Source organism: Kitasatospora sp. NPDC057595, assembly GCF_042800875.1.
Lineage (GTDB): Bacteria > Actinomycetota > Actinomycetes > Streptomycetales > Streptomycetaceae > Kitasatospora.
Genome location: NZ_JBHVGL010000025.1, coordinates 1 through 56,907 on the forward strand (window position 1 = coordinate 1; position 56,907 = coordinate 56,907).

Here is a 56,907-nt window from a genome sequence, read left to right on the forward strand (position 1 = left end):
GGCCCGGTCCGGCCGTCGGGCTCGTCTCCGCCGAGGTGCAGCCGTCCGCGCCGGCGACCGGCCCCGCCGCGCCGCCGCGGCCGACCGGCCCGACGACCCCGGCCGCCCCACCCCCGCCGCCCGCGGCGGGCCAGGGCCCGGGCGGATCGGCGGGCACGACGGGCACCACGGGCACGACGGGTACCGCGCCGACGGCCACCGGGACCGCGGCCGACCCGGCGCCCCGGCCCACCACGACCACCCCCAGCCCGCCGCCCGGCGGCGGCAACCACTTCGGCCCCACCCAGGTGCTCCCCTCCCCCAGCCCCTCGGCGTCCCTCTCCGAGGAGGAGTACTGGCAGCGGGCCGAGCAGTGCTGGGCCGCCGCCGAGACCGACCCCACCCTGGACTGCCCCACCTCCTGACGCCGGAAGGCCCGCCGGCCCCGGACCGTGCGGACGGTCCGGGCCGGCGGGCCGACGGGCGGGGGCGCGGGTGCGTCAGATGTGGACCGCAGGGCCGGCGTCGGTGGTGCCGCGGCGGGTCAGCAGGCCGAGCACGGCGGCGGCGAAGGCGACCACCGAGGCGACCGCGAAGGCCAGCGACATGCCGCTGACGAAGGAGTCGTGGACGGCCCCGGCCATCGCGTCGACCACCTGCTGCGGGGTGCCGGCCGGCGCCGGCGGGGCGAGGCCGAGCTGGGCGGCCTGGTTGAGGCCCTCGGACTGCGCCGGGTCCACCGGCGGCAGGCCCGCGTCGGCCCACTTGCCGGGCAGCGTGTCCTTGACCCGGGCGGCCATCAGCGCGCCCAGCACGGCGGTGCCGAGGCTGCCGCCGACCTGCATCGCGGACTGCTGGAGTCCGCCGGCGACACCGGAGAGCTCCAGCGGCGCGTTGCCGACGATGACCTCGGTGGCGCCGACCATGACCGGGCTGATGCCCAGGCCCATCAGCACGAACCAGAGCGCCATCGCGCCGTTGCCGGAGCCGGCGTCCAGGGTGGACATGCCGAACATCGCGGTGGTGGTGATCAGCATGCCGGCCACGATCGGGATCCGCGGGCCCAGCTTGCCGATCGCGATCCCCGCCACCGGCGAGCCGATGATCATCATGCCGGTCATCGGCAGCAGGTGGACGCCCGCCTCGACCGGCGTCATGCCGTGCACGTTCTGCAGGTAGAAGGTGACGAAGAAGATCGCGCCGAAGAACGCGAAGGCCATCAGCACCATCAGCAGGGTGCCGGCCGACAGCGGCACCGAGCGGAACAGGCTGAGCGGGATCAGCGGCTCCTTGGCGACCCGCTGCCAGAACGCGAAGGCGGTCATCAGCAGCACCGCGCCGCCGAGGAAGACCACCGTGGAGACGTCGCCCCAGCCCCACTCGGGGGCCTTGATGATGCCGAAGACCAGCGCGAACATCGCTGCCGAGAGCAGCACGATGCCGGGGACGTCGAAGGACTTGGCGGCGTTCTCGGAGCGCACGTCCCGCAGGATCCACAGGCCGAGGGCCAGCGCGATCAGGCCGACCGGGATGTTGATGTAGAACACCGACTCCCAGTTGACGTGCTCGACCAGCAGGCCGCCGACGATCGGGCCGGCCGCGGTGGAGGCGCCGATCACGCCGCCCCAGATGCCGATCGCCATGTTGAGCTTCTCGGCCGGGAAGGCCCCGCGCAGCAGGCCGAGCGCGGCCGGCTGGAGCAGCGCGCCGAACAGGCCCTGCAGGACGCGGAAGAAGATCACCGTCTGGATGTTCCCGGCGAAGCCGATCGCCGCCGAGGTCGCGGCGAAGCCGACCGCGCCGACCAGGAAGGTGGTCTTGTGGCCGAACCGGTCGCCGATCTTTCCGGCGGTGATCAGGAAGACCGCCAGGGCCAGCAGGTAGCCGCTGGTCACCCACTGGATCTCGGAGGGCGCGGCCTTGAGGTCGGCCTGGATGACCGGGTTGGCGATCGCGACGATCGTGCCGTCCAGGGCGACCATCATCACACCGACGGCGACGGTGAGCAGGGTCAGCCAGGGGTGTCCCTGGAGGCTCCTCCCGCCCGGTGGCGTGCCCGGCGGCGATGCGTCCGCCGTGGCGCTCTTGGTCAGGGACTGGCTCATCTGGGCCCTCCGGGGGGCTGGCTGCGAGCGGACGTGGAAGTGGCGCCCCGGCCCACCCGTCCCCACGAGTTGCCCGGCCTGAGGGCGCCACCCAGGGACATTATGTCAGTCACTGTCATTCGGCAAACGCTGACTTCTGCATGCTTCTGCCATTTGTCAGATCGCTACAGTAGCCTCCACAGCACCCACCCGATCACCGTCCGGAAGGCCCCGCCATGGCCGCTCAGCCCGCTCCCCCCGCCCCCGTCCAGGAGCCCGGTCTGCGCGCCCGGAAGAAGCAGCGCACCCGCGACGCCCTCATCGAGGCGGCCCACCGGCTCTTCCTCGGCCAGGGCTTCGCCCGCACCACCGTCGACGAGATCGCCGCCGCCGTCGACGTCTCGCAGCGCACCTTCTTCCGCTACTTCGCCAACAAGGACGAGGTCGCCCTCGCCGTCCTCGCCGAGGCCGAGGACCACTTCATCGAACAGCTGCGGGCCCGCCCCGCCGAGGAGACCCCGCTGCAGGCGCTGCGCGCCGCGATCGTCGGCTCCTGGCGCGAGCTCGGCGCCGACCGGGACACCGGGCCCTCCTCGGTGACGGCCGCGCTGGAGCTGATCCGGATGATCGAGAACACCCCCACCCTGTTCGCCGCCCATCTGCGCCGGTCCGCCGAGCAGGAGCGGCTGGTGGTCGGGATCATCGCCGAGCGCGAGGGCCTCGACCCGGCCGAGGACCTGCGCCCCGCCGTGCTCGCGGCGGCCTTCGGCGGCGTGCTGCGCGCCGCGCACCTGTCCTGGAGCGCCGACCAGGACGACACCGGGCCGGAGGGCATGATCACGCTGATCAACCGCCATCTGGACCTGCTCGCCCCGGCCCTCGCCGGCGGCTGGAGAGCCTGACCTCATACCCGGGTACTACACCGGGACCGGGACCCGAGGGGGACGCCGGCCGCACCGCACCTCCCTAGGCTGGCCGGATGCCCAAGCCACCCCCCGGGCCGGCCCCGGACGGTCCGGTGCGCGCGCTGCTCGCCCCGCTCACCCGCCCGTCCGCCGACCACACCCCGCTGCTCGCCCAGGCCACCCGCCGCTGGGTCCGCCTGCTGCCGTACGTCCTCGCCGCGGTCGCGGCCGTCGCGCTGCTGCCGACCGGCATCAACGTGCTGGTCAACGACTACGGGGTCGACGCGGGCCTGGCCGCCGCCCTCGCGATCACCCAGACCGCGCCGCTGCTGCTCGCCGTCACCCGGCCGCTGCCCGCCTGGTGGATGGCCGCCGGCGGCGCCCTGCTGACCTCGCTGCTGATCCTCGCCACCGGCCGCGGCGCCACCGCCTCCGGGGTCGACGGCCCCTGGCCGTGGCCGCCGCCCGGCATCGTCGGCCACCTCCTGCTGATGCTGCCGCTCGCCCTGCGCGAGGCCCGGCGCACCCTGGTCGCGGTCTGGCTGGTCACCGCCGCGGCGAGCCTGGCGCTGTCCGTCGTCGGCCTGGCCGGCGACTTCGGCGGCGACAACAGCCTGCTCGCCACCGCCCTCGCGGGCGTCGTCCTGGTGCTCGGCGGGGCGCTGCGCGAACGCGCCGAGGCCCGCCGGCTGCTCGCCGAACAGGAGCACATCAGCGAGGCCGAACGCGAGCGGCGCACCCTGCTGGAGGAACGCGCCCGGATCGCCCGCGAACTGCACGACGTGGTCGCCCACCACATGTCGGTGATCGCCGTGCAGGCGGCCAGCGCGCCCTACCGGATCACCGGCGTCCCGGCCGAGGCGGCCGAGGAGTTCACCGCGATCGCCGGCACCGCGCGCGAGTCACTGGCCGAGATGCGGCGGCTGCTCGGGGTGCTGCGCAGCGAGGAGTCGGGCGCCGAGAAGGCGCCGCAGCCGGGTGTCGGCCGGCTCGCCCAGCTGGTCGACACGGTCCGCCGGGCGGGTGTGTCCGCCGAGCTGACGCTCGCCCCGGAGCTGGCCGACGACCCGCTGCCGCCGGCCGTCGGCCTCTCCGTCTACCGGATCGTCCAGGAGGCGCTGGCCAACGTGGTCCGGCACGCCCCCGGCGCACCGACCTGGGTGTCGCTGGCCGTCGCCGACGGATCCCTGCTGGTCACCGTGGTCAACGCGGCCCCGCCGGTGCGCGGCGAGTCGCTGGAGGCGTCGGTCGAGGGCACCGGCCATGGGCTGGTCGGCATGCGCGAGCGGATCCGGCTGCTGAACGGCCGGCTGGACACCGGGCCGCTGCCGGACGGCGGCTTCAAGGTGGCCGCCGTCCTGCCGCTGGCCGGTCTGACGGATACTCGGTCGGACGACAGCCGGCCGGGCGGCCCCGCGTCCGAGGGAGCCGGACGGGCCGCCGGCCGCACCGCAGACGCCCCCGGGGAGAGCACCGTATGACCATCCGCGTGATCATCGTCGACGACCAGGCGATGGTGCGGGCCGGATTCGCCGCCCTGCTGAACGCGCAGAGCGACATCGACGTGGTGGGGGACGCCGCGGACGGCGCGCAGGGCCTGGAGGTGAGCGGCCGCACCCACCCGGACGTCGTGCTGATGGACGTCCGGATGCCCGTCATGGACGGCCTGGAGGCGGCCCGCCGGCTGCTGGACCCGGCCGTGCCCGGCGCGCACCGCCCCAAGGTGCTGATGCTCACCACCTTCGACGTGGACGACTACGTCTACGACGCGCTGCGGGCCGGCGCCAGCGGCTTCCTGCTCAAGGACGCGCCGCCGGACGACCTGATCGCCGCCGTCCGGGTGGTCGCGGCCGGCGAGGCGCTGCTCGCCCCCTCGGTGACCCGGCGGCTGATCGAGGACTTCGCCCGGACCAGGCCGGCCAAGCGGCGCGACCCCAAACTGCGGCTCAACGGGCTGACCCCGCGCGAGACCGAGGTCCTGGAGCTGATCGCCCGCGGCCTGTCCAACCAGGAGATCGCCGCCCGGCTGGTCCTCGCCGAGCAGACCGTGAAGACCCACATCGGCCGGATCCTGGCCAAGCTCGACCTGCGCGACCGCGCCCAGGCGGTGGTGCTCGCCTACGAGTCCGGCCTGGTGACCCCGGGCCAATGAGGCGCTCCCCCGGGCCCCGGTGGGGCCCTCCCCCGGGGGCAGGCCCCCTGATACCCGGGTAGCACCCGGCAGTTGGCCCCGCGGAGTGATGTCCGCGGGGCCGTCCCGTTCCTACCGTCCTTCCCGTCGAGCCGAACCGGCCATGAAGGGAACGGACATGACGAGGAACCGGATCAGCCGCGCGGCGGCCGCCGCCGCGCTGGCCCTGGCCGCGGTGCTGGGGGCGGGCGGCTGGGCCGCCGGCGGCGAGCGCGCGGTGACCGGGCCACCGCCCGGGGCCGCCGGCTGGGTCGCCGACACCGCCCTCGGCCTGCCGCTGCCGGACCCCGCCACCGCCTCCCCCGCCGCGGTGGCCGCCTTCTTCGCCGGACTGGCTCCCGCCGCCCGGGAGGACCTGGCCGTCCGCCACCCGCTGGTGGTCGGCAACCTGGACGGCGCGCCCGTCGAGCTGCGCTACCGGGCCAACGCCCGGGCCGTCGCCGAGGAGCGCGAGCGCGCCCTCGCCCGGGCCGTCGACCCGGCGCTCACCGCGCAGGACCACGCCGCCGCCCGGGAACGCGCCGAGCGCTACCGCACCCTGCTCGACCCGGCCGCGCCCGGCGGACCCCGCCGCCTCCTCGCCTTCGACCCGCGCGGCCGCGGCCAGGTCGCCGAGGTGTTCGGCGACCTCGCCGGCGCGCGGCGCACCGCCGTCGTCGTCCCCGGCTCCGACATCGACCTGCGCACCTTCGACCGCGCCGGCGACCCGTACGGCACCCCCGTCGGCATGGCCCGGGCGCTGTCCGACGCGACCGGCGGGCGCACCGCGGTGATCGCCTGGGCCGGCTACACCACCCCGCTCGGCCTCGGCCCGGACGCCGCCACCGAGACGCTGGCCGCGGCCGGCGCCGAGCGGCTGACCCGGCTGCTGGACGGACTCGCCGTCAGCACCCGGCCCGACGCCCCGGCCACGGTCTTCTGCCACAGCTACGGCTCGGTGGTCTGCGGGCTGGCCCGGCCCGGCCCGCGGCAGGCCTCCGGTGTGGTGGTGCTCGGCTCGCCGGGCCTGGGCGTCGAGTCGGCCGCCGACCTCGACCCGCGCGTCCCGCTCTGGGCCACCGCCCGCAACGGCTCCGACTGGATCGGCAACGTGCCGCACGTGCGCCTGTTCGGCCTCGGCCACGGCGCCGACCCGACCGACCCGGCCTTCGGCGCCCGCCCGCTGCCGTCCACCGGCTCGCACGGCCACACCGGCTACTTCGCCCCGGGCACCGCCTCGCTGGCCGCCTACGCCGGCATCGCCCTCGGCCGCTGACCCGGCCTCCCCCGCCGAGACCCCTCGCCCCCGTACCGCGCGAACGGAGACCCCGTCATGACCGGCACCCTGCTCACCCCGCTGCACCGGGCCGCCCGCCAGGTGGATGCCCGCACCCCCGAGAGCCGTGACCGCGCCCTGGACGGCCTGCGCGCCCTCGCCCTGCTCGCCGTCCCGGTCGGCCACTGGCTGCTCGGCGGCTTCACCCGCTCCGCCGACGGCGCCCTGCACAACGCCAGTCCGCTCTCCTCGCCCGACCTCGGCTTCTTCGCCCCGCTCAGCTGGGGGCTGCAGCTGCTGGGCGTGTTCTTCCTGGTCGGCGGCCACTCGGCGGTCCGCTCGCTGGAACGCGCCCGGGCCCGGGGCGTCGGCCACGCCGGCTGGCTGCGCGGCCGGGTGGTGCGGCTGCTGCGCCCGGTGCTCGGGGTGGCCGCCGTCTGGGCGCTGCTGATCCCGCTGCTGCCGCGCCTCGGCGTCCCCGCCGACACCGTGCGCACCGGCTCGACGCTGGTGGTGCAGCCGCTCTGGTACATCGCGGTCTACCTGGGCCTGACCGCGCTCACCCCGCTCTGCGCGGCCCTCGCCCGCCGGCTGGGCGGCTGGTCGGCGGGCCTGCTGCTCGGCGCGGTCGCCGTCGTCGACCTGCTGCGGTACGGGCCGTGGGCGCCGTCGATGCCGTCCTGGCTCGGGCTGCTGAACATCCTGCCGGGCTGGCTGTTCGGCTACCAGCTGGGCGTGCTCTGGGCCGGGGGCCGGCTGGGCCGTCCGGCGGCGCGGCTGCTGCTGGCCGGCGGCGGCGCGCTGTTCGCCGTGCTGCTGCTGGTCTTCCACTACCCGGCGTCGATGGTCGGCGTGCCGGGCGCGGAGCGCACCAACTCGCACCCGCCGTCCCTGCTGGTGCTCGCGCTGGCCGCGGTGCAGTGCGGCGCCGCGGTGCTGCTGCGCGAGCGGCTCGGCCGGCTGCTGGCGCGCCGTCCGCTGCTCTGGCTGCCGGTGGTCGCGGTGAACCTCTCGGCGATGACGATCTTCTGCTGGCACCAGAGCGCGATGCTCGCGGTCGCCGTCCCGGGTGCGGCCGCCTTCGGCTCGGTGCCGGGGCTGACGGTGGCTCCGGACTCGCTCGGCTGGGTCGCGCTGCGGCTGGCGCTGCTGCCGCTGTTCGGCGCCGCGCTGGTCGCGATCGGGTGGTTCACCCGGCGCTTCGACGGCCCGTGGACGGGCTTGTCGCGACCGGCCAGGGCGGTGGCCGGCGCGGGGGCGGCGTTCTTCGCCGCCTACGCGCTGGGTGTCGTCTGACGCACCCGGGCGGGCGATGCAGCGGGCGACGTGGCGCGCGGGCGCGGACCGGCGGGTCCGCGCCCGCTTCCGCGCCTCCGGGCGCCCCCGCTCACCCGCTCTGCGGACCCGCCGACGCCGAACGCAGTGACTCCGCATGCGGACCGACACCCACCGTGATGGCCTGTGGCTGTCGGCGACCGGGCACCGCCCCGGCGGCCGTTCCCCCTTTCCCCGCCCGGAGTTCCGAGCCGGACGGCTCCCGTTCCCCCGTTCGAGGAGTTCCATGTCCCTGTCCCCGCCACGGCCCGGCCGGCGCCTTCCGACCGTGCTCGCCACCGCCGTGGTCTGTGCGCTGACCGCCGGCACCGCCCTGACCGCCGTCGCCCCGGCCGCCGCCCACGGCCCCGGCGGTCACGACACCCCCGACGGCCCGGCCGCCACCGCACCCAAGGTCGCCGATCCCCGGATGCTCGCCGAGCTGCGCGACGACGAGGTCGCCGCGCTCGGCCAGGAGCACGCCGAGGAGCACGCCCGGATGCGCGCGGCCGTCCGCGGCATCGGCGACTACCCGCAGACCACCCGCACCAACCGGCTGAACGCGCTGACGGAGTCCCAGGCCACCCACAACAAGGGCTTCGCCCCCGCCACCTTCGGGACCTTCAACGAGTACTTCCCCTCCCCCGACTTCGGCGACCACGTCGCGCTGCTGCCCACCGGCAAGGTGCTGCTGTTCTCCTTCGAGCGGATCGAGACCAACCCGGAGAAGGAACCCGCACCCACCCAGACCACCGGCCGGGAGAACGCCGGCCGGGCGTTCCTCTGGGACCCGGCCAAGGGCTACGGCAAGGACGCCTTCAAGCAGGTCACCCCGCCCACGGTCAACATGCCCGACGGCCTGGACCAGCCCCGCCCGGCACCGTTCTTCTGCGCCGGCCACTCCTTCCTGCCCAACGGCATGCTCGGCGTCTTCGGCGGCAACCTCGGCGGCAACGGCGGCACCGGCGCCAAGCTCTCGCTGATCTTCGACCCGTGGACCGAGACCTGGACCCGCAACCCCGACATGTCCGTCGGCCGCTGGTACCCCACGGTGGTGACCGGCGCGGACGGCCGGCAGCTGATCATGTCCGGCCAGTCCGAACTCGGCTGGGGCACCCCCACCCCGGTGGTCGAGCGCTTCCCTGCCAAGAACTACCCGGTGCCCTCGCTCAAGTCCCAGACCCCGGTGAACACCCCCGTCGACCGGCTCAAGGCCGACGCCCCGTTCACCCTGGACTACCCGCACCTGTTCTCGCTCAACGACGGCAACGTCTACGGCTTCGGCCGGCAGGCCGCCGAGCAGTGGAAGTTCGACCCGGTCGCGGAGTCCCGCAGCGACCTGACCGCCCGCCCGGACGGCCGCAAGCGCAACTACGGCTCGGCCGTCCTGCTGCCCGGCGGCGTCAACGGTCCGGACTCCGCGCTGATCCTCGGCGGCGACCGCGACAACCCCAGCACCCTGCGCTTCTCCAACGGCAGCTGGACCGCCGAGAAGTCCCGCGCCTTCGGCCGCACCCAGGACGACACCCTGCTGCTGCCCAACGGCCGGCTGATGACCGTCAACGGCGCCTACGACATCCGCGACTACGGCAACGGCCCGTACAACCCGAACGCCGACCTCAAGTACCGCCAGGTCGAACTCCGCGACGACCAGGGCAACTGGCAGCTCGGCCCGGTCCAGCGGCTGCCGCGCGGCTACCACTCCAACGCCGTGGTGCTGCCGGACGGACGCGTGATGGTCACCGGCGACGAGCTCCAGCAGCTCGCCAACAACCCGGACATCGACGGCACGGTGAGCGGCATCCCCGGCACCACGGGCCCGGTCACCATGAACGGGACCATCGAGATCTACGAGCCGGCCTACCTCCACCAGGGCGACCGTCCGGTCCTCACCGGAGCGCCGGCCACGCCCATCGGCTACGACCAGACCTTCCTGGTCAACACCTCCACCCCGGAGCGGGTCGCCAAGGCGGTGCTGCTCTCGCCCACCACCTCCACCCACTCGATCAACACCAGCCAGCGCCACCTCGACCTGCGGCTCAGCAGCCGGGCCGGCAGCCGGCTGGAGTTCCAGGCCCCGCCGGACGCCAAGGCCGCCCCGCCCGGCTGGTACCTGCTCTACCTGCTCAACGACCAGGGCGTGCCCTCCGTCGCCAAGTGGATCCAGCTCACCGCCTGACCCCGCACCCGAAAGGAACCCCACCCCCATGGCAACGGATCTGTTCCTCCGCGACAGCGAGGAGATCCAGGGCGACATCCTGGCCGGCTTCAAGAAGGACAACGTCAGCGTCCTGTTCCTCAAGTTCGAGGACGCGACGCTGGCCCGCGGGTGGGTGCGGCAGCTCACCCCGCAGATCGCCACCACCCGTGAGGTCGCCGCGTTCAACGAGGCCTTCAGCGAGGCCCGCAGGACCTCCGGCGGCGACGACCCCAAGACCCTCAAGGCTACCTGGCTGGGCGTCAGCTTCACCTACGAGGGCCTGCGGCTGCTCTCCGACACCGACCCGTTCGCACAGCCCCCGCCGGTCGGCACCGGTCTTGAGGCGTTCAAGGAGGGTTCGGCCAAGCGGGCCGGAGCACTCGGCGACACCGGTGAGAACTCCCCGGCGAACTGGCTGTTCGGCAACGGCAAGAGCCAGCCGGTGCACGCCGTGCTGAAGATCTCTGCGGACACCGAGGCGGACCTGCGGACGGCGATCGAGGAGCAGCGGATCGCCGCCGCCGAGTCCCGGGTGCTGATCGTCTACCAGCAGAACGCGCAGACCCTGCTCGGCAGCCGCCGCGGCAAGGAGCACTTCGGCTTCAAGGACGGCATCAGCGAGCCGGGCGTCCGGGGCTTCGACCCGCCCGACCCGGGCCGGCCCGAGGAGGTCGCGGGCCACCCGGGCACCCGGATCATCCCGGCCGGCGAGTTCGTCTGCGGCCAGGAGAACGCCCCAGGGAGCTTCGCCAAGGAGCAGTACCCGGGCTGGACGGTGGACGGCTCCTTCCAGGTGGTGCGCCGGCTCGCCCAGGACGTCCCCGGCTGGTGGTCGCAGGTCTCGGTCAAGCTGAAGGAGCTCCGGCTCGCCAAGGCCGTCCCGGACGCCGCGACCACCGAGTGGCTGGCGGCCCGGATGGTCGGCCGCTGGCGCTCCGGCGCCCCGGTCTGCCACTTCAAGGACCACGACGTCCCCAACAACCCCGTCGCCGCCTCGGACAACGACTTCGACTTCCGGGACGACCCGGAGGGCCTGGTCACCCCGCTCTGGTCGCACCTGCGCAAGACCAGCCCGCGGGCCGGCCTCCAGGTACCCGGCCCCACCGACCCGCCGCTCGACGCCAAGGAGCTCGACGGCCGCCGGATCATGCGCCGCGGCACACCGTACGGGGCGCCGTTCGACCCGGCCTCGGAGGGCCCCGGCGGGCCCGACGACCCGCGCGGCCTGCTGTTCGTCTGTTACCAGGCCGACATCGCCCGGCAGTTCGAGTTCATCCAGGCCGACTGGATGGACGAGCCGAACTTCCCTCCCGGCCGCACCCCGCAGCCCGGCAAGGACCCGGTCACCCAGCCGGCCGACGACGTCGACTTCGAGAGCGAGGAGCCGGACGGCACCGTCAAGCACACCCCGCTGAGCTTCGCCCAGTTCGTCCGCACCACCGGCTCGGTGTACGCCTTCATGCCCTCGCTCAGCACCCTGCGGGGGCTCGCCGACGGACGGCTGGTCGGCCCCGACCGGACCGCGACGGGCGGCCAGGGCGGCGGGCAGAGCAGTGGACAGGGCAGCGGGCAGAGCGGCGGGCAGAGCCAGCCGCAGGCCCAGCAGGGCGGCCAGGCCACCGCCCCGGGCGGTCCGGCCTACCCGTGCGACGAGATCCTGCCCGTCCCGGACCAGTGGCGGCGGGCCGGCCAGAGCCAGTTCTGGGTCTGCCACGGCGCCGACTACCGCAAGATCGCGGTGGCCGACGGCTCCGCCCACGGCGACCGGGTGGTCAAGGGCGACACCCCGCTGAGCGCCCACCCCTGCTTCCAGGGCATCGGCCGGATCGACTGCGTCCTGCCGATGGCCGACCTCCAGGACCCCGGCGGCAAGAGCTGGTACTGGGTGTTCCACAGCACCGGCGGCCGGCAGCAGTACCGGGCGGTCTCGATCAGCGGTGGCAGCCGGCACACCGGCACGCTGGAGCGCACCGACCGCGACCTCGGCCCCTGGGCCTCGCTGAACGGCATCGACCGGGTGGACTGCTTCCTCGCCGTACCCGACCAGCAGCGGGTGAACGGCCGGAGCTGGTACTGGGCCTTCCACACCACCGGCGGCCGGCAGCGCTACCGGCTGATCTCGGTCGCCGACGGCACCGGGCACCCCGACACGCTGGAGCGCACCGACCGGGAGCTCTCCCAGTGGAGTTCGCTGAACGGCGTCGCCGCGGTGGACTGCTTCCTGCCCGTCCCCGACGCCCAGCGGATCGGCGGCCGGAGCGAGTACTGGGTGTTCCACGGTGACAGCTACCGGCGGATCTCGGTCGCCGACGGCAGCGGCCACCCGGACCGCCTGGTCAGCGGATCGCGCTCGGCCTCGGCCTGGAACTCGCTGCTCTGAGCCGGGCCCCGGGCCCACCGTCCGCGCTCCCGCGACCACCCGGCCGCGGGAGCGCGGCGGTGCTCGCGCGAACGATCAGGACGCATCCCGGACACTCCCGGTTCATGTGATCCATCCCACAGTTTGAGCCGCTCTCAGCGCGCCTCCTGGCCCCTAGGCTTGCGCTGGGAAATTGGCAGTCGTACCGCCCTCCGGGCCCCGTCCGGGATCGGTGACGGGACTCTCGGGGAGTTGAGGCGATGCGCCGTCGGCGGTGGAAGCACGTCCTGATCGGCGCCTTCGCGGGTGCCGCCGTCCTCGCCGACGCCGGCGCGGCGGCCGCCCAGGCCGCGGCCGCGACCGAGCAGTTGGCCATCTCCACCCCGCCGGCCGGCAGTGCCGCCTGGGTCGAGGACCACTCCTACGGGCACGACCTGCCCGACCCGGCCACCACCGCCCCGGCCGCCGCGGCCGAGTTCTTCGCCCAGCTCCCCCCCGCCGAACTGAACCGGCTGGTCGAGGCCTACCCGCTGGTCGTCGGCAACTTCGACGGCGCCCCGCTCGCCGTGCGCTACCGGGCCAACCGGATCGCGCTCGCCGCCGAGCGCGACCACGCCCGGGCCCGCGCCACCGACCGCACTCTCACCCCCGAGCAGCACGCGCTCGCGATCTCCCGGGCCAACGACGTGCAGAGCCTGCTCGCGCCCGGCCGGCAGATCCTCGCCTTCGACCCGCGCGGCCGAGGACTGCTCACCGAGGTCTGGGGCGACCTCGGCAGCGCCGACCGGGTCGCGGTGCTCGTCCCCGGCTCCGACGCCGACCTCGGCCACTTCGACCAGGCCGTCGAACCGCTGCGCTCCCCCGCCGGCATGGCCCGGGCGCTGTACCAAGAGGAGCGGCGGCAGGCCCCCGGCACCCGCACCGCGGTGGTCGCCTGGACCGGCTACGTCACCCCCTCCGGCCTCGGCCCCGACGCGGTGACCTCCCGGCTCGCCGACGTCGGCGCCCCCCGGCTGCGCCGGCTGCTCGCCGGGCTCAAGGAGACCACCCGGCCGCAGGCGCCGCCCGCGCTGTTCTGCCACTCCTACGGCTCGGTGGTCTGCGGCACCGCCGCACCGGACATCCCGCGGGCCGCCGCCTCGCCGGCCGACACCAGCGGGATCACCGACCTCGTGGTGTTCGGCTCCCCCGGCATGGGCGTGGAGAGCACCTCGGAGCTGGGCGCGGGCGTGCACGTCTGGGCCACCCGCAACGAGACCGACTGGATCGGCAACGTGCCGTACCTGGAGGTCGGCGGGCTCGGCCACGGCGCCGACCCGACCTCGCTGGACTTCGGCGCCGAGCGGATCTCGTCGGCCCGCTCCGCCGGTCACAACGGCTACTTCGCCACCGGCACCGACAGCCTGCACAACTTCGCGGCCGTCGCCCTCGGCGCCTACGGGGCCGTGGTCCGGCCCGCCCCGGAGGCCTGACGCCGGACGGCCGGCACGGGACGGCCCGGGGCGCCGCACGCTAGCGCGGGTCCCCGTAGAGCCGCAGGGCCTCGGCGGCGGTGCGGCCCATCTCCCGGCGCGCGGCCGGCGGCGAGAGCACCTCGGCGTCCGCGCCGAACGCGAGCAGCGCCCGGACGGCCGGCAACGACTGGAAGCCGAGCGTGAGTTCGACCCAGTCCTCGGGCGCCCCGCCCCCGCTCTCCGGCGGCGGGGCGGCCAGCCGGGTGCCGTGGATCCGGACGAACATGTCCAGCCGCCCGCGCCGCACCCGCACCTTCACCAGCAGTTCCCTGGGCAGCCGCTCCACCTGCTCGCGCAGCACCGTCCAGACGTCGCCCAGCCCCACCCCGGGCCGCCGGCGCACCGGCTCCTCCGAGGTCTCCGCGTACAGCACCCGGTCGGCCCGGAACAGCCGCGGCTCGCCGTGCAGATCGGCCACCAGGTACCAGACCGCGGCCTTGCTGACCAGGCCGTACGGGTCCACGGTGTACTCCACCGGCGCCGGCGTGCCGCTGTGCCGGTAGCGCAGCCGCAGCCGGCGGTCGGCGAACACCGCGTACTGCAGCTCGCCCAGATCCGGTCCCGGCGGCGCACCCGCCTGCAGCCAGCGCGCCGGGTCGACCAGGACCCGCTCGCTGATCCGCTCGGCGCCCGGCCGGTGCGGGGCGGGCAGCGCGGCCATCACCTTGCGCAGCGCCGAGCCGAGCGCGCCGTCCAGCCCGAGGTCGCTGTGCGCGCCCTGGGCGGAGAGCACGAACAGGGCCCGCGCCTCGTCGGCCGTCAGACCGCTGACGTCGGTGCGGTAGCCGGGCAGCAGACTGATGCCGCCGTGCCGGCCGCGTTCGGTGTAGACGGGCACGCCGGCCGCCGAGAGCGCCTCGACGTCGCGGTAGATGGTGCGGACCGACACCTCCAGCCGTTCGGCCAGTTCGGTGGCGGGCACCCGGCCGCGGGTCTGGAGCAGCAGCAGGATCGAGAGCAGGCGGTCGGCCTTCATGGCACGAGGATCCCAAGAATCATGACGACGGTTGTCAGGTTTTACCGGGAGATTGCCTGCCGACAGGAAAACCCTTCCGCACCTTGGAGCCGATACACCTCATGGACACCACCCAGGACCCGCGCCCGCTGTACCTGCTCGCCCTCGACCAGCTGGAGAAGCTGCTCGCCGAGGTCCGGCCGGAGGACCTGGACCGGTCCACCCCGTGCGCCGAGTACGACCTGCGGGCCCTGCTCGGCCACGTGGTCGGCGGGATCCACCGGTTCGCCTACACCGGCGAGGGCGGCCTCTCCCTGGACGTCGCCGCCGCGACCGGCGGGGTTCCCGACGACGGCTGGCCGGCCGCGCTCGGCCGGGCCCGCGCCCGGGTGACCGCCGCCTGGGCGGAGGACACCAAGCTGGACCGCCCGACCTCGGTGCCCTGGGGCGAGGTGAGCGGCCGCGACGCGGTGGGCGGCTACCTCCTGGAGACCGTCATCCACTCCTGGGACATCGCCCGCGCGCTCGGCACCGGCCTCCCGCTGGACGAGCGGCTGGGCGAGACGGCGCTGGCGATCGCCCGGGTCGCGCTGCCGGCCGAACGGCGCGGCGGCGGCGTCCCGTTCGCCCCGGTCCAGCCCGCCCCGGACGACGCCGACGTGTACACCCGGCTCGCCGCCCACTCCGGCCGCGCGGTCTGACACACCGCCCTCAGTGGCTCGGCGCGCACCGCTCCAGCCGCCCGGTGTACACGTCGATCTTGTGGTCGAGCACGGCCAGCGTCGCGTGCAGGTCCGCGATCTGCTGCCGCACCGCCTCCCGGTGGGCGAGCAGCAGGTCGCGGCGGTCCGCGGAGGTGCGCTCACCCTGCCGGGCCAGCTCCACGTACCGCAGCATGTCGGCCACCGGCATCCCGGTCAGCCGCAGCCGCCCCAGGAAGGCCAGCCGGTGCAGGTCGCCGTCGCTGTACCGGCGCTGGCCCGAGGCCGAGCGGTCCACCGGATCGAGCAGGCCGATCCGCTCGTACCAGCGCAGGGTGTGCGCGGTCAGCCCGCTGGCCTCCGACACCTCGCCGATGGTGTGCCGCGGCCTCCGGTCGGGCGCGCCGGCCGGATCCCGGAACACCTCCCAGCAGGAACGCAGTTCGGTCTCGAACGATGCGAGTTCGGTCATGGTCGGTCCCCCGGTGATGAACGTGACAACAGAACCAGCGCCTGGGCGCGCGCTCGAAGCGAGCGTGCCGCCGTCAAGCCTGCCATCCCGCCGGGCCCGCCGGCCCGGTTAGAGTCGGGCCCCATGGAGAGCTTGCGGAAGATCGAGACCTGGCCGGTGCCGCACGCGGCGGCGGCCGTCGTACGGGGCGCGGACGGCGCGGTGCTGGGCGCGCACGGGCCGCAGGACCACCTGTTCCCGCTGGCGTCGGTGACCAAGCTGCTCACCTCCTACGCCGTGCTGGTCGCGGTCGAGGAGGGCGTCTTCGAACTCGACGACCCGGCCGGGCCGGAGGGCTCGACCGTGCGGCACCTGCTGGCCCACACTTCGGGCCTGGCCTTCGACGAGCACAAGGTGATGGCCGCGCCCGGCAGCCGCCGGCTCTACTCCAACGCCGGCTTCGACGTGCTCGCGCAGACCCTGGAGCGGGCCGCCGGCATCGAGTTCGGCCGGTACGCCGCCGAGGCCGTGTTCCAGCCGCTCGGCATGCACGCCACCCTGATCAACACCGCGCACCGCTCCCCCGCCGGCGCCGGCGGCCTGTCCACCCTCGCCGACCTCACCCGGTTCGCCGCCGAACTCCAGGCGCCCAAGCTGCTCGACCCGGGCACCCTGCGCGTCGCCACCCGCGAGGTCGCCTTCCCGGGCACCAGCGGGGTGCTGCCCGGCTTCGGCCACCGCCGGCCGAACGACTGGGGCCTCGGCTTCGAGATCCGCGACAGCAAGGCGCCGCACTGGACCGGCACCGCCAACTCCCCGGCCACCTTCGGCCACTTCGGCCAGTCCGGCACCTTCCTCTGGGTGGACCCGCAGGCCGGCGCGGCCTGCGTCGCGCTCACCGACCGGGACTTCGGCCCGTGGGCCGCCGAGGTCTGGCCGGCCCTCAGCGACGCCGTCCTCGCCGAGCTCTAGCCGCCGGGCGCCGTCAGCCGTACGAGACCGGCGAGTGCATCTCCCACAGGAGCAGCTCCGCGCCGCTCTCGCCGGCCGTCGGCGCCGCGAAGGCGTCCCCGGTGATCCGCACGCTGTCGCCGGGGACCATCGAGCGACCCCCGCCCTGCGGCCCGGGCACCGTCCGGTAGCCGAGCGAGCCGGCCGTCAGGTGCGCGTAGCGGTAGGCGGCGGCCGGCAGCTCGGGCAGCGGCTGCCACGGCCCGGCGGTCACCAGCCACAGCGCGGCGTCACCGCGCCGCAGCCGCAGCGCCTGGCTGCCGGCGTCCCGTTCCAGCCCGGAGGCGAGCAGCGTCAACCCGTCGGCGGCGCGCTCCACCCCGCGCAGCCCGTACGCGGGGGGCGCGTCGAAGACGTCGGGCTGGAGCCACATCTGGACGAAGCGGACCGGGCCGTCGGCGCCGCCGACGTTGCGCTCGGTGTGGGTGACGCCGGATCCGGCGCTCAGGTGCTGGACCATGCCGGGGCGCACCACCCCGCCGTGCCCCTGGGAGTCCCGGTGGGCGAGCGCGCCCTCCAGCACCCAGGTGAGGATCTCGGTGTCCCGGTGCCGGTGCTCGTCGAACCCGGCGCCGGGGGCGAGGAGTTCCTCGTTGCACGCGAGCAGCGCGCCGAAGTGGGTGTTCTTCGGGTCGTAGTGCCCGGAGAAGGAGAACGCGTGCCGGGTCTCGACGCCCTCGGCGGGCGTCGAGCGGTAGCGCTCGGCGGTACGGCGCAGATCGGCGCGGGGGCGGGCGGGGGCATCGGTCACGGGACCACCGTAGTGGCAGTCCTGACGGGTGTGACCGTCACCACCCGGCCCGTCCGCCGGGCCCTGTGCACGAGCAGTCACTCCGGTGAGGCAGTCTTGTCCCTGTGCCAGCCGCTTCCGCGAACTCCAAGAGCGATCCGACCGCCGATCCCGACAAGAACGGGAAGAGCCCGACCCCGGGCGCCGGGAGAGACCGGCCCGGACGGGCGGCGCCGCGCCTGACCGCGCAGGAGCGCCGGCTCGCCGCCGAGCGCGCCGAGCGCCGGGCGGCGACCCTCAAGCGACTGGAGAAGTCCTCCGGCAAGCTCGCCTCGGCCGCCATCGCCCGGATGGACGACCAGCTCGGCTGGTACCGGCGGATGCCGCCGGAGCACCGCTCCTGGATCGGCCTGGTCGCCCAGGCCGGCATCGCCGCGTTCACCGAGTGGTACCGCAAGCCGGACGCCCCGCAGGCGATCTCCACGGACGTCTTCGGCACCGCGCCGCGCGAGCTGACCCGGGCGATCACCCTGCGCCAGACCGTCGAGCTGATCCGCACCACCATCGAGGTGATGGAGGAGGCCATCGAGGAGGTGGCCGCCCCGGGCGACGAGGCCGACATGCGCGAGTCGGTGCTGGTCTACGCCCGCGAGATCGCCTTCGCCACCGCCCAGGTGTACGCCCAGGCCGCCGAGGCCCGGGGCGCCTGGGACGCCCGGCTGGAGGCGCTGGTGGTCAACTCGCTGCTCTCCGGCGACGCCGACGAGGGCGTGCTGTCCCGGGCCGCCGCGCTCGGCTGGGGCCAGCCGAGCCAGGTCCGGGTGGTGATGGGCTCGGCTCCGGACGGTGACAGCGAGCTGGTGGTCGAGGCGATCCGCCGGGCCGCCCGGTACGCCAAGCTGCACGTGCTGACCGGGGTGCTGGGCAAGCGCCTGGTGGTCGTGGTGGGCGGCGAGAAGGAGCCGGTGCACGCGGCCCGGGCGCTGATCGGCCAGTTCGCGCCGGGCCCGGTGGTGGTCGGCCCGACGGTGCCGGACCTGCTCTCGGCGACCCGCTCGGCGCACGCCGCCGCGGCCGGCCTGCGGGCCTGCGCGGCCTGGCCGGACGCGCCGCGGCCGGTGCTGGCCGACGACCTGCTGCCGGAACGGGCGCTGGCCGGCGACCAGGCGGCCCGGCAGCAGCTGGTGGAGGAGATCTACACACCGCTGGACGAGGCGGGCTCGGCACTCCTGGAGACCCTGAGCGTCTACCTGGAGCAGGCCTCCTCGTTGGAGGGTGCCGCCCGGATGCTCTTCGTCCACCCAAACACGGTGCGCTACCGGCTCCGACGTGTGACCGACGTCACGGGCTACGCGCCTTCCGACGTACGTTCGGCGTTCACCCTGCGTATCGCACTGGCGCTGGGCCGGCTCATGGCCGCCGGAGAGTCAAGCTGACCACGCTGTAGGGACCTTACAATCCCGGATGCTTTTCTTCGTTACCGTCGCCTACCCGCCCCCGGGCGCCTGGCGAGAGAGGGTTGAACCGTGCTCGTAATCGTCGCCCCTGGACAGGGTGCCCAGACCCCCGGTTTCCTCAGCCCTTGGCTGGAGCTCGACGGTGTCGCCGACCGCCTGCAGGGCTGGTCGGAGGTCGCCGGGCTCGACCTTGTGCGCGCGGGAACGGAGGCGGACGCCGAGGAGATCAAGGACACCGCCGTCGCCCAGCCGCTGCTGGTGGCGGCCGGCCTGATGACCGCACGTGCGCTGTTCCCGGACGAGGACGCGGCCCGTGCGCTGGTCGGCGCCGTCGCCGGCCACAGCGTCGGTGAGATCACCGCCGCGGCCGGTGCCGGCGTGCTCAGCGCACGCGACGCGCTCACCTTCGTGCGTGAGCGCGGCCTCGCCATGGCCGAGGCCGCCGCCGCCACCGAGACCGGCATGAGCGCCGTGCTCGGCGGCGACCCGGAGGTCGTCGCGGCGAAGCTCGCCGAGCACGGCCTGACCCCGGCCAACAACAACGGCGGCGGCCAGATCGTCGCGGCCGGCACCCTGCCGCAGCTGGACGCGCTGCGCGCGGACCCGCCGGCCGGCGCCCGGCTGATCGCGCTGAAGGTCGCGGGCGCGTTCCACACCTCCCACATGGCTCCCGGTGTCGAGCGGCTGGCCAAGCTGGCCCCGACCCTGCCGGTCGCCGACCCCAAGGTCGCCTACGTCTCCAACCAGGACGGCGAGGTCGTCGCCTCCGGCGCCGAGGTGCTGAGCCGGCTGGTGTCGCAGGTCTCCAACCCGGTCCGCTGGGACCTCTGCATGGAGACCCTGCAGCGGCTCGGCGCGACCGCCGTCATCGAGCTCGCCCCGGCGGGCACCCTCACCGGACTGGTCAAGCGCAACCTCAAGGGCGTGGCGACGCTTGCCCTCAAGACCCCCGCCGACCTGGACAAGGCCCGCGAGCTCGTCGCGGAGCACGGCGGGCAGGAGCAGGAGCAGCAGGCATGAGCGACACCCCCCAGATCACACCGGTGACCGGTGCGCAGTACTCGCGCATCCACGGCGTGGGCGGCTACCGCCCGGTCCGGGTGATCCCGAACGCCGAGGTGCTGACCTGGATCGACTCCTCGGACGAGTGGATCCGCACCCGCAGCGGGATCGCCGAGCGCCGCTGGGCCGGCCCGGAGGAGTCGGTCGCCGAGATGTCGGTGCAGGCCGCCGGCAAGGCGATCGCCCAGGCGGGGATCGACCCGGCGCGGATCGGCGGCGTGATCGTCGCCACCGTCTCGCACCTCAAGCAGACCCCGGCGATCGCCACCGAGATCGCCGAGCGGCTCGGCTGCGGCACCGCCCCGGCCTTCGACATCTCGGCCGCCTGCGCCGGCTTCGGCTACGGCCTGAGCCTGGCCGACGGCATGGTCCGCGGCGGCAGCGCCGAGTACGTGCTGGTGATCGGCGTGGAGCGGCTCAGCGACCTCACCGACACCTCGGACCGCTCGACCGCGTTCATCTTCGGCGACGGCGCCGGTGCGGCGATCGTCGGCCCGTCCGACACCCCCGGCATCGGCCGGGTCATCTGGGGCTCGGACGGCTCGCAGAAGGACGTCATCTCGCAGACCGAGGCCTGGGACACCGCCTTCGCCAAGGAGGACGCCGTCAACGGCGCCGGCGAGGAGATCAAGTGGCCCGCGCTGCGCATGGAGGGCCAGACGGTCTTCCGCTGGGCGGTCTGGGAGATGGCCAAGGTGGCGCAGCAGGCGCTGGACGCCGCCGGGATCACCGCCGACCAGCTCGGCGCGTTCATCCCGCACCAGGCCAACATGCGGATCACCGACGCCATGATCAAGGCCCTCAAGCTGCCCGCCACGGTGCCGGTCGCCCGTGACATCACGGAGACCGGGAACACCTCGGCGGCGTCCATCCCGCTGGCGATGGAGCGCATGCTGGAGAGCGGCGAGGCCCGCAGCGGCGACCTCGCCCTGATCATCGGGTTCGGGGCGGGTCTCGTGTACGCCGCCGCAGTCGTTACGCTCCCCTAGGCGTTTTCGCCCGATCCACCCGCAAACCTGCGTCCGTCCGCCGGGCGGCCGCATTCAACACCGAAGAGGAGCAGCCAGTATGGCTACCAAGGACGAGGTTCTGGAAGGTCTCGCCGAGATCGTCAACGAGATCGCCGGCATCCCGACCGAGGACGTCGAGCTCGACAAGTCCTTCACCGACGACCTGGACGTCGACTCGCTGTCCATGGTCGAGGTCGTCGTGGCCGCCGAGGAGCGCTTCGACGTCAAGATCCCGGACGACGAGGTCAAGAACCTGAAGACCGTCGGCGACGCCGTGGACTACATCCTCAGCCACGCCTGAGCGGTCGGCGCGCTCGACGCGTTCGACGCCTGACATCGGCCGACTCCTGGGAGTCGGCCGACCCGCCGGCCGGGACGCCCCACCGGGCGCCCGGCCGGGCTCACCTTCGGCCGCCGCCGACCCCCGCACAACGTGAGAGAAGAAGATCCAGTGACTGTTGAGAACCGTACCGTGGTCGTCACGGGTATCGGCGCCTTCACGCCGCTGGGCGGCGACGCCGCCACCACCTGGGAGAACCTGGTCGCCGGGCGCTCCGGGGTGGCTGCCCTGACCGAGGAGTGGGCCGCCGAGCTTCCCGTGCGGATCGCGGCGCGCACCGCCGTCGAGCCGGGCGAGATCCTGCCCCGTCCGCTCGCCCGCAAGCTGGACCGCTCGGCCCAGTTCGCGCTGATCGCCGCCCGTGAGGCCTGGGCCGACGCCGGCTTCGAGACCCCGGCCACCGACGAGTCGTCCAAGCTCGCCCCGGAGCGCCTGGGCGCCGTGATCGCCTCCGGCATCGGCGGCGTGACCACCCTGCTCGACCAGTACGACGTGCTGAAGGAGAAGGGCGCCCGCAAGGTCTCCCCGCACACCGTCCCGATGCTGATGCCCAACTCCCCGGCGGCCAACGTCGGCCTGGAGGTCGGTGCCCGCGCGGGTGTGCACACCCCCGTCTCCGCCTGCGCCTCCGGCGCCGAGGCGATCGGCTACGCGATCGAGATGATCCGCAGCGGCCGCGCCGACGTGGTGGTGGCGGGCGGCACCGAGGCGGCGGTCCACCCGCTGCCGATCGCCGCGTTCGCCAACATGATGGCGATGTCCAAGAACAACGACGAGCCCGAGCGCGCCTCCCGCCCGTACGACAAGGGCCGGGACGGCTTCGTGCTGGGTGAGGGCGCCGGCGTGGTCGTGCTGGAGTCGGTGGAGCACGCCGAGGCCCGCGGCGCCCGGATCTACTGCGAGGCGGTGGGCCAGGGCCTGTCCTCGGACGCCCACCACATCGCCCAGCCGGAGCCGACCGGCGCCGGCGTGGCCCGCGCGCTGGCCGACCTGTTCGACCGCAACGAGCTGGACAAGGCCGAGATCGTGCACGTCAACGCGCACGCCACCTCGACCCCGCAGGGTGACACCGCCGAGCTGAAGGCGCTGCGCAAGGAGCTGGGCGAGGACCTCGACCACATCGCCATCTCGGCCACCAAGTCGATGACCGGTCACCTGCTGGGCGGCGCCGGCGGCATCGAGACGGTCGCCACCGTGCAGGCGCTGTACCACCGCCTCGCCCCGCCGACCATCAACGTCGACGAGCTGGACGACGACGTGGAGGCGGACATCGTCCGCGACGAGGCCCGCAAGCTGCCCGAGGGCCGGATCGCCGCGCTGAACAACTCGTTCGGTTTCGGCGGCCACAACGTGGTGCTGGCCTTCCGCACCCGCTGACCCCGGGCCCGGCTCCCGGGCCCAGGACGACGGCCCAGGACGACGGAGAGGGGGCCCGGCGCTCGCGATGAGCGCCGGGCCCCCTCTCCCGTTCGTCCGTCCGGTCAGACCACCTGGTGCAGCCAGCGCACCGGGGCGCCCTCGCCGGCGTACCGGAAGGGCTCCAGCTCGTCGTCCCAGGGCTTGCCCAGCAGCATGGCGATCTCCGCCTCCAGGTCCGCCCCCTCGCTGCGGGCGCGCAGCAGCACGGCCCGCAGCCGGTCCTCGGGGATCAGGATGTCCCCGTGGATGCCGGTGACGGCATGGAAGATGCCGAGGCCGGGGGTGCTGCTGTACCGCTCGCCCTCGGCCGCGGCGCAGGGCTCGCTGGTGACCTCGTAGCGCATCAGCTGCCAGCCGCGCAGCGCGGAGGCGAGCTTCGAGGCGGTACCGGGCTCGCCCTGCCAGGACAGCTCGGCACGCCAGTGCCCGGGCGCGGCCGGCTGGCGGATCCAGTCCAGGCTCACCCGCACGCCGAGCACCCCCGCGACGGCCCACTCGACGTGCGGGCACAGCGCGCGGGGCGCGGAGTGGATGTACAGGACTCCACGTGTCGTCACCGGGACCTCCAGGCTGTGGACGAGGGTCGCCTTCCCCAGCTGCCTCGTGTTCGAGCCCGTAGTTGATCCGCAGTTACCCACGTCGGCTGACATTAAGCCACTAAATTGAGCAAAACGGACAGGCTTTCGCTCAATGCTAGTCGAAACCGCAACGAGGTCCACCCCCCGGTCGGATCTCTCCCCCGAACGGCCCCATCGCCGGGCGGGACCACCGTACCGCGCGGCCCCGCAGCGGGGATGACGCACTTTCGGATCCGGCCGGAATGCGGTAGTGCGGCCCGGGCCTCTCCGCCGGGTACGCAAACCGCTCCGCCCCGCACCGGGCGGGCCGGGTGCGGGGCGGAGCGGGCGCCGATGGGACGTCAGCCGTCCAGACGGACCACCATCTTGCCGGTGTTGGCGCCGCGCAGCATGTCCAGGAAGGCCTGCGGCACGTTCTCGAAGCCGTCCACCACGGTCTCCTCGAAGCGAAGCCTCCCGTCCTTCAGCCAGCCGCCGACCTCGGCGAGGAACTGCGGCTTCAGCGCGCCGTGGTCGCCGACCAGCACGCCCTCCAGGCGCAGCCGCTTGCCGATGACCTGTGCCAGGTTGCGCGGGCCGGGCGCCGCGGAGGTGTCGTTGTACTGGGCGACGGCGCCGCACAGCACGGCCCGGCCGTGCACGCCCAGCGCGTTGATCGCGGCCTCCAGGTGCTCGCCTCCGACGTTGTCGAAGTAGAGGTCGATGCCCTCCGGGGCGGCCTTGGCGAGCTGCTCGCCGACCGGGCCGTCCTTGTAGTCGAAGGCGGCGTCGAAGCCGTACTCCCCGGTCAGCCGGGCGACCTTCTCCGCCGAACCGGCCGAGCCGACCACCAGCGAGGCGCCCTTGAGCCGGGCGATCTGGCCGACGATCGAGCCGACCGCGCCGGCCGCGCCGGACACGAACACCCGGTCGCCCTCCTTGAGCGCGCCGACCGCCAGCAGGCCCGCGTACGCGGTCAGGCCGGGCATGCCGAGCACCCCGAGGTAGGCGGAGAGCGGCACGCCCTCGATCGAGGGCACCTTGACCGCGCGCGAGGCCGGGACGGTGGCGTACTCGCGCCAGCCCAGCCCGTGCAGCACCGCGTCGCCCGGGGCGAAGCCCTCGGCGCCGGAGGCGACCACGTACCCGACGGCGCCGCCGTCCATCACCTCGCCGAGCCGGAACGGCGGGACGTAGGACTTCACGTCGTTCATCCGGCCGCGCATGTAGGGGTCGACCGACAGGTGGGTGTTGCGGACCAGGACCTCGCCCGGGCCCGGAGTGCGGACCGGCGCCTCGACGAGGGCGAAGTCGGCCGGGGCGGGCCAGCCCCGCGGACGGGCGGCGAGGTGCCACTCACGAGCGGTGGCGGGCGCTTCCGGCGCGGTCGGCTCGGCGGCCATGATGATCTCCCACATGAAAGGTTGAGCAGGTGAAGTAAGAATGGGCATGAAAAGTTCATGTCGTCAAATATTCAGGTAGACTGGTGGCCATGAACGCCCAGCAGAACCGGGACACGCCGCCGCAGGCCGATGAGATCACCCGCGAGGTCGTCGATCTCATGGCCAACCTGGTCGCGCTCTTCCACCGCGAGTACGAGGAGGCCGCCGCCGCCCGCTCGCTCACCGGAGCGCAGGCCAAGGTCCTCGCCCTGCTGCGACGCGGCCCCATGCCCATGCGCCAGATCGCCCAGACGCTCAGCTGCGAGCCCTCCAACATCACCGGCATCGTCGACCGGCTGGAGACCCGCGGCTTCGTCACCCGCCAGCCCGACCGGCAGGACCGCCGGGTCAAGCTGGTCGCCGCCACCGACACCGGCCGCACCGCCTCCACGGAGCTGCGCGAGTCGCTGAACTTCGCCCGCGAGCCGCTGGCCGCGCTCGGCCCGGAGGAGCGCACGCAGCTGCGCGACCTGCTCCGGCGGATGCTCGCCGGCGCCACCGGACCGGGGGCGTGAGAAGCGTCACAGCGCCGGCCGCCGAATTGGCCGCCGATCGGAGGTAACCGAACACTCCCCCGAAACGTCTAACGTTCGGATGACCGGCACCCGCCCGCGACCAGGCGGTACGGGTGGGGAAACTGAGCGGAAGACGGGGGGACGGGAAGGATGAGCAGCAGCTCGCGCCGTCGGCGTGTCATACGGACCGTCATAGGACTCGCCGCCGTGCTGGTGCTGTCCGTGGTCGGTGCCGGGGCCTGGTTCTACCACCGGCTCGACACCAACATCACCACCTTCGACGCCGGCGGCGTCGCCACCGAGCGACCGCCGGCGCCGACACCGACCGCGCGGGGCGCCTCGGTGCCGGTCAACGTCCTGCTGCTCGGCTCGGACACCCGCAACGACGGCAACGCCGACCTCGGCGGCGGCGAGGAGGGCGTCGGCCACTCCGACACCGCGATCCTGCTGCACGTCTACGCCGACCGCAAGCACGCCGTCGGCGTCTCCATACCCCGCGACGCCCTGGTGACCATCCCCTCCTGCCGGCTGCCCAGCGGTGACTGGACCAAGCCGCGGACCGGCCAGATGTTCAACGAGGCCTTCACCGTCGGCGAGGCCGAGAAGGGCAACCCGGCCTGCACCCAGAACACCGTCGAGGCGCTCACCGGCCTGCGCATCGACCACACCATCGTGGTCGACTTCAAGGGCGTCGCCGCGATGACCGAGGCCATCAACGGCGTGGACGTCTGCGTGCCCAACGACGTCAACTCGCACAACATCAAGCTCAAGAAGGGCCCGCAGAAGATATCCGGCCCGCCGGCCGTCGACTACCTGCGCGCCCGCTACGGCTTCGGCGACAACTCCGACATAGGCCGGATGAAGCGCCAGCAGGCCTTCCTCTCCTCGATGATCCGCAAGGTCCAGTCCCAGGGCTTCTCCCTGCCCACCCTGCTCCCGCTGGCCGACGCCGCGACCCGCTCGCTCACCGTCGACGAGGGCCTGGGCACCGCGATGAAGCTGGTCGACTTCGCCCAGTCGCTGCAGCAGATCAACCTCTCCGACATCACCTTCGTCACCGCCCCCTGGCGGTTCTCCACCGTGCAGAACGGCCGGGTCGACCTCGTCCACCCCGACGTGGACACCCTGTGGCGGCTGCTGCGCGAGGACCGCACCCTGGACGGCCAGGCCACCGGCGAGGTCGCCGACGCCGCGAGCGCGACCCCCACCGCCCCCGCCGAGTCCTCCCCCTCGCCCTCCCCGACCGCCACCCCGCTCACCGCCGAGCAGCTCGCCACCCCGGTCACCGTGGTCAACGGCGTCGGCACCGACGGACTGGCCGGCCGCGGCTCCGCGGCGATCCGCGCCCAGGGCTACCGGAACGTCGCGCTCGGCCAGACCACCGGCGGGCGGCTGCTCACCGAGATCGCCTACGACCCGCCGTTCAAGGCCGTCGCCGAGCAGCTCGCCGCGCTCTTCCCGGGCTCCCGGATGACCGAGGAGCCGGGCTCGGAGGGCATCACCGTCACCCTCGGCCGCGACTACCACCCGGCCGCCACCGGCGCGCCCACGCCCGGCGTCCCGTCCGGCGTCCCGTCCGCCGCCGCCACCGGCCCGCTGCCGACCACCGTCCCCAGCGGCATAGCCGAGAACAGCCGCTCCGCCGACACCGACCCCTGCGCCAACCTCACCTTCGGCTGAGCCGGCGCGGGCCGCCCGGCTCAGACCGGGTCGGGCAGCCCGGTGACGACGGCGGTGAGCCGGGTGCCGGGCGGGAAGGCACCGGCCGCGGTGAGGCCGTACAGGGCCGCCAGCGCCTTCGCCACGTAGCGGCGCTCCAGCGCGATGCCGTGCCGCCGCTCGAAGCCGGCCGCGAACTCCTCCAGCGCAGCCGGCACCCGCCCGTACCCGCCGCCGTGGTGGCCGTGCTCGATCCGCCAGCCGTCGAACTCCCGCCCGTACGCCTCCCGGTGCAGCCGCGTCACCTCGCCCTCCAGGTAGCCCTCGCCGCCGCGCAGCACCGCCACGCCCAGCGCCCGCGCCCCGGGCGGCAGGCCCGCCGCGATCCCGGCCAGCGTGCCGCCGGTGCCGACCGGGCAGCAGACCACGTCCCGCTCCCCGAGCCCACCCGCCTCCAGCAGCTCCGCCACCACCGCCTGGGCACCGCGCGCGGCGAGCGCGTTGGACCCGCCCTCGGGCAGCACCAGGCACGGCCCGAAGCGCCGTCGCAGCTCCGCCTCTCCGCCGCCGCCCCCGGCGACCCGCCCGGCCGCCTCCCGGTACTCGGCCCGGGACAGGAACACCAGCTCCATCCCGGCCTCCTCGGCGGCCCGCAACGACCAGTTCCGCGGCGCCCCCGCCAGCTCCTCGCCCCGCACCAGCCCCACGCTCGACAGCCCCAGCGCCCCCGCCGCCAGCGCCACCGCCCGCAGATGCGTCGAGTACGCCCCGCCGAAGGTCACCAGCCGCCGGTGCCCGTCCCGCACCGCGGACTCCAGATTGGGCCCCAGTTTGCGCCACTTGTTCCCCGGCACCAGCGGATGCACCAGATCGTCCCGCTTCAGCCGCAGCCCCACCCCGGCCCGTTCGAACACCTCGTCAACACAGGGGACCAGCGGGGTCGGTACACACGGAGCCTGGAGCACCCGCCCAGAATACGGAGCGGCCCGCACCGGCCCGCCGTCCGGCCGGGGCCGACGGGGTGCCGACGCGGGCCGGGGGCCTCATCGTCCGGGTGAATCCTGGCGCGTCGCAGCGTGGCAGCAGGCCCGATCCCCTAGGGTTTTCCCAGCCAGGGGGCCGCTCGCGCGGGTACGGAAGGTGGGGCGGGTGGGACTCGAACCCACGACCAAGGGATTATGAGTCCCCTGCTCTAACCGGCTGAGCTACCGCCCCGGTTCGCGGCACGCGACGGCAGGCCGGTCGCGGCAGCAGCAGACGGCCCCGGAAGGCCGTCCCGGGCAGCATAGCCGGTCGATCACCCGTGGTGCGCGCCGGGGGCGCGCACGGGTGCGCGGGCGGGCGGACGACGGTGGCGCCGGCCGCGCCGGACTGGTAGATCTTGGTCCCGAACGGCGGAGAAGCGTGGACGGTCGCGCCCGCCCCGAGGAGGAGACGGAGCCCCGGATGCCCTCCCGCCCGGTCCGCACCGCGCACGCCGCGAGGACGGTCGCGGTGGCGGCCCTGCTGCTGGCCACCGCGATGGCGTGCGGCGGGGGCCAGGGCGACGGACGGACGGCGGCGGTGGCCCCGCAGAACCCGGTCTGGGACCGGGTCGGCACGCTGTCGGTGCACACCGCGCAGGGGCCCCGGGCGTGCACGGCGAGCGTGGTGCAGAGCCCGCGGCGCAATCTGCTGGTGACCGCCGCGCACTGCGTGCAGAACCACCGGATCGGCCTGCTGGACGGCCTGGTGTTCACCCCCGGCTACCGCGACGGGTACTCACCGTACGGGAGTTGGCCGGTGAGGTCGGTCACCGTCGATCCCCGCTGGTCCGCCGACGCCGACCCCGAGTACGACGTGGCGTTCGTCACCGTGGACCCGGTGGGCGGCCGGCAGGTCGAGGACGCGGTCGGCGGCAACCCGCTCGGCACCGACCAGGGCTTCGGCCTGGCGGTCTCGGTCACCGGCTACCCCAACGAGCGCGACGAGCCGATCACCTGCTCGGGCCTGACCGCCTCGCAGAGCCCCACCCAGGAGCGGTTCGACTGCGCCGGCTACACCGACGGCACCAGCGGCAGCCCCTGGCTCACCACCAACGGCCGGGTGATCGGGGTGATCGGCGGCTACCAGGAGGGCGGCGAGACGCCGGGCACCTCGTACAGCGTGACCTTCGACGAGCGGGTCACCGAACTCTTCCAGCAGGCGGTGACCTGAGGCGGTGACGTGCGTCGCCGGCGTCCGGCAGCGACGTGAGGCGGCTCACAGCAGCCGGTCCGCCCAGGACAACACGAAGGCCCCCCGGTCTACCGAGGGGCCTTCGCTCTGAGCAGTCACCGGGCGGACCCGGCGCAGCTCCCGCATTTGGACTCGAACCAAAAACCTGCCGGTTAACAGCCGGCTGCTCTGCCAATTGAGCTATGCGGGATCGCGATACACAACTCCCGTACCACGTGTGGGCGTCAGCACCAGATGGGCATCCACCGCGCTCCCCCAATTGGACTCGAACCAATAACCTGCCGATTAACAGTCGGCTGCTCTGCCAATTGAGCTATGGGGGATCGAGCTTCGCGCCCCGGCTCCCGGTCTCCCGGGCTCCTCGGCGCTCGCTGCGGGACATACATTAGCGCACTCGGGGGGGTGGTCCGCCAATCGCTTTCCCCGGCCCCCGGCCGGACGCCCCCGCCCGGCGCGTTCCCCGCGCGCCCGGGGCGCCGTCCGTGGATGCTGGGGTCGCCGACGGTTCACCGTCCCGGCAGACGGGTAGGGCAATGCGGCAATGGCCGCCAGGAGAGGGTGGAATCCGACCATGTGGAAGCTGTCGTTCGGTGTCGGACTCGCGACGGGCTACGTCCTGGGCACGCGGGCGGGGCGCCAGCGGTACGAGCAGATCGCCAGGATGACCCGGCAGGTCGCCCAGAACCCGAAGGTCCAGGGTGCCGCCGGCAAGGCCCGGCAGCAGGCCGGCGCGGTCGCCGGGAAGGCCGCCGGCGCCGTCGCCGGCAAGGTCGGCGACCGGCTGCCCGACTCGGTCACCGACCGGGTGCCGTACTTCAACCGGGCCAGGAGCGAGGACGACAGCTGGGGCACCTACCGCCCCTGACCGACGTCCCCGACCGGCCCGCCGTACCGCCTAGCACCCGTCCGTGACGGACTGGTGACCGGGCGGTGACGGCCGGCCGGACGCGGGCTCCCGGGCGCGGTACCGAACGGGCAACACTTGCCCGGGCGGGCCGCGCCCGGACGCCCGCTGAGGCATGATCTCGACCATGGCCATCGTCGCGGGGATAGACAGCTCGACCGGTCGCACCCGGATCGTCGCGTGCGACTCCGCAACAGGGGCCGTCCTGCGCTCCGGCAAGGCACCGCACCCCGCGCCCGAGGACCCCGACACCCGGCCCGGCGAGACCGACCCGCAGCTCTGGCTGCACTCGCTCGGCGACGCGGCGGCCGGCGGCCTGCTGGAGAGCGTCCGGGCGATCGGCGTCAGCGCGCAGCAGCACGGCATGATCGGCCTGGACGCCGGCGGCGTGCAGGTCCGCCCGGCGATCCTGTGGAACGACCCGCGCTCCAGCGGCGCGGCGGCCGCCCTGCTGGACGAACTGGGCGGCCCGGCGGCCTGGACGGCCGCGATCGGCGCCGTCCCCAGCCCCGCGTACACCATCGCCAAGCTGCGCTGGCTCGCCGAGTTCGAACCGGCCAGCGCCCGGCGGATCGCCGAGGTGCTGCTGCCGCACGACTGGCTGGTCTGGCAGCTGCTCGGCCACCCCAAGCGCCGCACCACCGACCGCGGCGACGCCTCCGGCACCGGCTACTGGTCCCCGATCACCGGCGAGTACCGGCAGGACCTGGTCGAGCTGGCGCTCGGACACGAGCTGAAGCTGCCGGACGTGCTCGGCCCCGCCGAACCCGCCGGCCACACCCCCGAGGGACTGCTCATCTCGGCCGGCACCGGCGACAACATGGCCGCCGCGCTCGGCCTCGGCCTCGGCCCCGGCGACGCGGTGGTCTCGCTCGGCAGCTCCGGGACGATCTTCGCGGTCCACGAGCAGGCCGTGGTGGACGCCACCGGCCTGGTCTCCTCCTTCGCCGACGCCACCGGGCGCCATCTGCCGATGGTCGCCACCCTGAACGCCGCCCAGGTGCTGCGCTCCACCGCCGCGCTGCTCGGCCGCGACCTGGAGGGCCTCAGCGACCTCGCCCTGCAGTCCTCCCCCGGCGCCTACGGACTGGTGCTGCTCCCCTACCTGGACGGCGAGCGGACGCCCGCGCTGCCGCACGCGGCCGGCACGCTGACCGGGATGCGGGCCGAGTCGATGACCCCTCAGCACCTGGCCCGGGCCGCCGTCGAGGGCATGCTCTGCAACAGCGCGGACGCGCTGGACGTGCTGCGCGCCCGCGGCGTCGAGGTGAAGCGGGTGTTCCTGCTGGGCGCCGCCGGGCGGCTGGCGGCGGTGCGGCACGTCGCCCCGCAGCTGTTCGGCGTCCCGGTGGTCGTGCCGCCGCCCGGCGCGCACGCGGCCCGCGGCGCGGCCCGGCAGGCGGCCTGGGCACTGGCCGGCACGCCCGAGCCGCCGCGGTGGGACCTGCCGGAGGCCGTCACCGTGGCCCCGGACGCCGAGCACGACCTGCCCGTCGGCTCGGCGGTCCGCCAGCAGTACCGGGCCGCCCGCGAGCAGATCCACCCGGAGACGGCCGGCTGAGACGGCCCGCCCCGGGGCGTTCCGGGGCGCACGGAGGGTGTACGGACGGCCCGAGCGGTGAAGATGCGTCACCCGGCGACCGGTGGGAGCGTGGGAGACGACGCGGCCACCGTTCGGAAGGGCGACAGAATGCCATGGCACTGCACAAGGGGACCGGCGACGACCGCCGGCTGACCGTCGGCCCGTTCGTCGGCACCGCCGCCGACCCGCTCGGCGCGATGGAAGTGGCGCCCCCGCTGCACCGGCTCGCCGACGGCCCCGTACCGGCCGACACGGCGTACCAGCTGATCCACGACGAACTGCTGCTGGACGGCAACGCGCGGCTCAACCTGGCGACCTTCGTCAGCACCTCGATGGAGGTGCAGGCCACCCGGCTGATGACCGAGTGCCTCGACAAGAACATGATCGACAAGGACGAGTACCCGCAGACCGCCGAACTGGAGCGACGCTGCGTGTCCATCCTCGCCCACCTGTGGCACGCCCCCGACCCGGACGCCGCCGTGGGCTGCTCCACCACCGGCTCCAGCGAGGCCTGCATGCTGGCCGGCCTGGCGCTCAAACGGCGCTGGATCCGCCGCAACGCCGACCGCTACGCGGCGGGGGCCCGGCCCAACCTGGTGATGGGCGTCAATGTGCAGGTCTGCTGGGAGAAGTTCTGCAACTTCTGGGAGGTCGAGGCCCGCACCGCGCCGATGGACGGCGAGCGGTTCCACCTCGGCCCCGAACAGGCGGTGGAGCTCTGCGACGAGAACACCATCGGCGTGGTCGGGGTGCTCGGCTCGACCTTCGACGGCTCCTACGAGCCGGTGGCGGAGATCTGCGCCGCGCTCGACGACCTGCAGCGGCGCACCGGCCTGGACGTCCCGGTGCACGTGGACGGCGCCTCCGGCGCCATGATCGCGCCGTTCCTGGACGAGGACCTGCCCTGGGACTTCCGGCTGCCCCGGGTCGCCTCCATCAACACCTCCGGCCACAAGTACGGGCTGGTCTACCCCGGCGTCGGCTGGGCGCTGTGGCGGGACCACGAGGCGCTGCCCGAGGAGCTGGTGTTCAAGGTCAACTACCTGGGCGGCGACATGCCGACCTTCGCGCTGAACTTCTCCCGGCCCGGCGCCGAGGTGATCGCCCAGTACTACGTCTTCCTGCGGCTCGGCCGGGCCGGTTTCCGGGCCGTCCAGGGCGCCTGCCGGGAGGTGGCCGGGTACCTGGCCGACGGGATCGCGGGGCTCGGCGGCTTCCGGCTGCTGACCCGGGGCGACGAGCTGCCGGTGTTCGCGTTCACCACGACGGACGACGTGCCGTTCGACGTCTTCGACGTGTCGCGCCGGCTGCGCGAGCGCGGCTGGCAGGTGCCCGCGTACACCTTCCCGGCGAACCGGGAGGACCTCGCGGTGCTCCGGGTGGTCTGCCGCAACGGCTTCTCCCGCGACCTCGGGGACCTGCTGCTGGGCGATCTGGAACGGCTGCTGCCGGAGCTGCGCCGCCAGCCGGGCCCGCTCAAGGATCTCGGGGTGCCGGTCCGGACGGGCTTCCACCACTGACCCCCGGCACCGCCCGCCGCCGCACCCGCCGCACCCGCGGATGTAGGTGCGGCAAGGGCTCGCGGCGGGCGTGATCGCGGCCGGGCGGACGCGCTGAACGCGTCGGCCCGGCCGCGTGTCCCTGCGGTCCGGGGCAGCCTCCCCCCGTGGAGGCTGTCACGTACCGGTGGGGGTCAGGGCACGGCCGTCGCCGGGCCGTCGAAACGGTCCCCGGACGAAGGACCGGGGCGGCGAACCGCTCCGGCCGGAAGAAACAATGCCCGACGACCACATGAATGTTCGAGCCTTCCCCGGTGTTGTGAGACACTTCCGTCCGTCTCAGCGCCAGGACCTGGGTTTTGGGACGCCGGGCCGCTGAGGTTTGAGACGCGGACACGCCCGCCCGGGCCCGGAGCGGCGCCCCGCGGGGCATCGCCCGTTCCAGCCCGCCGCCCCGCCCGCCTCGATGTTTGGAAGAGACCGCATGGGTTCCGCCTGGAAGCAGTTGCCGGACGACCTCTCCGCCCCCGCCAGACGTCTGACGGAGGAACTGCGCGCCGTCAAGGACGCGACCGGGCTCTCGCTCTCCGAGCTCGCCGCCCGGACCCACTACAGCCGGGCCTCCTGGGAGCGCTGGCTGAACGGCAAGCGGATCGTCACCGAGCAGGCGCTCGACGCGCTGATCGGGACGGTGGAGTGCGACGGCCCGGCGCTGCGGGCGCTGTGGGACCTGACGGCGGCGGAGGTGGCGGCGGCGCCGGGCGAGGCCTCGGCGGAGGCGGAGGCCGAGGCGGGCGCCTCGGTGGAGCCGGAAGCGGAGCCGGAGGCCGTGCCGGACACCACGCCTGACGCCGCGACAGGCCAGGTGGGTGCGGCCGACGCGGAACCGGCGGAGGGCGCCGGGCCGGAGACCCGTCCGGCGCGCCGCCGCCCTCTGCTGGCCCTGGTCTCGGCCGCGGTGGTGGTGGCGCTGCTGCTGGCCCTCGCCGGCCTGCAGGCGTTCTCCGGCGACGGCGCCGACGACGGCGCCGCGCCGACCGCCGCCACCGTGCCGGCGTCCGCCCCGGCCTCCTCCCCTCCCGCGGCCTCCACGCCGCCCCCGGTGCCCGCCAACCCCGCCCCGGACGTCCCGACCTGTCAGGCGCTCGGCTGCGTCCACAAGGACCCCAGGCCGACCGGCTGCGGCGGGGACGCCCGGACCCTGCTGACCACCAACGTCGGCAAGGTCGTCGTCTACCTCCGGTACAGCCAGAAGTGCCAGGCGGCCTGGGCCGGCATCAGCGAGGGCCAGCCCGGCGACCAGGCGACCATCACCACCAGCGCCGGCGAGTCGGAGACCGCGCTGATCCACTGGGGGTACGACAACTACTCGTGGATGGTGAACGCGGCCGATCCGACGGTCACCCTGCAGGTCTGCGGGCAGCGCAAGGACCCGGAGGGCTCCGCCTGTTCGTCCCAGGTGTCCGACCTGGCCCGGGTGGTCGCCTCCACCCCGATCCCGGTCGGCCCGGCCACCCCGCCGGCCACCGCGACCGCCACCGACCCGGCCCAGCCCGCGCCGCCGGGCCAGTCCGGCTAGGGCGTCTCCCGGCTCAGTCGAGGTAGCCCCGGAGCTGGGCGGCGAAGGCGTGGTCGCGGAGCTTGACCAGGGTCTTGGACTCGATCTGGCGGATCCGCTCCCGGGTCACCCCGAAGAGCACCCCGATCTCCTCCAGCGTGCGCGTCCGTCCGTCGTCCAGGCCGTAGCGGAGCTGCACCACCTGCCGCTCGCGCTCGCCGAGGGTGGCCAGCACCGCGTCCAGGTGCTGACGCAGCAGCAGGAAGGCGGCGGACTCGGCGGGTGATGCCGCGTCGGCGTCCTCGATGAGGTCGCCGAGCGCGACGTCGTCCTCCTCGCCGACCGGGGTGTGAAGCGAGATCGGCTCCTGGGCGAGCCGGAGCAGCTCCCGCACCCGGACCTCGGTCAGCTCCAGGACGGCCCCGATGTCGGCCGGGCCGGGCTCGGTCCCGCGTTCCTGGAGCAGCGAGCGCTGCACCCGCACCACCCGGTTGATCAGCTCGACCACGTGCACCGGCACCCGGATCGTGCGGGCCTGGTCGGCCAGCGCGCGGCTCATCGCCTGGCGGATCCACCAGGTCGCGTAGGTGGAGAACTTGTAGCCGCGGGTGTAGTCGAACTTCTCCACCGCCCGGATCAGGCCGAGGTTGCCCTCCTGGACCAGGTCGAGCAGGGTCAGCCCGCGGCCGACGTAGCGCTTGGCGACGGAGACCACCAGGCGCAGGTTGGCCTCGATCAGCCGGCGTTTGGCGAGCCGGCCGCCCGCCACCAGGGCGGCCAGTTCGCCGGCCAGTGCGACGGCGGGCGGGGGTTCACCGTCCAGCCGTTCCTCGGCGAACAGGCCGGCCTCGATCCGGCGGGCCAGGTCGACCTCCTCGGCCGCGGTGAGCAGCCGGATCCGGCCGATCTCGCGGAGGTACTGGCGGAGCAGGTCGGCCGCCGGGCCGCCGGGCTCGGTGCCGGAGCGCTCCGGCACCTCCTCGGCCTCCTCCGCCTCCTCCGCCCGCTCGGCCTCGGCGGCGTCGTCACCGGGCTCGGGGGGCTCGGCGTCGGGGTGCCCGGCCGGCAGGCCCTGGGCGGGCACCCGGGCGCCGTCCGGGAGCGGCGCCCCCGCCCGGCCGTGGTCCTCGGGCGGGGCGGGCGGGTCGGTGGTGGTGGGCTGGGCGGTCGTGGCAAGGCCTCGGTCCACGGGCATCCCCTCGGGGCTGGCGCGACTCTGGCGGACCCGCGCTGAACGGAGACAGGACGTCCTCCAGTGTGGGGCACGCCACACTCCGTGGCCGATACTCGTGCGCGGACTTTCTGAACGCGCTCCTGCAAGCGCCCGCGAGCCCCTACAACGCGGCGGCGCCACCGCTGCGCAGCGACTGCCCGTACTGCTGGAGCTGCCACAGCTCGGTCTGCACCGCGTGCAGTTCCTCGGGGGCGGCCCGGTTGCCCAGCCGCTGGAGGTGGGCGCGGACCTCGTCGACCCGCCGGTCCACGGCCAGCAGCCGCAGCTTGACCAGGAACTCGCCCGCGTAGACGGCGTCCGCCTTGCGGCGCGAGCGCACCGGCTCCACGGTCAGCTCGGTGACCAGCGAGCGCACCCGGTCGTCCGGGCAGGCCTCGCGCACCACGGTGGTGAAGTCGGCCAGCGCGGCCCCGTACGCGGCGCCGCCGGCCTGGCCGATCGCACGGCGCACGGCGGTGTACGGCGGCGTCGGGAACTCGTCCTCGCCGTAGTTGTCGAAGGCCGGCGCGACCAGGTCCGGGTGTTGCAGGGCCAGCTTGAGCAGCTCGCGCTCGACGAACTGCGCCGGGTCGCGCGGGTTGAGCACGAAGGCGGGCCGGGCCGGGCGGGCCTGCTGGGCCGGCTCGGGCCGGCGCTGCTGGCCGTTGGCGCGCGGGTTCTGCCGGCGCTCGCGGTCCCAGCGGGCCAGCTGGGAGACCCGGCGGACCACGAACGGCTCGTCCAGGATGCCGAGCATGCCGGCCAGCCGGACGGCGTACTCGTGCTGGATCGAGCGGTCCTTGATCTTGGCGACGATCGGCGCCGCCTCCTCCAGCGCCGCCGACCGGCCCTCCGGGGTGTCCACCCGGTGCTTGGCGACGACCGAGTTCAGCGCGAACTCGAAGAGCGGGACGGGGTTGTCGATCAGCTCGCGGACCGCGTCGTCGCCCTTGGCCAGGCGCAGGTCGCAGGGGTCCATGCCGCCGGGGCTGACCGCGATGGAGGTCTTGGCGGCGAACTTCTGGTCGTCCTCGAAGGCGCGCAGCGCGGCCTTCTGACCGGCCGCGTCGCCGTCGAAGGTGAAGACGGTCTCGCCGCGGTACTGGGAGGTGTCCATCAGCAGCCGGCGGATGATCTTGATGTGGTCCTCGGCGAAGGCCGTGCCGCAGGTGGCCACCGCGGTGGTGACCCCGGCCAGGTGGCAGGCCATCACATCGGTGTAGCCCTCGACCACGACCGCCCGGCCCGACTTGGCGATCTCCTTCTTCGCCAGGTCGATGCCGTAGAGCACGTGCGACTTCTTGTAGATCGGCGTCTCGGGGGTGTTGAGGTACTTCGGTCCGTTGTCGTCCTCGCGCAGCCGCCGGGCGCCGAAGCCGATCACCTCACCCGCGATGTCCCGGATCGGCCAGACCAGCCGACCCCGGAACCGGTCGATCAGACCGCCGCGCTGGCCCTGCGAGGCCAGGCCGCCGAGCAGGATCTCCTTGTCGCTGAACCCCTTGCCGCGCAGGTAGCGGACCAGGTGCTCCCAGCCGGCCGGGGCGTAGCCGACGCCGAAGGTCTTCGCGGCCTCCTCGTCGAAGCCGCGCTCGGCCAGGAAGCGGCGGCCGATCTCGGCCTCGGGCGAGGCGAGCTGCTCCTGGTACCAGGCGGCGGCCACCTTGTGCGCCTCGACCAGGCGGGTGCGCTCGCCCTGCTGGTGGCGGGGGCTGTAGCCGCCCTCCTCGTAGCGCAGGGTGATGCCCGCCTGGGCGGCCATCCGCTCGACGGCCTCGGCGAAGGTGAAGTGCTCGATCTTCATCAGGAAGGCGATGGTGTCGCCGTTCTCCTGGCAGCCGAAGCAGTGGAAGACGCCCTTGGACGGGTTGACGTAGAAGGAGGCGGACTTCTCGTCGTGGAAGGGACAGACGCCCTTGTACTCGCCACCGCCACCGTTGGTCAGCTGTACGTAGTCGCCGACCACGGCGTCGATCGGCAGTGCGCTCCGCACCGCCTGCACGTCTTCGTCCCTGATCCGCCCGGCCACCCCGGAAGTCTACTGGGGCGACCGGGCCGGACGGCGGGGCGAGCGACCCGGGTCAGGTCCGGGCCGGGCCGACCAGCCGGGAGTGCAGGGCCAGCGCCGAGGCGTCGGTGAGGGTGGCGATCTGGTCGATCACGGTGCGCAGCGCGGCCCCGTCGTCCTCCGCCTCGCGGTACATCGCGGCGAAGACCGGGTCCAGCGCCTCGGGGGCGCGCCGGCCCAGGACCTCGGCCAGCTCGGCGATCACGATCCGCTGCCGGGCCCTCAGCTGGGCCTGCTCGTCGCGCTGCATCACGTACCGGACGGCGACCGCCTTGAGCACCGCGCACTCCAGCCGGACCTCGCGCGGCACCACCAGCTCGGCCGCGTACCGGGTGAGCCGGCCGGGGCCGTAGCGGGCCCGGGTGGCCTGCTCGGCGGCCAGGCAGAACCGGCCGATCAGCTGGCTGGTGAGGTCCTTGAGCCCGGAGCGGGCGCGGGCCGTGCCGTCGTAGGACTCGGGCCACCACTCCTGGGCGAGCAGCCGGTCCAGGGCGGCGGCCAGCTCCTCGGGCCCGGCGTCCCGGGCGTAGCGCTCGGCGACCTTGAACAGCTCGGCGCGCTCGCCCGGGGCGCGCAGCGCGGCCGGGTCGATGTGGCCGGCCTGGAGGCCGTCCTCGACGTCGTGGGTCGAGTAGGCGACGTCGTCGGACCAGTCCATGACGGTGGCCTCGAAGCACTTGCGCCCGGGCGGGGACCCGGCCCGCATCCAGCGGAAGACCGCCAGGTCGTCGGCGTAGACGCCGTACTTGGGCGAGGCCGGGTCGGTGGGGTGGGCGCCGTGCGTCCAGGGGTACTTGGTGGCGGCGTCCAGGGCGGCGCGGGTCAGGTTGAGGCCCACGCTGCGGCCCGGCCAGGGGGCCAGCCGGGCGGGCGCCTCGTCCTGCGGGGCGAAGCGCTTGGGCTCCAGGCGGGTCAGGATGCGCAGCGACTGCGCGTTGCCCTCGAAGCCGCCGCAGGCCTCGGCGGCCTGGTCGAGCGCCTCCTCACCGGTGTGGCCGAACGGCGGGTGGCCGATGTCGTGGGCCAGGCAGGCGGTCTCGACGAGGTCCGGGTCGCAGCCGAGGGCGGCGCCCAGCTCGCGGCCGACCTGGGCGCACTCCAGCGAGTGGGTCAGCCGGGTGCGCGGGAAGTCGCTGCGCATCGGGGCGACCACCTGGGTGGTGCCGGCGAGCCGGCGCAGGGCGGCGGAGTGGAGCACGCGGGCGCGGTCGCGCTGGAACGCCGTACGGCCGGGGCGCTTGTCCGGTTCGGGTACCCAGCGGGCCTCGGCGGCGTGATCGTACGGCGTCGGGGCCGGGGCTGCGGTGAGGCGGTGCGCGGTGTCGTCCATATGACCCTCACCGTACGCCGCGGCGGTGACAGCGGAAGTGTGCCGCGCGCTACGGCGCGCGGGCCGGGGCGTGAACCCTTGGCCGCGCGCCGTAGGCCCCCAGCGTGGGCCCGGAGGGGCTGTCTCCGGCTCCGGCCGGGGTCAGCCCCGGACCGCCTTGAGGACGGCCTCGGCGGCGCCCTCCTGGCCCTTGGCGTTCGGGTGGATGGCCGCCAGGCCGTGTGCCGGGAACGGCGGCTCCACCCAGCGGGCGCTCTCCCCGGCGCACATGTCGTGGCCGGCCGAGGGCGCCGCGAGGTCCACGAAGACCGCCCCGGCCGCCTCCGCCCGCCGTTTGAGCATGGTGTTGAGCTGCTGCTCCTTCTCCACCAGGAAGCCCAGGTCCCCGCCCGCCACGGTGGAGCCCAGCACCGGCACGCAGCTCGCCGGGTCGGCGGGCAGCAGCGCCGGGTAGCCGACCACGTAGACCCGGGCCTGCGGGGCGCGGCGCTTGATCTCCTTCAACTGCTGGCCGAGCCGCTCGCCGGCGGCGTCGACCTTGCGCTGGACCTGGTCGCCGCCGCCGTCCGCGGCGGCGTAGGAGTCGCGGCAGGGGGCGGCGGCGCGGTCCGAGCCGACCAGACCCCTGAGCGCGTCCACCAGGTTCTCCTTGGCGCACTGGCCGACGACGTCCATGAAGCCGGCGTCGTTGCCGCCGATCCCGATGGTCACCAGGCGGGTGGCCGGGGTGAGCGCGTCCAGCTGCGGCGGGTTGCTGCCGTCGTCGGTGCTCTGGGCGCCGGTCAGGTCGCCGGTGCGGGCGCCGCTGCAGCTGACGTCGCGGAACCGGTCTCCGGAGAGGCCGAGCCCCTTGGCCACCAGGGACGGGTAGTTGACCGCCGACCGGGAGCAGCCCTTCGGCTCCGCCTCCTGCTGCGGGCTGATCTTCAGGCCGGAGGTGTAGGAGTCGCCGAGTGCCACGTACGGCCCGGTGGGTGTGGGCGTGGGCGTCGGCGTGGGTGTCGAGGTGGCCGCGGCGGCGGCCCGCGCCGGCGCGGAGCCGTCCGGAGCGGCCGCGGCGACGGTTGCGGAACCGGCCGCGGAGCCGGCGGAACCGGAGCAGCCGGCCACCAGCACGGCGGCGAGGCCGGCGCTCACCGCACCGGTGAGCGCGGCGGTCGGGCGTACGGACAGTGGCACGGGATCCCCCCGGGTAGGAGCCGGTAGCGCTTCTTCCTACGACGGCCCGTCCCCCGGGCACCGCAGGGCCCAACGGACGGGCGCGCGCTATCGATCCCGCCCGGAGCCGCGAATTTCCGCTCCGCCCGCCGCTCCGGGCTCCGCCGCGCTCCCCGCGCCGGTCGCTACTCCGGGCCTCGCTCGTGCTCGGCCAGGAACTGCTCGAAGCGCCGGCCCAGCTCGTCCGCCGACGGCAGGTCCACCGGCTCGGCCAGCAGGCTCTCCCGGTCCTCGGCGCCGGCCACCGCGTCGTACTGGCCCTCCATGCCGCGGATCGCCGAGCGCAGCTCGCCGTCCCCCTGCGCCAGCTGCTCCTCGATGTCGGCGTACACCACGTCGACCCGCTCGCGCAGCGGGGTGCCGGGCAGCACCAGCCCGGTCGCGGACTGCACCGCCTCCAGGATCATCACCGCGGCCGCCGGGTACGCCGAGCGCGCCACGTAGTGCGGCACGTGCACGGCGAAGCCCAGCACGCCGTGCCCGGCCTCGGCGAGGCGGTACTCCAGCAGCGCCTGGGCGCTGCCCGGCACCTGGGCCTGCTCGAACCACTGCGGGTAGCCCGCCGCGAGGTCCAGCCGGTTGCCGTGCGGCGTCAGGCCGACCGGGCGGGTGTGCGGCACGCCCATCGGGATGCCGTGGAAGTCGAGGGCCAGCCGCACGTCGAAGCGCTCGACCAGCTCGCGGACGGCCGCGGCGAAGCGCTCCCACTCGACGTCCGGCTCGGGCCCGCTGAGCAGCAGGAACGGTGAGCCGGCCGTGTCGTGGACGAGCTGGAGCAGGATCTCCGGCGGCTCGTAGGACGCCCAGTGCTCGCGGTCGAAGACCATCGCGGGGCGACGGGCCCGGTAGTCCACCAGACGGTCGTGGTCGAAGCGGGCCACCACCTGCGGGTCCCCCGTCTCCAGCAGGTGGGCGACCACCTGGGCGCCCGCCTCGCCGGCGTCCATGAAGCCCTCGAAGTGGTGGAGCAGCACCAGGCCGGCGCCGGTGTCCGCCAGCGCGGCCCTCGCCGTGGCCACCGCGGCCACCCCCTGCTGGTCCAGCTCGTACAGCGCCTGGGGATCACGCACCGCTCACCCACACCCCGTTTCTCTCCTCGTCGCGGTTCGCCGCGGCCGCTCCCCCGTGCGTCGGCGCGCGCGGGGGCTCGTGCCCGGCTCTCCTCGTCCAGCGTGCGGGGCGCCGCCGGAATTCCCGGCGGGGCGGGCCCGTTTGCCCGGACCGCCCGCGGCGGGCCGCCCGGCGGGCTGCTCGCGGACCGTCCGGCCGACTGCTCGGCGGGCCGGCCGGACCATGATCGCACTCACCGGAAAAGTCCCTGGTCAAGGGGGTGCGAACGGCCTCGGCGGCCCGTCCGGGCGCCGCCCCGGGGGCCATTCGTGTGCCGCGAAGTGACGCACCGACTTCTTACGGGTATCGTCCTCTCGCTGCCTCGCATCGTCGCGTCGTCGTCACGTCGTCCGTAACGCCGTCGACCACGTCCCGGACCGGTGCTCGGCCAGCCACCCACGACGCATCTTGCCTTCACCTGGCCGCCTGCTTCCCTTCGCGCTCTCGTTTCCTCTTCGGCCATCTCGCGGACGCACACTGTCCCCTCGCTCATCCCGCCGGACCGGTCCGTGGACCCGTGTCCGTTCCGGCACCGCGCTGCCCGTCTCCGGGCCGTCGCTCCCCGCCCCGCTCGACCGGCCTCCGGCGTGCGCGGGCACCGGTGGGCGCACTCGGGGCGGGGCGAACCAGTCATCGCTCGCCCGCGCCGCACCCCGGCACGGGCCAGCACCCTCCGACCGATGAAGGACCGAAGGTTCCGTGCCCGTACCTGTCATCCTCACCGGCCGCACCGTGCGGCTGGAGCCCCTCGCCGCGCACCACGCCGAGGCCATCGCCAAGGCCGGCGCCGAGGACCGTACGACCTACGCCTTCACCCCCGTCCCGCACGGCCTGGAAGCGGCCCGGGAGTACATCGCGCGCGCGCTGGCCGACCAGGCCGCCGGCCGGTCGCTGCCGTTCGCCACGGTGAACCAGGCCGACGGCCGGGTGGTGGGCTCCACCCGGTTCCTGGAACTCGACTACTGGCAGGGACCGCTGGTCTGGCCGCCGGTGCCGGGTGTGCCGTTCGGCGACCCGGACACCGCCGTCCCGGACGCCGCCGAGATCGGCAACACCTGGCTGTCCCCGCGGGCCCAGGGCACCGGCATCAACACCGAGGCCAAGCTGCTGATGCTCCGGCACGCCTTCGAGGCGTGGGGCGTGCAGCGGATCTCACTGCGCGCCGACGCCCGCAACCTGCGCTCGCGCACCGCCATCGAGCGGCTCGGGGCGACCTCCGAGGGCGTCCGCCGGGCGCACTCGCGCGGGCTGGACGGGGTGGTCCGGTCGACCGCGTTCTACTCGATCCTGGACAGCGAGTGGCCGGCCGTCCGGGACATCATCGAGCTGCGGATCGCCGCCGCCACCTCGCCGAGCGCCCCGGATCCGGCGATCAACCAGGAGTGCCTTAGACACGGCGGCGGCGCCGGGCACCTGATCACCGCCTGAGACCCGCCACCCGCTGCCCGCTGCCCGCCGTCCACCGCGGGCGGCGGGCGCGGCGGACGGCGGCCGCTGCGGGCGCGGCGGTCAGGAGGAGTAGCCCATGGCGGCCAGGCCGAGGACGTCACGGAGGTGGTCCGCTCCGAGCGGAGCCCCGACGTACCCGGGGTGTGTCTCCTCCACGGCCGACACCGGGCGCCAGCCGCCTCCCGGCACGGGTGCCACCCGGACCGCCCACGCCTCGTAGCCGGTCCAGCTGCGGTGCAGGTGGAGCACACCCTCGGCGGTGCAGGACTCCCACTTCTGCTCCATCTCCTTCGCCCGCAGGCCGTACCGGATCCGCTGCCACTGCTGCTCGCTCCAGATCACGTCCGGGACGGGGCAGGGGCGCGGCAACCGGACCGGCTTCAGGAATTCGCGGTCCGTCGCCCTCGCGACGCCGCCCGGCTCGGGGAACGCCCAGCCGGGCAGCGGCTCGCGGGCGGCCGCCCAGGCGGCCGGGATGCCGGCCGTCCCGGTGTGCGCGGCGACCACGCCGCCGGTGATCGCGGCGACGGTGTCGGCGTCCCCGCCGGCGGACACGGCTTCCCAGATCGCCGCCGGGTAGTCGGTGAGCCGGCGGGCCGCGCACCACAGCGCGTACGGGACGGTGTCGGCGGCGCTGGTCCGGCTGCCGTTGCCGAGGATCCGGGCCGCGACCACGAGGTCCGGCTCGGCGAGCAGGTCGGCCGCCTCGGTCAGGCCGTCGCGCACCGCCCCGAACGGGGTGAGGTCCCGCACCGACTCCAGGAAGCCCAGCGGCGTCATGCTCTCGCTACGGGCGCGCACGGCGTACGCCGCGGCCACGGCGACGGCGATCGCGCCGTCCACGGCCTGCGGGTGGGTGTGCGTGACCAGCGCGGTGTCGGCGGCCGGCCCGACCACCGCGCCCGGGTCGTCCGCGTACGCCGCCCCGAGCGGGGCGACCCGCATCGCGGCGCCGTTGCCGTACGAGCCCCGGCCGTCGAACTGCCCGGCGGCCAGCGCCTTCGCGTCACCGCCCTCCCTGATCAACCGCAGCAGGCGGTTGGCGGACGGGCCGTAGCCGCGGTCGAAGTCGTGCCGCCGGGCGAACGCGTGGGTGAGGTCGAACACGTCGATCTCGCCGCGCTCGGTGTGCGCGGCGTACACCGAGCACGCCATCTCGGTGTCGTCGGTCCACGGCCAGGGACCGGGCGGGAGGGTGCGGGCGGCGAGGTGGGTGCGGGCGGTGGCGGGAACGAAGAACTGGGCGCCGAGAGCGTCGCCCACGGAAAGGCCGTTGAGCGCGTCGAACGCCGGGCCGGTGTGAGGAGTTGTCATCGGGGGCAAGCCCACCCCGCCCACCGTCCCGCGTCAACCTGGTTTGACCGGGCAGCCCCCAGCGGGCGATGTTCCGCATACCCCCGACCCGGGTGGGAACCACCCGGGCATGACCAGCGCCGGCTCCCTCCTCGACCCGCTGCTGCTGCTCGGCGCCGACCAGCAGCACATCGTCACCCGCGCCCAGCTGCGCGGGCTCGGCGTGCCGTCAGGAACCATCGCGCACCGGCTGCGGGCCGGCGGGCCGTGGCAGCGGGTGCTGCCGCGGGTGATCTGCCTGCAGACCGGGCGGCTGACGGCCCACCAGCGGCTGCGGGCCGCCCTCGCCTACGCGGGGCCCAAGGGGCCGGCCGTGCCGTCCGGCGGGCAGGTGCTGCTCACCGGGGCGGCCGTGCTCGCCGACGCCGGGCTGCCCTCGGCCGGGCACCCGGCCGACCTCGCCGAGGTGGACGTGCTGATCCCCGCTCGGCGCCGGGTCGCCGACCGGGGGTTCGTGCGCATCCACCGGGCCGGCGGGGCGATGCCCGGCGGCTTCCAGCGCGACGACGGGCTCTGGAGCACCTCGGTCGCCCGGGCGCTGGCCGACCTCGCGCCCAGGGAGAGCGGACGGCACCGGTTCCGCGCCCTGTGCGCCGAGGCCGTCCAGCGCCGGCACTGCGAACTCGGCGAGCTGCTCGACCAGTTGCTCGCCCGGCCGGACGCCCGCGCGCTGCCCCGGCTGGCCGCGGTGGTGGAGGAGCTGACGGCCGGGGTGCGCTCGGTGGTCGAGGGCGAGGCACGGGACGCGGTGCGCGGCGCCGGACTGCCCGAGCCGCTCTGGAACCCGCCGCTCTACCTGGACGGACGGTTCCTGGCCGTCCCGGACGCCTACTGGCCGCAGGCCTGCGTCGCGCTGGAGATCGACTCCCGGGCCTGGCACCTGCGCCCGGCCGACCACGAGCGGAGCCTTACCCGCGCCAACCGGCTGACCGCCGCCGGCCTGCCGGTCGTCCGCACCACGCCCGTCCAGCTGCGCCGCGACCCGGGCCCGGTACTGCACGAGCTGGCGGTGCTCCTCGCGGGCGGCCCGCACGGACCGCACGCCCGGATCACCTGGCGCCGGGCCCGCTGACCGGCGCGGTCCTCCCTCACCCCTGGCCGAGCAGCTTCCGGGCCGCCGCGACGCGCTGCGCCGACCTCTCCTTGACCGCCTGCAGGCCGGCCTCGTTCCGGCCGATGAGCTGCTCCTGGTAGGCCGTCTGGACGGTGTACCAGGTGCCGAGCGACGTCCGCGCCCCCGCGCGGCGCTTCACGGTAACCCCGCCGACGGGGACGGCTGTCCGCACCCCGGGGGTTCAGCAGCGGGCGTCGATCTCCTGGAAGGTGCCGTAGTGGTCGGCGGTCCAGTACTGCTCGCCGGAGTCGCCGGTCACCACGCGGCGTGCGCCGCGGTCCCCGGAACCGGGGGTGACGACGGTGAACTCGTGGTAGTAGCCGGAGGCCTTGCGCGGGAGGCGGTTCTCCCGGTTCTCGAAGACGATGCCGTCCGAGCGGTAGGGGTACGGTCCGCCCTTGGCGATCAGGCCCAGGGTGTCGAGGGCCTGGCCGGGCAGCGTGGTGCGGCAGACGTCGGCCATCGCCGGGTCGGTCGGCACCCAGCCGGTGGCCGCGGCGCTCGGGGGCGGGGTGACCGGGGCGGAGGGCTTGGGCGCGCCGGACTTGGGCGCGGTCGGCTTGGGGGCCGACGGGCCGCTCGACGCGGCGGCCGGGCCGGTGGAGGTCGCGGCGGCCTTGGAGGTGCCGTCGCCGGTGCCGTCGGACACCACGTAGCCGACTGCGGCGGCGATCGCGCAGAGCAGGACGGCGAGGACGGTCCACAGGCGGTTCTTGCTGGTCATGCGCTCCAGCTTGGCAGTCGGCGGCCCCGCCCGCGGCCAGCCACACATGTGGCCGCCGCCACATCCGGGCGCCGGGCGGGGGAACGCGCACGGCCGGGGCGGGTACGGACGCCGTTGTCCGTTCCCACCCCGGCCGCTTCACGTACGCCGGTTCTCCTGCGCCGAGCTCCGGTGTACGCCCCTCCCCGATGGAGGGGACGCGGTCAGCGATCCGGCCGCGCCGGGGGCTCAGAGCCCCCGGCGTCAGCGCGAGTCGCTGCCCGCCGACTCGATGGCGGCGCGGCCGGCCTCAAGGCGCGCCACCGGGATCCGGAAGGGGGAGCAGGAGACGTAGTCCAGCCCCACCTGGTGGAAGAAGTGGACCGAGTCCGGGTCGCCGCCGTGCTCGCCGCAGACGCCGAGCTTGAGGTCGGGGCGGGTGGCCCGGCCGGCCTCGACGGCGTGCTTGACGAGCGAGCCGACGCCGTCGCGGTCGATGGTCTCGAAGGGCGAGACCCCGAAGATGCCCTTCTCCAGGTAGGCGGTGAAGAAGGAGGCCTCGACGTCGTCGCGGGAGAAGCCCCAGACCGTCTGGGTGAGGTCGTTGGTGCCGAAGGAGAAGAACTCGGCGGCCTCGGCGATCTGGCCGGCCGTGACGGCGGCGCGCGGCAGCTCGATCATGGTGCCCAGCTTGATGTCCAGCTGGACGCCGGTGGACTGGGCGACCTCGGCGAGCACGCGCTCGCACTCGTCGCGGACCAGCTCCAGCTCCTGGACGGTGCCGACCAGCGGGATCATGACCTCGGGGCGTGGGTCCCCGCCGGCCAGCTTGCGCTCGGCGGCGGCCTCGGCGATGGCGCGCACCTGCATGCCGAACAGGCCGGGGATGACCAGGCCCAGCCGCACGCCGCGCAGGCCGAGCATCGGGTTCTGCTCGTGCAGCTTGTGCACCGCCTGGAGCAGCCGCAGGTCGTTCTCGTTGGGGTCCTTGCGGGCCTCGGCGAGGGCGACGCGCACCGACAGCTCGGTGATGTCCGGGAGGAACTCGTGCAGCGGCGGGTCGAGCAGGCGGACGGTGACGGGCAGGCCGTCCAGCGCCTGGAAGAGCTCGACGAAGTCGCCCTTCTGCATCGGCAGCAGGGTGGAGAGCGCCTGCTCGCGGTCCTTGTCGTTGTCCGCGAGGATCAGGTGCTCGACCTCCTTGCGGCGCTCCTCGCCGAGGAACATGTGCTCGGTGCGGCACAGGCCGATGCCCTGGGCGCCGTAGCGGCGGGCGCGCGAGCCGTCCTCGGCGTTGTCGGCGTTGGCGCGCACGGCGAGCCGGCGGCGGACGTCGGCGTGCGACATCAGCCGGTGCACGGCCTGGACCAGGCCGCCCTGGACGTCGGCACCGGCGTGCAGGGTGCCCTCGAAGTACTCGACCACCGGGGAGGGCAGCACGGGGACCTCACCGAGGTAGACCTTGCCGGTCGCGCCGTCGATGGAGACGACGTCGCCCTCCTCCAGTACCAGGCCGTCGGCGGTGGTCATCCGGCGGCGCTTGGTGTCGACCTCCAGCTCCTCGGCGCCGCAGACACAGGTCTTGCCCATGCCGCGGGCGACGACGGCGGCGTGCGAGGTCTTGCCGCCGCGCGAGGTGAGGATGCCCTCGGCGGCGATCATGCCGTCCAGGTCGTCCGGGTTGGTCTCCCGGCGGACCAGGATGACCTTCTCGCCGGAGCGCGACCACTTCACGGCGGTGTAGGAGTCGAAGACGATCTTGCCGATCGCGGCGCCGGGCGAGGCGGCGAGGCCCCAGGCGATCTGCTTGGACTCGGTGTTCGGGGCGAAGCGCGGGAACATCAGCTGGGAGAGCTGACCGCCGGTGACCCGCATCAGGGCCTCGTCCAGGTCGATCAGGCCCTGGTCGACCAGCTGGACGGCGATCCGGAAGGCGGCCGCGGCGGTGCGCTTGCCGACCCGGGTCTGGAGCATCCAGAGCTTGCCGCGCTCGATGGTGAACTCGATGTCGCAGAGGTCGCGGTAGTGCTTCTCGAGCGTCTGCATGATGGTCATCAGCTCGTCGTACGACTTCTTGTCGAGCTTCTCCAGCTCCGACAGCGGCAGGGTGTTGCGGATGCCGGCGACGACGTCCTCGCCCTGGGCGTTGGACAGGTAGTCGCCGTAGACGCCCTGGGTGCCGGTGGAGGGGTCGCGGGTGAAGGCGACACCGGTGCCGGAGTCCTCGCCGAGGTTGCCGAAGACCATGGTGCAGATGTTGACCGCGGTGCCCAGGTCGTTCGGGATGCGCTCCTGGCGGCGGTAGAGCCGGGCCCGGTCGCCGTTCCAGGAGTGGAAGACGGCGTGGACGGCGAGGTCCATCTGCTCGCGCGGCTCCTGCGGGAAGGCCCGGCCGGTCTCGCGCTCGACGATGCCCTTGAACACCTCGACCAGTCGCTTCAGGTCGCCGGCGTCCAGGTCCAGGTCGTTGACGGTGCCCTTGGCGTGCTTGGCCTCGTCCAGGGCCTCCTCGAACAGCTCGCCGTCGACGCCCAGCACGGTCTTGCCGAACATCTGGACCAGGCGGCGGTAGGAGTCCCAGGCGAAGCGCTCGTTGCCGGACTGCGCGGCCAGGCCGGCCACCGAGGCGTCGGAGAGGCCGATGTTCAGGACCGTGTCCATCATGCCGGGCATGGAGAACTTGGCGCCCGAACGCACCGAGACGAGCAGCGGGTCGTCGGCCTGGCCGAGCTTCTTGCCCATCGTCTGCTCGAGGGCGTCCAGGTGGGCGCTGATCTCCTCGTGCAGGGAGGTGGGCTCGCTGCCGGTCTCCAGGAAGACCTTGCAGGCCTCGGTGGTGATGGTGAACCCCGGAGGGACCGGGAGGCCCAGGTTGGTCATCTCGGCCAGGTTCGCGCCCTTACCGCCAAGAAGATCCTTGAGGTCCTTGTTTCCTTCAGTGAAGGAGTAAACAAACTTCTGCTGGGACGCCACGGGTCGGTCTCCTCGCACACGGTTGCCCTGACGCCGGAGAACATACCCATTTCGAAGGCGCTTCCGCGCCGCCAATAGGGCGTACGTCGCCAGGATCGGCAAGTAACCCGCTAGATCGAATGCACTGAATGGCGTTCACCTCTGGTGGTGAAATCGTCCGGCTGACGCTAGCGAGTGTTCAAGTCTTGAAGGCGGCGAAACCGGAAGATCACATCACGGGGACGCACCGTAGCCACGGACCCACCGGCCTGACGGACCGGCTTGATTTCCTGCACCCTCAGCGCCCGATCCGCCGCCACTCCCCTTCGGGAAGCGATCCGCCCCCGACTTGTTCATTTCGTCCTGTCGGCCACCTCCGACCGCCAGGGTATGTGGCCAGCGTCACGGGCGCATCTCAGCGTTCGAACGTAGAGCCGCTCCGCCCATCGTCGCACTGCGTCCAGAAATGAGTCCGCTCCGTGATATCCGACTGCCAAAAAGGAGCCCTCTTGGCCAGATTGGCAAAGAGGGCTGGGCCGTAGTGGCAGTCGACCCCAAGGGGCCATTTCTGCCGAAGCGTATAGGTCAGCCGCCAGAGGTATCCGATTCGGCATCCTCGCCCGGTCGGGCACAGTCGTACGGATCGTCCAACCAGCCTTCCGGCAGGACGACCCGGTTGTTGCCGCTGGTCCGCCCGCGCGGACCGTCCGCACCGGCCGGCCAGGACTGCGACTGCTCCACCAGGGCGAGGGTTTCGGCCAGTTCGGCGAGCGAGGAGGAGTTGGCCAGCTTCACCCGCAGTTCCGAGCCCACCGAGAAGCCCTTGGTGTACCAGGCGACGTGCTTGCGGAAGTCGATCACGCCGCGGGCCTCGTCGCCCAGCCACTCGCCGAGCAGCTGCGCGTGCCGGACCATCGCCCGCGCCACGTCGGCGAAGGTCGGGCGGGCGTAGTCCACCTCGCCCTCGAAGATCGCCACCAGGTCCTTGAACAGCCACGGCCGGCCCAGGCAGCCGCGGCCGACCACCACGCCGTCGCAGCCGGTCTCGCGCATCATCCGCAGCGCGTCGTCCGCCGACCAGATGTCCCCGTTGCCGAGCACCGGGATCCCGGCCGGGACGGCCTCGCGCAGCCGGGCGATCGCCGACCAGTCGGCGGTGCCGCCGTAGTGCTGGGCGGCGGTGCGGCCGTGCAGGGCGATCGCCGAGACGCCCTCCTCGGCGCCGATCCGGCCGGCGTCCAGGAAGGTGAGGTGGTCGTCGTCGATGCCCTTGCGCATCTTCATGGTGACCGGCAGGTCACCGGCGTTGGCCACCGCCTCGCGCAGGATCTCGCGCAGCAGGTTGCGCTTGTACGGCAGCGCGGAGCCGCCGCCCTTGCGGGTCACCTTGGGGACGGGGCAGCCGAAGTTGAGGTCGATGTGGTCGGCCAGGCCCTCGTCGGCGATCATCCGGGCCGCCTTGCCGACGGTCACCGGGTCCACCCCGTACAGCTGGATCGAGCGCGGCTTCTCGCTCGGGTCGAACTTGATCAGCTGCATCGTCTTGGCGTTGCGCTCGACCAGGGCCCGGGTGGTGATCATCTCGGAGACGTAGAGGCCCTTGCCGCCGCTCTGCTCACGGCACAGGGTGCGGAACGGCGCGTTGGTGATGCCGGCCATCGGGGCCAGCACCACGGGCGGCCAGACCTCCAGCGGGCCGATGGACAGCGGCGCGAACTCGGCGCCGGCGCCGGCGGCGGGGGCGGCGGCCGGCGCCGTGGCCGACGCGGTGGTGCCGCCGTCGGCCGGGCCGGTTCCGGTGACCGTCGCGGTGGCCGTCGCGGTGCTCGGCTCGATGGGTGCGGGCGGGACTGTCATGCGCGGCTGACCTCGGGGACGGCGGGTGGGGGACTCTTCATTGTCCCCCACCCGGCCGAGCCGCCCGGGGCCCTCGTTCCCGGGCCGCCCGGCGGCGGACCGGCCCTCGCGGGCTCACCCCTCGGGGTCACTGCTCGGGGGGACTCATCGGGGTCACTGCTCGGGGTCACCCCTCGGGGTCACTGCTCGGGGGGACTCATCGGGGGTATCCATCGGGGCCACTCGTCGTCGTCGGTGTCCTTCGCGAAGACCGACACCGAGCCGGAGCTGACCGAGACCCGGATCTTGTTCGGGCTGGAGCGGTCGGCCAGCGCCGGGTCGATGTTGCCGCGCGCCAGCGGGGACGCCCCGCCGTCGAAGTCGTAGCGGGATCCCTTGGGCAGGCCCAGCGCCACCGACCCGGAGGTCACCCCGATGTCCACGATCCTCGGGACGGCGGCGAAGCCCAGTTCCATCGAACCCGAGGTCGCGGCGACGTTGACGTCCGAGGAGGTGAGGTGGCTGCCGCGTACCGAACCGGAGGTGGTGCGCACGGTCACCGGGCCGGACACGTCGGTCAGCAGGATCTCGCCCGAGGTGGAGAGCAGACTGATCTCACCCGCCACCCCCGCGACGTGGACGCTTCCACTGGACAGCTTGCCGGTCACCGCGACCCCGGGGGGCACGTCCAGCTCGATCACCGCACCGCAGCCGAAGTCCCCGACCGCCGACAGCACCTGGTCGCAGCGCATCCGGACGTCGAGCAGGTCCTGGTCGAGCTGCGTCGTGACCACCGGCATCCGGATCTTCCAGTTCAGGTACTCGCGCACCACCACCCGGCCCTCCTGCCCGTGGCGGATCCGGACCGTGGCGTTGCCCGTGTCCAGCCGCACCTTGGTCACCGCGACCGGGTAGGACCGCTCCGAGCGGGTGCGCTGCTGCACGGCCATCGCCCAGGTCTGCACGAAGCCGACGACCAGCACCACGAGGAGCGCGAGCGTGCCGAGCAGCCGCCAGATCCGGCGGCCGCGGGTGCGGCGGGCCGGCTCCGGCGCCCGCCCCCGCGCGTCGGCCGACGCCCCGCCCGGCGCCGCCCCCGCCGGCCCGGTGGCCGTCGTCCCCGCCGTCGTCATCGTCATCCCACCTCCAGGAAGCGCAGCACCGCAAGCACCCGCCGGTGGCTCTCGTCGGCGGGCGGCAGGTCGAGCTTGGCGAAGATCGAGTTGATGTGCTTGGCCACCGCGCTGTCGCTGACCACCAGGGCGGCGGCGATGGCGGCGTTCGAGCGGCCCTCGGCCATCAGCGCGAGCACGTCCCGCTCGCGCGGGGTCAGCCGCTCCAGCGGATCGCGGTGGCGGCGCACCAGCAGCTGGGCGACCACCTCCGGGTCCAGCGCGGTACCGCCCTCGGCGACCCGCTGCAGCGCGTCCACGAAGTCGTCGACGTTGGCCACCCGCTGCTTGAGCAGGTAGCCGACGCCGCTGGTGTTGCTGGTCAGCAGGTCCGCGGCGTACCGCTCCTCCACGAACTGGGAGAGCAGCAGCACCGCCACCTCCGGCCACTGCCGGCGGATCAGCAGTGCGGCCCGCACCCCCTCGTCCGTGTAGCCGGGCGGCATCCGGACGTCGGCCACCACCACCTGCGGGCGGTGCTCCTGCACCGCGGCGAGCAGTTCCTCGGCGTCCCCGACGGCGGCGGCCACCTCGTAGCCCACCGCCTCCAGGACCTTGACCAGGCCGACCCTGAGCAGGACGGAATCCTCGGCGATCACAGCACGCACGGCAACTCCACGGTGATGGTGGTCGGGCCCCCGACGGGGCTGAGCACGGACAGGGACCCGTCGACCGAGGCGGTGCGCTGGCGCAGACCGGTCAGTCCGGTGCCGCGCGAGGAGTCCGCGCCGCCCACGCCGTCGTCGCTGACGACCAGGCGCAGCCTGCCGCCGGCCGTCCGCACCGAGACGTCCGCCCGGGTGGCCCGGGCGTGCTTGGCGACGTTGGTCAGCGCCTCGGAGACGGTGAAGTAGGCGACCGCCTCGACGGTCGGGGCTATCCGCTCGGCCAGCTCGACGTCCAGCCGGACCGGCAGCGGGGCCCGGGCGGCGATCCCGGAGAGCGCCGCGTCCAGCCCGCGGTCCTCCAGGACGGCCGGGTGCAGTCCGCGGACCAGGTCGCGCAGCTCGTCGATGGCCGCCTGGGCCTCCTGGTGCGCCTCGACGATCACCTGCATCGCCTCGGGCGGGACGTCCTTGAGGGTGCGGCGGGCCAGACCGAGGTTCATGGCGAGCGAGGTGAGCCGCTGCTGGGTGCCGTCGTGCAGGTCCCGCTCGATCCGGCGGCGCTCGGCGTCGACCGCGTCGACCAGTCCGGCCCGGCTCTCGACCACTTCCTCGATCCGGTGCTCCAGCTCGGCGGTGCGGCCCGGGCCGAGCATCCGCACCGCGATCGCCTCGTCCAGCCAGGCCAGCAGGCCGGCCGCCGCGGGCAGCACCACGAGCAGCAGCAGGCCGACGACGGTGAGCGTGACGTCCAGCTTGGCCCACTGCCCGTGGACCGGTGAGCCGGCCGGCATCAGCCAGGCCCAGCCGAAGACCGTCGAGGCCGCCAGGGCCGCGCCCCAGCCGTACACGACGGTGGTCCCGGCGAGCGCGACCAACGGGCCGACCACCAGGTGGTAGCCCACCTGCCGCCAGCTGACGGCGGTCCTCAGCCTGGTGAGCAGGCCGGCCGGCATCCCGGCGTGCCGCAGCAGCGGCGGGATCTCCACCCCGCGCAGCGCGCGCAGCCGGCCGCGCTGCGCGGTGGTGAGCGGGCGGATGGAGAGCAGGATCACGCCCAGGGCGATCAGCTGCACCTTCGGGGTGACGACCAGCATCCAGGCGGGCAGGGCGAGCGGGATCCCGGCGGCGAGGAACCGGGTGTCCCGCCAGACCGCCGCCGACCACGGGGGCCTGACGGCGCTCCTGGCGAACGCGCGGCGCGGCTTCGTGGAGGGCATGGCGGACAGCCTAGAGCGAAGTGATCAAGCGTCACCATGAAGGGGGCTGCCGAGAAATGGTGAAGCTAGGTACACCCCCGATTCGGATCGGCGCACTACCGACAACACGGCCGCCGAAGACGAGTCTTGACGGCATGATGAGCAGCGCATCGAACTCCGCCACCCCGCCGCACGGACGGCGTCCGGCCCACGGCACCGCCTCGGCCGCCGTCGCCGCCGCCGTCGTCCAGGCCGAGGGCCGGCTGCCGGTCGGGCCGGGCGGCTTCTTCGGCGGGTTCGGCGGGCCCGACCTGCTCGACTTCGACGGGTTCGAGCCGCCGGTCGGCCCGGTCGCGCCGGTCGGGCCGTGGTCGGTGCGCAGCGTTCCGGCCGGGCGTGGGCGGGCGGCGCTGGAGGTGTACGAGCACGGCGAGCTGGTGGACGTGGTGGTCGCCGCCCGGCTCGGCCGCGGGTTGCTGCGCGGCGCCCGCGCCTGGACCGCTGCCGGTACCGGTGCCGGTGCGCGGACGGGCGGGCGGCGGCGCACCCGGCACGGGCTCGCCTGGGGGCGGCTGCCCAGCGGTGCCGCCGCCCCGGCCGTCGGGTTCACCGGCGGGCGGCTGCTCCGGCTGCCGGGGCGGCCCGCGCCGGTGGTCGTGGCGGGCGAGGTGGTCACCGTCGCCGGGGAGTTCTGGCTCGCCTGGGCCGAGGGCGTCTTCGACGGCGTGCTCGTCGAGCCGGCCGGCGGGGCCGGGTCCGAGCGGTCCCCGCTGACCCGGGTGCGCGCCGTCCGCGCCGTCCGCGACGCCCGCGCGACCCGCGACGCCCGCGCCCTCGTGACGGAGCCGGAGGACGTCCGATGAGCACCGCCGTCCTGTCCGCCCGCCCCGCCCTCCCGTCGCTCGCCCCGGTCGCCGCGCGGGTGCCCGTCTTCGCCGCCTTCGCGCTGCTGCCCTGGGTCGCGGTGCTCGCGGCCGCCGGCGAGACGGCGTGGGTCGTCCTCGACCTCTGTCAGTTCGCCGCCCTGCTCCGGCTGGACGCCGTGCTGCGCCACCGCCGGCCGGGCGCCGTCGTGCCCGCCGCCGTGGTCGCCCTGCTGCTCGCCGGCGACGCCCTGGTCGACATCGCCACGGCCGCCCCGGGCGCCGAGGCGCTCGCCGCGCTGATGATGGCGAGCTGCGTCGAACTCCCGCTCGCCGCACTCTGCCTGGCGCTCGGGCTGGCCCGCCCCCGGCGGCCGTCAGCGGGCCGGCACCGCCGGGGCCGGCGTCGCGGCGCCGGCCGACGGCAGCCCGGTGGGCAGCCGGGTCACCAGCGCGGCGGTCTCCTCGTCCTTCGGGGTGTAGACGACCATCCGCGGCCCCTGCGACGGCCCCAGCCAGAAGCTCGTGTAGTCGAAGCGCAGCAGGCCCACCTCCGGGAGCAGGAAGCGCTTCAGGCCGTTCCCCGGCCGCAGCACGTCGTGCCGCTGCCAGGCCTCGTCGAACGCCGGGGAGGCCTGGCGCAGCCGGCCGAGCAGCGTCCGCCAGGCGGGCTCGCCCCCGTGGTCGCCCATCCCGGAGCGGAACCGGGCCACCATGACCTCGCGCTCGTCCTCGTGGTCCACCAGCACGTCACGGAAGCGCGAGGGGGTGAACGCCAGCCACATCAGGTTGCGGTCCTCCGGGGGCAGCGCCTCCAGGTCGCCGACGATCCCGGTGTACTGGGCGTTGCAGGCCAGCACGTCGTAGCGGGAGTTGATCACCGCGGCCGGGTAGGGCGCCATCCGGTCCAGGGTCAGCCGGATGCTCGGGGTCACGGTCAGACACTCCCGCACCGGCACCGGGTCCTCCGCCCCGGCCAGCGTGAACAGATGGGCCCGCTCGCTCGGGTCGAGCAGCAGGGCGCGCGCCACGGCGTCCAGCACCTGGACGGACACCTGGATCTCGCGCCCCTGCTCCAGCCATGTGTACCAGGTGACGCCGACGGCGGCGAGCTGCGCCACCTCCTCGCGGCGCAGCCCCGGCGTGCGCCGCCGGCCGGTCAGCGGCAGCCCCACCTGCTCGGGGGTGATCCGCTCCCGGCGGTTGCGGAGGAACGCCGCCAGCTGCTGCCGCCGCGGATCGGCGGGCGCCTTGCCGGTGGTTTCCACGACGGTGGTTTCCACGACGGTGGATCCGGCGATGGTGGATCCGGCGACGGTGTTGACCGCGGCCGCGCTTCCCGTGACGGTGGTCAGACTCATTCCACCAGGATGCGCCACTCGCCATCCTGTTTCCAGGTACTTCTTATACCCGGATAAGCACACTCTGGTACCAGGGTGTGACGCGGCGGATCGTAGGACCGTGCCCCAGCAACTGACCGCCACCAGGCCCCTCGCGCCCGCTTCCTCAGCCACCTCCTCCGCCCACTCCGCCTCCGGCCCCTCCCTCGGCACCGCCGGACTGGTCACCGTCCTGCTCGGGGCGTTCCTCCCGATGCTGGACTTCTTCATCGTCAACGTCGCGCTGCCGACCATCGACCACGACCTCGCCGCCGGCCCCGCCGTGCTGGAGCTGGTCGCCGCCGGGTACGGCATCGCCTTTGCCGTCCTGCTGGTCCTCGGCGGCCGGCTGGGCGACATCTTCGGCCGCCGCCGCCTCTTCTTCGCCGGGGCCGCCGCCTTCGCCGTGACCTCGCTCGCCTGCGGACTCGCCCCCGACGCCTGGTCCCTGGTCGCCGCCCGGGCCGCCCAGG

At 74.3% G+C, this 56,907-nt stretch carries 47 protein-coding genes, 3 tRNA genes and 1 pseudogene (1 of these 51 only partly in view); 27 read left to right on the forward strand and 24 right to left on the reverse strand.

All coding sequences use genetic code 11. The features are described 5' to 3' along the window. Window positions 1-404 (forward strand): annotated as a pseudogene (locus tag ACFU9E_RS29755) (hypothetical protein); the annotation flags it as partial. A gap of 75 nt (window positions 405-479) precedes the next feature. On the opposite strand, the gene ACFU9E_RS29760 reads toward ACFU9E_RS29755, so the two are convergent. Further along, a complete protein-coding gene (locus tag ACFU9E_RS29760; protein ID WP_380715493.1) occupies window positions 480-2,084 on the reverse strand; it encodes an MFS transporter in 1,605 nt (534 codons plus the stop codon). Between the two features lie 215 nt (window positions 2,085-2,299). On the opposite strand from ACFU9E_RS29760, the gene ACFU9E_RS29765 reads away from it, so the two are divergent. The 8 genes from ACFU9E_RS29765 to ACFU9E_RS29800 all read left to right on the forward strand — a co-directional run bounded on the left by ACFU9E_RS29765 (window position 2,300) and on the right by ACFU9E_RS29800 (window position 13,759). Further along, window positions 2,300-2,965: a TetR family transcriptional regulator gene (locus ACFU9E_RS29765; RefSeq protein ID WP_380687240.1), complete on the forward strand. Its 666-nt coding sequence runs from the start codon at window positions 2,300-2,302 to the stop codon at window positions 2,963-2,965. Between the two features lie 77 nt (window positions 2,966-3,042). Beyond that, window positions 3,043-4,449: a sensor histidine kinase gene (locus ACFU9E_RS29770; protein WP_380687238.1), complete on the forward strand. Its 1,407-nt coding sequence runs from the start codon at window positions 3,043-3,045 to the stop codon at window positions 4,447-4,449. Then, window positions 4,446-5,120, forward strand: coding sequence for a response regulator transcription factor (locus ACFU9E_RS29775; protein WP_355371213.1), 675 nt, complete (start codon window positions 4,446-4,448; stop codon window positions 5,118-5,120). Before ACFU9E_RS29770 ends, ACFU9E_RS29775 begins: the two co-directional genes overlap by 4 nt. Window positions 5,121-5,277: 157 nt before the next feature. After that, complete coding sequence (locus ACFU9E_RS29780) at window positions 5,278-6,414, forward strand: alpha/beta hydrolase (RefSeq protein WP_380687236.1); 1,137 nt, start codon at window positions 5,278-5,280, stop codon at window positions 6,412-6,414. A gap of 57 nt (window positions 6,415-6,471) precedes the next feature. Then, a complete protein-coding gene (locus ACFU9E_RS29785) occupies window positions 6,472-7,710 on the forward strand; it encodes an acyltransferase (protein WP_380687234.1) in 1,239 nt (412 codons plus the stop codon). Between the two features lie 265 nt (window positions 7,711-7,975). Further along, complete coding sequence (locus ACFU9E_RS29790) at window positions 7,976-9,907, forward strand: galactose oxidase-like domain-containing protein (RefSeq protein ID WP_380684294.1); 1,932 nt, start codon at window positions 7,976-7,978, stop codon at window positions 9,905-9,907. A 28-nt stretch (window positions 9,908-9,935) separates the two neighbouring features. Beyond that, the gene (locus ACFU9E_RS29795; RefSeq protein WP_380684293.1) at window positions 9,936-12,308 is read left to right on the forward strand and encodes a Dyp-type peroxidase; all 2,373 of its coding nucleotides are present in this window, start codon (window positions 9,936-9,938) and stop codon (window positions 12,306-12,308) included. A gap of 239 nt (window positions 12,309-12,547) precedes the next feature. Next, window positions 12,548-13,759, forward strand: a complete 1,212-nt coding sequence (locus tag ACFU9E_RS29800; RefSeq protein WP_380684292.1) for an alpha/beta hydrolase — start codon at window positions 12,548-12,550, stop codon at window positions 13,757-13,759. 40 nt (window positions 13,760-13,799) lie between these two features. On the opposite strand, the gene ACFU9E_RS29805 is transcribed toward ACFU9E_RS29800, so the two are convergent. Next, window positions 13,800-14,777 carry a helix-turn-helix transcriptional regulator gene (locus tag ACFU9E_RS29805; protein WP_380684291.1) on the reverse strand — a complete coding sequence of 326 codons (978 nt, stop codon included), beginning with the start codon at window positions 14,775-14,777 and terminating at the stop codon, window positions 13,800-13,802. Window positions 14,778-14,878: 101 nt separating this feature from the next. Between ACFU9E_RS29805 and ACFU9E_RS29810 the strand changes: the two genes are divergently transcribed. Next, complete coding sequence (locus ACFU9E_RS29810; protein WP_380684290.1) at window positions 14,879-15,457, forward strand: TIGR03086 family metal-binding protein; 579 nt, start codon at window positions 14,879-14,881, stop codon at window positions 15,455-15,457. Window positions 15,458-15,467: 10 nt separating this feature from the next. On the opposite strand, the gene ACFU9E_RS29815 is transcribed toward ACFU9E_RS29810, so the two are convergent. Continuing rightward, window positions 15,468-15,929 (reverse strand): MerR family transcriptional regulator, encoded by a 462-nt coding sequence (locus ACFU9E_RS29815; RefSeq protein ID WP_380684289.1) that lies wholly within the window; start codon window positions 15,927-15,929, stop codon window positions 15,468-15,470. Between the two features lie 123 nt (window positions 15,930-16,052). Between ACFU9E_RS29815 and ACFU9E_RS29820 the strand changes: the two genes are divergently transcribed. Further along, window positions 16,053-16,880 (forward strand): serine hydrolase domain-containing protein, encoded by an 828-nt coding sequence (locus tag ACFU9E_RS29820; RefSeq protein WP_380684288.1) that lies wholly within the window; start codon window positions 16,053-16,055, stop codon window positions 16,878-16,880. 13 nt (window positions 16,881-16,893) lie between these two features. Here ACFU9E_RS29820 and ACFU9E_RS29825 read toward each other — a convergent pair whose 3' ends face one another. Then, the gene (locus tag ACFU9E_RS29825; RefSeq protein ID WP_380684287.1) at window positions 16,894-17,670 is read right to left on the reverse strand and encodes a pirin family protein; all 777 of its coding nucleotides are present in this window, start codon (window positions 17,668-17,670) and stop codon (window positions 16,894-16,896) included. 218 nt (window positions 17,671-17,888) lie between these two features. Between ACFU9E_RS29825 and ACFU9E_RS29830 the strand changes: the two genes are divergently transcribed. The 5 genes from ACFU9E_RS29830 (at window position 17,889) to fabF (ending at window position 22,895) form a co-directional block, all read left to right on the forward strand. Beyond that, complete coding sequence (locus tag ACFU9E_RS29830) at window positions 17,889-19,085, forward strand: PucR family transcriptional regulator (RefSeq protein ID WP_380684295.1); 1,197 nt, start codon at window positions 17,889-17,891, stop codon at window positions 19,083-19,085. Window positions 19,086-19,175: 90 nt separating this feature from the next. Further along, on the forward strand, window positions 19,176-20,126 hold the full coding sequence (locus tag ACFU9E_RS29835) for an ACP S-malonyltransferase (protein WP_380684286.1): 951 nt from the start codon (window positions 19,176-19,178) through the stop codon (window positions 20,124-20,126). After that, window positions 20,123-21,157: a beta-ketoacyl-ACP synthase III gene (locus tag ACFU9E_RS29840; RefSeq protein WP_380684285.1), complete on the forward strand. Its 1,035-nt coding sequence runs from the start codon at window positions 20,123-20,125 to the stop codon at window positions 21,155-21,157. Before ACFU9E_RS29835 ends, ACFU9E_RS29840 begins: the two co-directional genes overlap by 4 nt. A gap of 79 nt (window positions 21,158-21,236) precedes the next feature. Next, a complete protein-coding gene (locus tag ACFU9E_RS29845) occupies window positions 21,237-21,479 on the forward strand; it encodes an acyl carrier protein (protein WP_344325330.1) in 243 nt (80 codons plus the stop codon). Between the two features lie 150 nt (window positions 21,480-21,629). After that, on the forward strand, window positions 21,630-22,895 hold the full coding sequence (fabF, locus tag ACFU9E_RS29850) for a beta-ketoacyl-ACP synthase II (RefSeq protein WP_380690334.1): 1,266 nt from the start codon (window positions 21,630-21,632) through the stop codon (window positions 22,893-22,895). A gap of 104 nt (window positions 22,896-22,999) precedes the next feature. Here the strand turns inward: fabF and ACFU9E_RS29855 are convergent, their stop codons facing one another. After that, a complete protein-coding gene (locus ACFU9E_RS29855) occupies window positions 23,000-23,494 on the reverse strand; it encodes a DUF3145 domain-containing protein (protein WP_350566458.1) in 495 nt (164 codons plus the stop codon). Between the two features lie 362 nt (window positions 23,495-23,856). Then, a complete protein-coding gene (locus ACFU9E_RS29860) occupies window positions 23,857-24,912 on the reverse strand; it encodes an NADP-dependent oxidoreductase (protein ID WP_380685702.1) in 1,056 nt (351 codons plus the stop codon). 74 nt (window positions 24,913-24,986) lie between these two features. Between ACFU9E_RS29860 and ACFU9E_RS29865 the strand changes: the two genes are divergently transcribed. Both ACFU9E_RS29865 and ACFU9E_RS29870 read left to right on the forward strand, forming a co-directional pair. Further along, complete coding sequence (locus ACFU9E_RS29865) at window positions 24,987-25,451, forward strand: MarR family winged helix-turn-helix transcriptional regulator (RefSeq protein ID WP_380685704.1); 465 nt, start codon at window positions 24,987-24,989, stop codon at window positions 25,449-25,451. Between the two features lie 150 nt (window positions 25,452-25,601). After that, window positions 25,602-27,131: an LCP family protein gene (locus ACFU9E_RS29870; protein ID WP_380685706.1), complete on the forward strand. Its 1,530-nt coding sequence runs from the start codon at window positions 25,602-25,604 to the stop codon at window positions 27,129-27,131. A 20-nt stretch (window positions 27,132-27,151) separates the two neighbouring features. Here the strand turns inward: ACFU9E_RS29870 and ACFU9E_RS29875 are convergent, their stop codons facing one another. Both ACFU9E_RS29875 and ACFU9E_RS29880 read right to left on the reverse strand, forming a co-directional pair. Next, entirely contained in the window at window positions 27,152-28,075 is a 924-nt protein-coding gene (locus ACFU9E_RS29875; RefSeq protein WP_380685708.1) for a 1-aminocyclopropane-1-carboxylate deaminase/D-cysteine desulfhydrase, read from the reverse strand. A gap of 176 nt (window positions 28,076-28,251) precedes the next feature. Further along, window positions 28,252-28,325 (reverse strand) — tRNA-Ile (locus ACFU9E_RS29880). Window positions 28,326-28,514: 189 nt separating this feature from the next. On the opposite strand from ACFU9E_RS29880, the gene ACFU9E_RS29885 reads away from it, so the two are divergent. Then, window positions 28,515-29,306 carry a trypsin-like serine peptidase gene (locus tag ACFU9E_RS29885; protein WP_380715496.1) on the forward strand — a complete coding sequence of 264 codons (792 nt, stop codon included), beginning with the start codon at window positions 28,515-28,517 and terminating at the stop codon, window positions 29,304-29,306. Window positions 29,307-29,444: 138 nt separating this feature from the next. On the opposite strand, the gene ACFU9E_RS29890 is transcribed toward ACFU9E_RS29885, so the two are convergent. Both ACFU9E_RS29890 and ACFU9E_RS29895 read right to left on the reverse strand, forming a co-directional pair. Further along, a tRNA-Asn gene (locus ACFU9E_RS29890) sits at window positions 29,445-29,517 on the reverse strand. Between the two features lie 60 nt (window positions 29,518-29,577). Beyond that, window positions 29,578-29,650 (reverse strand) — tRNA-Asn (locus tag ACFU9E_RS29895). 248 nt (window positions 29,651-29,898) lie between these two features. On the opposite strand from ACFU9E_RS29895, the gene ACFU9E_RS29900 reads away from it, so the two are divergent. From ACFU9E_RS29900 to ACFU9E_RS29915, 4 genes are all read left to right on the forward strand, one after another. Next, complete coding sequence (locus tag ACFU9E_RS29900; RefSeq protein WP_380685712.1) at window positions 29,899-30,192, forward strand: hypothetical protein; 294 nt, start codon at window positions 29,899-29,901, stop codon at window positions 30,190-30,192. A 166-nt stretch (window positions 30,193-30,358) separates the two neighbouring features. Then, on the forward strand, window positions 30,359-31,792 hold the full coding sequence (locus tag ACFU9E_RS29905; RefSeq protein WP_380685714.1) for an FGGY family carbohydrate kinase: 1,434 nt from the start codon (window positions 30,359-30,361) through the stop codon (window positions 31,790-31,792). Between the two features lie 134 nt (window positions 31,793-31,926). Then, window positions 31,927-33,333, forward strand: coding sequence for a glutamate decarboxylase (locus ACFU9E_RS29910; protein WP_380685716.1), 1,407 nt, complete (start codon window positions 31,927-31,929; stop codon window positions 33,331-33,333). Window positions 33,334-33,796: 463 nt separating this feature from the next. Then, a complete protein-coding gene (locus ACFU9E_RS29915; protein ID WP_380689981.1) occupies window positions 33,797-34,891 on the forward strand; it encodes a DUF2690 domain-containing protein in 1,095 nt (364 codons plus the stop codon). 13 nt (window positions 34,892-34,904) lie between these two features. Here ACFU9E_RS29915 and ACFU9E_RS29920 read toward each other — a convergent pair whose 3' ends face one another. From ACFU9E_RS29920 to ACFU9E_RS29940, 5 genes are all read right to left on the reverse strand, one after another. Beyond that, window positions 34,905-36,065, reverse strand: a complete 1,161-nt coding sequence (locus ACFU9E_RS29920; protein WP_380715498.1) for an RNA polymerase sigma factor — start codon at window positions 36,063-36,065, stop codon at window positions 34,905-34,907. 139 nt (window positions 36,066-36,204) lie between these two features. Then, window positions 36,205-38,112 carry a DNA primase gene (dnaG, locus tag ACFU9E_RS29925; RefSeq protein ID WP_380682427.1) on the reverse strand — a complete coding sequence of 636 codons (1,908 nt, stop codon included), beginning with the start codon at window positions 38,110-38,112 and terminating at the stop codon, window positions 36,205-36,207. A 52-nt stretch (window positions 38,113-38,164) separates the two neighbouring features. Beyond that, window positions 38,165-39,481 carry a deoxyguanosinetriphosphate triphosphohydrolase gene (locus ACFU9E_RS29930; RefSeq protein ID WP_380682428.1) on the reverse strand — a complete coding sequence of 439 codons (1,317 nt, stop codon included), beginning with the start codon at window positions 39,479-39,481 and terminating at the stop codon, window positions 38,165-38,167. Window positions 39,482-39,622: 141 nt separating this feature from the next. Further along, entirely contained in the window at window positions 39,623-40,660 is a 1,038-nt protein-coding gene (locus ACFU9E_RS29935) for an SGNH/GDSL hydrolase family protein (RefSeq protein WP_380682429.1), read from the reverse strand. Between the two features lie 164 nt (window positions 40,661-40,824). Then, window positions 40,825-41,769, reverse strand: coding sequence for a PAC2 family protein (locus tag ACFU9E_RS29940; protein ID WP_380682430.1), 945 nt, complete (start codon window positions 41,767-41,769; stop codon window positions 40,825-40,827). Between the two features lie 739 nt (window positions 41,770-42,508). Here ACFU9E_RS29940 and ACFU9E_RS29945 point away from each other — a divergent pair. Continuing rightward, a complete protein-coding gene (locus tag ACFU9E_RS29945; protein ID WP_344325279.1) occupies window positions 42,509-43,237 on the forward strand; it encodes a GNAT family protein in 729 nt (242 codons plus the stop codon). 81 nt (window positions 43,238-43,318) lie between these two features. On the opposite strand, the gene ACFU9E_RS29950 is transcribed toward ACFU9E_RS29945, so the two are convergent. After that, window positions 43,319-44,572: an ADP-ribosylglycohydrolase family protein gene (locus ACFU9E_RS29950; RefSeq protein WP_380682431.1), complete on the reverse strand. Its 1,254-nt coding sequence runs from the start codon at window positions 44,570-44,572 to the stop codon at window positions 43,319-43,321. A gap of 109 nt (window positions 44,573-44,681) precedes the next feature. On the opposite strand from ACFU9E_RS29950, the gene ACFU9E_RS29955 reads away from it, so the two are divergent. Beyond that, on the forward strand, window positions 44,682-45,683 hold the full coding sequence (locus tag ACFU9E_RS29955) for a hypothetical protein (protein WP_380682432.1): 1,002 nt from the start codon (window positions 44,682-44,684) through the stop codon (window positions 45,681-45,683). 16 nt (window positions 45,684-45,699) lie between these two features. Here the strand turns inward: ACFU9E_RS29955 and ACFU9E_RS29960 are convergent, their stop codons facing one another. The 7 genes from ACFU9E_RS29960 to ACFU9E_RS29990 all read right to left on the reverse strand — a co-directional run bounded on the left by ACFU9E_RS29960 (window position 45,700) and on the right by ACFU9E_RS29990 (window position 54,213). After that, a complete protein-coding gene (locus ACFU9E_RS29960; RefSeq protein ID WP_380682433.1) occupies window positions 45,700-45,864 on the reverse strand; it encodes a hypothetical protein in 165 nt (54 codons plus the stop codon). A gap of 42 nt (window positions 45,865-45,906) precedes the next feature. After that, entirely contained in the window at window positions 45,907-46,449 is a 543-nt protein-coding gene (locus ACFU9E_RS29965) for a ribonuclease domain-containing protein (RefSeq protein WP_380682434.1), read from the reverse strand. Between the two features lie 243 nt (window positions 46,450-46,692). Continuing rightward, entirely contained in the window at window positions 46,693-49,401 is a 2,709-nt protein-coding gene (gene ppdK, locus ACFU9E_RS29970; protein ID WP_380682435.1) for a pyruvate, phosphate dikinase, read from the reverse strand. 564 nt (window positions 49,402-49,965) lie between these two features. Beyond that, window positions 49,966-51,039, reverse strand: coding sequence for a tRNA dihydrouridine synthase DusB (gene dusB, locus ACFU9E_RS29975; protein ID WP_380682442.1), 1,074 nt, complete (start codon window positions 51,037-51,039; stop codon window positions 49,966-49,968). Window positions 51,040-51,416: 377 nt separating this feature from the next. Continuing rightward, complete coding sequence (locus ACFU9E_RS29980) at window positions 51,417-52,355, reverse strand: DUF4097 family beta strand repeat-containing protein (RefSeq protein WP_380682436.1); 939 nt, start codon at window positions 52,353-52,355, stop codon at window positions 51,417-51,419. Next, the gene (locus tag ACFU9E_RS29985) at window positions 52,352-52,996 is read right to left on the reverse strand and encodes a response regulator (RefSeq protein WP_380682437.1); all 645 of its coding nucleotides are present in this window, start codon (window positions 52,994-52,996) and stop codon (window positions 52,352-52,354) included. The genes ACFU9E_RS29980 and ACFU9E_RS29985 overlap by 4 nt, the downstream gene beginning before the upstream one ends. Further along, window positions 52,984-54,213, reverse strand: coding sequence for a histidine kinase (locus ACFU9E_RS29990; RefSeq protein ID WP_380682438.1), 1,230 nt, complete (start codon window positions 54,211-54,213; stop codon window positions 52,984-52,986). Before ACFU9E_RS29990 ends, ACFU9E_RS29985 begins: the two co-directional genes overlap by 13 nt. Before the next feature lie 134 nt (window positions 54,214-54,347). Here ACFU9E_RS29990 and ACFU9E_RS29995 point away from each other — a divergent pair, with 134 nt between their 5' ends. Then, the gene (locus ACFU9E_RS29995; protein ID WP_380682439.1) at window positions 54,348-55,055 is read left to right on the forward strand and encodes a hypothetical protein; all 708 of its coding nucleotides are present in this window, start codon (window positions 54,348-54,350) and stop codon (window positions 55,053-55,055) included. Window positions 55,056-55,432: 377 nt separating this feature from the next. On the opposite strand, the gene ACFU9E_RS30000 is transcribed toward ACFU9E_RS29995, so the two are convergent. Then, a complete protein-coding gene (locus ACFU9E_RS30000) occupies window positions 55,433-56,416 on the reverse strand; it encodes a helix-turn-helix transcriptional regulator (RefSeq protein ID WP_380682440.1) in 984 nt (327 codons plus the stop codon). A 100-nt stretch (window positions 56,417-56,516) separates the two neighbouring features. On the opposite strand from ACFU9E_RS30000, the gene ACFU9E_RS30005 reads away from it, so the two are divergent. Then, window positions 56,517-56,907: the 5' end (the start) of an MFS transporter gene (locus ACFU9E_RS30005; RefSeq protein WP_380682441.1), read on the forward strand. 1,067 nt of this gene lie beyond the right edge of the window; only the first 391 of its 1,458 coding nucleotides appear in the window; it begins with the start codon at window positions 56,517-56,519; its stop codon lies off the right edge, out of view.

Excerpts from the sequence above, each read along its gene's own strand:
- ACFU9E_RS29910 (WP_380685716.1), top strand. The coding sequence starts at position 31,927 with ATGGCACTGCACAAGGGGACCGGCGACGACCGCCGGCTGACCGTCGGC.
- ACFU9E_RS29905 (WP_380685714.1), top strand. The coding sequence starts at position 30,359 with ATGGCCATCGTCGCGGGGATAGACAGCTCGACCGGTCGCACCCGGATC.
- ACFU9E_RS29760 (WP_380715493.1), bottom strand. The coding sequence starts at position 2,084 with ATGAGCCAGTCCCTGACCAAGAGCGCCACGGCGGACGCATCGCCGCCG.
- ACFU9E_RS29840 (WP_380684285.1), top strand. The coding sequence starts at position 20,123 with ATGAGCGACACCCCCCAGATCACACCGGTGACCGGTGCGCAGTACTCG.
- ACFU9E_RS29810 (WP_380684290.1), top strand. The coding sequence starts at position 14,879 with ATGGACACCACCCAGGACCCGCGCCCGCTGTACCTGCTCGCCCTCGAC.
- ACFU9E_RS29965 (WP_380682434.1), bottom strand. The coding sequence starts at position 46,449 with ATGACCAGCAAGAACCGCCTGTGGACCGTCCTCGCCGTCCTGCTCTGC.
- ACFU9E_RS29815 (WP_380684289.1), bottom strand. The coding sequence starts at position 15,929 with ATGACCGAACTCGCATCGTTCGAGACCGAACTGCGTTCCTGCTGGGAG.
- ACFU9E_RS29775 (WP_355371213.1), top strand. The coding sequence starts at position 4,446 with ATGACCATCCGCGTGATCATCGTCGACGACCAGGCGATGGTGCGGGCC.
- ACFU9E_RS29865 (WP_380685704.1), top strand. The coding sequence starts at position 24,987 with ATGAACGCCCAGCAGAACCGGGACACGCCGCCGCAGGCCGATGAGATC.
- ACFU9E_RS29930 (WP_380682428.1), bottom strand. The coding sequence starts at position 39,481 with ATGGACGACACCGCGCACCGCCTCACCGCAGCCCCGGCCCCGACGCCG.
- ACFU9E_RS29995 (WP_380682439.1), top strand. The coding sequence starts at position 54,348 with ATGATGAGCAGCGCATCGAACTCCGCCACCCCGCCGCACGGACGGCGT.
- ACFU9E_RS30000 (WP_380682440.1), bottom strand. The coding sequence starts at position 56,416 with ATGAGTCTGACCACCGTCACGGGAAGCGCGGCCGCGGTCAACACCGTC.
- ACFU9E_RS29800 (WP_380684292.1), top strand. The coding sequence starts at position 12,548 with ATGCGCCGTCGGCGGTGGAAGCACGTCCTGATCGGCGCCTTCGCGGGT.
- ACFU9E_RS29950 (WP_380682431.1), bottom strand. The coding sequence starts at position 44,572 with ATGACAACTCCTCACACCGGCCCGGCGTTCGACGCGCTCAACGGCCTT.
- ACFU9E_RS29820 (WP_380684288.1), top strand. The coding sequence starts at position 16,053 with ATGGAGAGCTTGCGGAAGATCGAGACCTGGCCGGTGCCGCACGCGGCG.
- ACFU9E_RS29765 (WP_380687240.1), top strand. The coding sequence starts at position 2,300 with ATGGCCGCTCAGCCCGCTCCCCCCGCCCCCGTCCAGGAGCCCGGTCTG.
- ACFU9E_RS29860 (WP_380685702.1), bottom strand. The coding sequence starts at position 24,912 with ATGTGGGAGATCATCATGGCCGCCGAGCCGACCGCGCCGGAAGCGCCC.
- ACFU9E_RS29795 (WP_380684293.1), top strand. The coding sequence starts at position 9,936 with ATGGCAACGGATCTGTTCCTCCGCGACAGCGAGGAGATCCAGGGCGAC.
- ACFU9E_RS29790 (WP_380684294.1), top strand. The coding sequence starts at position 7,976 with ATGTCCCTGTCCCCGCCACGGCCCGGCCGGCGCCTTCCGACCGTGCTC.
- ACFU9E_RS29990 (WP_380682438.1), bottom strand. The coding sequence starts at position 54,213 with ATGCCCTCCACGAAGCCGCGCCGCGCGTTCGCCAGGAGCGCCGTCAGG.
- ACFU9E_RS29920 (WP_380715498.1), bottom strand. The coding sequence starts at position 36,065 with ATGCCCGTGGACCGAGGCCTTGCCACGACCGCCCAGCCCACCACCACC.
- ACFU9E_RS29915 (WP_380689981.1), top strand. The coding sequence starts at position 33,797 with ATGGGTTCCGCCTGGAAGCAGTTGCCGGACGACCTCTCCGCCCCCGCC.
- ACFU9E_RS29870 (WP_380685706.1), top strand. The coding sequence starts at position 25,602 with ATGAGCAGCAGCTCGCGCCGTCGGCGTGTCATACGGACCGTCATAGGA.
- ACFU9E_RS29780 (WP_380687236.1), top strand. The coding sequence starts at position 5,278 with ATGACGAGGAACCGGATCAGCCGCGCGGCGGCCGCCGCCGCGCTGGCC.
- ACFU9E_RS29770 (WP_380687238.1), top strand. The coding sequence starts at position 3,043 with ATGCCCAAGCCACCCCCCGGGCCGGCCCCGGACGGTCCGGTGCGCGCG.
- ACFU9E_RS29845 (WP_344325330.1), top strand. The coding sequence starts at position 21,237 with ATGGCTACCAAGGACGAGGTTCTGGAAGGTCTCGCCGAGATCGTCAAC.
- ACFU9E_RS29900 (WP_380685712.1), top strand. The coding sequence starts at position 29,899 with ATGTGGAAGCTGTCGTTCGGTGTCGGACTCGCGACGGGCTACGTCCTG.
- ACFU9E_RS29955 (WP_380682432.1), top strand. The coding sequence starts at position 44,682 with ATGACCAGCGCCGGCTCCCTCCTCGACCCGCTGCTGCTGCTCGGCGCC.
- dusB (WP_380682442.1), bottom strand. The coding sequence starts at position 51,039 with ATGGCCGGCATCACCAACGCGCCGTTCCGCACCCTGTGCCGTGAGCAG.
- ACFU9E_RS29785 (WP_380687234.1), top strand. The coding sequence starts at position 6,472 with ATGACCGGCACCCTGCTCACCCCGCTGCACCGGGCCGCCCGCCAGGTG.
- ACFU9E_RS29805 (WP_380684291.1), bottom strand. The coding sequence starts at position 14,777 with ATGAAGGCCGACCGCCTGCTCTCGATCCTGCTGCTGCTCCAGACCCGC.
- ACFU9E_RS29980 (WP_380682436.1), bottom strand. The coding sequence starts at position 52,355 with ATGACGATGACGACGGCGGGGACGACGGCCACCGGGCCGGCGGGGGCG.